The sequence below is a fragment of the Phycicoccus jejuensis genome (assembly GCF_000720925.1).
In the GTDB taxonomy this organism is placed as follows: domain Bacteria; phylum Actinomycetota; class Actinomycetes; order Actinomycetales; family Dermatophilaceae; genus Phycicoccus; species Phycicoccus jejuensis.
Map to the genome: position 1 here is coordinate 1 of NZ_JOEE01000006.1, position 54,899 is coordinate 54,899.

57 protein-coding genes and 1 pseudogene are annotated in these 54,899 nt (G+C 74.2%); 33 read left to right on the top strand and 25 right to left on the bottom strand.

The annotated features are described in order from the left end of the window. The first annotated feature begins 933 nt into the window (after positions 1–933). Together IG69_RS0112205 and IG69_RS0112210 are read left to right on the top strand one after the other, a co-directional pair. Entirely contained in the window at positions 934–1,746 is an 813-nt protein-coding gene (locus IG69_RS0112205) for a GmrSD restriction endonuclease domain-containing protein (RefSeq protein ID WP_211251001.1), read from the top strand. Positions 1,747–1,986: 240 nt separating this feature from the next. Beyond that, a complete protein-coding gene (locus tag IG69_RS0112210) occupies positions 1,987–2,322 on the top strand; it encodes a hypothetical protein (protein ID WP_030528454.1) in 336 nt (111 codons plus the stop codon). A gap of 15 nt (positions 2,323–2,337) precedes the next feature. Here IG69_RS0112210 and IG69_RS0112215 read toward each other — a convergent pair whose 3' ends face one another. From IG69_RS0112215 to IG69_RS20250, 4 genes are all read right to left on the bottom strand, one after another. After that, positions 2,338–3,093, bottom strand: coding sequence for an ABC transporter permease (locus tag IG69_RS0112215; protein ID WP_030528455.1), 756 nt, complete (start codon positions 3,091–3,093; stop codon positions 2,338–2,340). Next, complete coding sequence (locus tag IG69_RS0112220) at positions 3,090–4,157, bottom strand: ATP-binding cassette domain-containing protein (RefSeq protein WP_030528456.1); 1,068 nt, start codon at positions 4,155–4,157, stop codon at positions 3,090–3,092. The genes IG69_RS0112215 and IG69_RS0112220 overlap by 4 nt, the downstream gene beginning before the upstream one ends. A gap of 181 nt (positions 4,158–4,338) precedes the next feature. Further along, positions 4,339–4,632: a DUF4193 domain-containing protein gene (locus tag IG69_RS0112225; RefSeq protein ID WP_030528457.1), complete on the bottom strand. Its 294-nt coding sequence runs from the start codon at positions 4,630–4,632 to the stop codon at positions 4,339–4,341. 255 nt (positions 4,633–4,887) lie between these two features. Then, complete coding sequence (locus IG69_RS20250) at positions 4,888–6,036, bottom strand: serine/threonine-protein kinase (RefSeq protein WP_030528458.1); 1,149 nt, start codon at positions 6,034–6,036, stop codon at positions 4,888–4,890. 264 nt (positions 6,037–6,300) lie between these two features. Between IG69_RS20250 and IG69_RS0112235 the strand changes: the two genes are divergently transcribed. Beyond that, a complete protein-coding gene (locus IG69_RS0112235) occupies positions 6,301–7,617 on the top strand; it encodes a serine hydrolase domain-containing protein (RefSeq protein ID WP_030528459.1) in 1,317 nt (438 codons plus the stop codon). A 29-nt stretch (positions 7,618–7,646) separates the two neighbouring features. Here IG69_RS0112235 and IG69_RS0112240 read toward each other — a convergent pair whose 3' ends face one another. Beyond that, on the bottom strand, positions 7,647–8,765 hold the full coding sequence (locus tag IG69_RS0112240; protein WP_211251002.1) for a YihY/virulence factor BrkB family protein: 1,119 nt from the start codon (positions 8,763–8,765) through the stop codon (positions 7,647–7,649). A 145-nt stretch (positions 8,766–8,910) separates the two neighbouring features. On the opposite strand from IG69_RS0112240, the gene IG69_RS0112245 reads away from it, so the two are divergent. From IG69_RS0112245 to IG69_RS0112260, 4 genes are all read left to right on the top strand, one after another. Beyond that, positions 8,911–9,555: a hypothetical protein gene (locus IG69_RS0112245; protein WP_030528461.1), complete on the top strand. Its 645-nt coding sequence runs from the start codon at positions 8,911–8,913 to the stop codon at positions 9,553–9,555. 266 nt (positions 9,556–9,821) lie between these two features. Continuing rightward, entirely contained in the window at positions 9,822–10,025 is a 204-nt protein-coding gene (locus IG69_RS0112250) for a hypothetical protein (RefSeq protein WP_030528462.1), read from the top strand. Between the two features lie 67 nt (positions 10,026–10,092). Beyond that, on the top strand, positions 10,093–10,716 hold the full coding sequence (locus IG69_RS0112255; protein WP_030528463.1) for a DUF47 domain-containing protein: 624 nt from the start codon (positions 10,093–10,095) through the stop codon (positions 10,714–10,716). 6 nt (positions 10,717–10,722) lie between these two features. Next, positions 10,723–11,718, top strand: coding sequence for an inorganic phosphate transporter (locus IG69_RS0112260; RefSeq protein ID WP_030528464.1), 996 nt, complete (start codon positions 10,723–10,725; stop codon positions 11,716–11,718). Here IG69_RS0112260 and IG69_RS0112265 read toward each other — a convergent pair. The 10 genes from IG69_RS0112265 to IG69_RS22725 all read right to left on the bottom strand — a co-directional run bounded on the left by IG69_RS0112265 (position 11,691) and on the right by IG69_RS22725 (position 23,467). Then, entirely contained in the window at positions 11,691–12,800 is a 1,110-nt protein-coding gene (locus tag IG69_RS0112265; RefSeq protein WP_030528465.1) for a type IV toxin-antitoxin system AbiEi family antitoxin domain-containing protein, read from the bottom strand. The two genes, IG69_RS0112260 and IG69_RS0112265, sit on opposite strands and share 28 nt — an antisense overlap. 237 nt (positions 12,801–13,037) lie before the next feature. Then, positions 13,038–13,814 carry a phosphate ABC transporter ATP-binding protein PstB gene (gene pstB / locus IG69_RS0112270; protein ID WP_030528466.1) on the bottom strand — a complete coding sequence of 259 codons (777 nt, stop codon included), beginning with the start codon at positions 13,812–13,814 and terminating at the stop codon, positions 13,038–13,040. A gap of 46 nt (positions 13,815–13,860) precedes the next feature. Continuing rightward, positions 13,861–14,793 carry a phosphate ABC transporter permease PstA gene (gene pstA, locus IG69_RS0112275; RefSeq protein WP_030528467.1) on the bottom strand — a complete coding sequence of 311 codons (933 nt, stop codon included), beginning with the start codon at positions 14,791–14,793 and terminating at the stop codon, positions 13,861–13,863. After that, positions 14,790–15,782, bottom strand: a complete 993-nt coding sequence (pstC, locus tag IG69_RS0112280) for a phosphate ABC transporter permease subunit PstC (RefSeq protein ID WP_030528468.1) — start codon at positions 15,780–15,782, stop codon at positions 14,790–14,792. Before pstC ends, pstA begins: the two co-directional genes overlap by 4 nt. Before the next feature lie 128 nt (positions 15,783–15,910). Next, positions 15,911–17,041: a phosphate ABC transporter substrate-binding protein PstS gene (gene pstS / locus IG69_RS0112285; RefSeq protein ID WP_030528469.1), complete on the bottom strand. Its 1,131-nt coding sequence runs from the start codon at positions 17,039–17,041 to the stop codon at positions 15,911–15,913. A 277-nt stretch (positions 17,042–17,318) separates the two neighbouring features. Beyond that, positions 17,319–18,263, bottom strand: a complete 945-nt coding sequence (locus IG69_RS0112290; protein WP_030528470.1) for an NUDIX hydrolase — start codon at positions 18,261–18,263, stop codon at positions 17,319–17,321. Between the two features lie 11 nt (positions 18,264–18,274). Continuing rightward, positions 18,275–20,587 carry an RNA degradosome polyphosphate kinase gene (locus IG69_RS0112295; RefSeq protein WP_030528471.1) on the bottom strand — a complete coding sequence of 771 codons (2,313 nt, stop codon included), beginning with the start codon at positions 20,585–20,587 and terminating at the stop codon, positions 18,275–18,277. A gap of 52 nt (positions 20,588–20,639) precedes the next feature. After that, the gene (locus tag IG69_RS22715; RefSeq protein ID WP_030528472.1) at positions 20,640–21,734 is read right to left on the bottom strand and encodes a beta propeller repeat protein; all 1,095 of its coding nucleotides are present in this window, start codon (positions 21,732–21,734) and stop codon (positions 20,640–20,642) included. 142 nt (positions 21,735–21,876) lie between these two features. Then, on the bottom strand, positions 21,877–22,758 hold the full coding sequence (gene mshD, locus IG69_RS22720) for a mycothiol synthase (protein WP_051750506.1): 882 nt from the start codon (positions 22,756–22,758) through the stop codon (positions 21,877–21,879). Position 22,759: 1 nt separating this feature from the next. Beyond that, complete coding sequence (locus IG69_RS22725; RefSeq protein WP_030528474.1) at positions 22,760–23,467, bottom strand: winged helix-turn-helix transcriptional regulator; 708 nt, start codon at positions 23,465–23,467, stop codon at positions 22,760–22,762. A gap of 21 nt (positions 23,468–23,488) precedes the next feature. On the opposite strand from IG69_RS22725, the gene IG69_RS0112315 reads away from it, so the two are divergent. Beyond that, positions 23,489–23,782 (top strand): MoaD/ThiS family protein, encoded by a 294-nt coding sequence (locus IG69_RS0112315; protein WP_051750507.1) that lies wholly within the window; start codon positions 23,489–23,491, stop codon positions 23,780–23,782. Positions 23,783–23,798: 16 nt separating this feature from the next. After that, a complete protein-coding gene (locus tag IG69_RS21065; RefSeq protein ID WP_051750508.1) occupies positions 23,799–24,752 on the top strand; it encodes a hypothetical protein in 954 nt (317 codons plus the stop codon). Positions 24,753–24,863: 111 nt separating this feature from the next. On the opposite strand, the gene IG69_RS0112325 is transcribed toward IG69_RS21065, so the two are convergent. Continuing rightward, positions 24,864–25,235: a DsrE family protein gene (locus IG69_RS0112325; protein ID WP_030528477.1), complete on the bottom strand. Its 372-nt coding sequence runs from the start codon at positions 25,233–25,235 to the stop codon at positions 24,864–24,866. Between the two features lie 12 nt (positions 25,236–25,247). On the opposite strand from IG69_RS0112325, the gene IG69_RS0112330 reads away from it, so the two are divergent. Beyond that, a complete protein-coding gene (locus tag IG69_RS0112330; protein ID WP_030528478.1) occupies positions 25,248–25,757 on the top strand; it encodes a heme-binding beta-barrel domain-containing protein in 510 nt (169 codons plus the stop codon). A gap of 21 nt (positions 25,758–25,778) precedes the next feature. Here the strand turns inward: IG69_RS0112330 and IG69_RS0112335 are convergent, their stop codons facing one another. Beyond that, positions 25,779–26,846, bottom strand: a complete 1,068-nt coding sequence (locus IG69_RS0112335; protein ID WP_245616142.1) for an LCP family protein — start codon at positions 26,844–26,846, stop codon at positions 25,779–25,781. A 58-nt stretch (positions 26,847–26,904) separates the two neighbouring features. On the opposite strand from IG69_RS0112335, the gene IG69_RS0112340 reads away from it, so the two are divergent. The 9 genes and pseudogenes from IG69_RS0112340 (at position 26,905) to IG69_RS0112380 (ending at position 33,233) form a co-directional block, all read left to right on the top strand. After that, on the top strand, positions 26,905–27,324 hold the full coding sequence (locus tag IG69_RS0112340) for a Fur family transcriptional regulator (protein ID WP_030528480.1): 420 nt from the start codon (positions 26,905–26,907) through the stop codon (positions 27,322–27,324). After that, positions 27,321–28,352: a CAF17-like 4Fe-4S cluster assembly/insertion protein YgfZ gene (gene ygfZ / locus IG69_RS0112345; RefSeq protein ID WP_030528481.1), complete on the top strand. Its 1,032-nt coding sequence runs from the start codon at positions 27,321–27,323 to the stop codon at positions 28,350–28,352. The genes IG69_RS0112340 and ygfZ overlap by 4 nt, the downstream gene beginning before the upstream one ends. 75 nt (positions 28,353–28,427) lie before the next feature. After that, complete coding sequence (locus IG69_RS0112350; protein ID WP_030528482.1) at positions 28,428–29,288, top strand: beta-keto acid cleavage family enzyme; 861 nt, start codon at positions 28,428–28,430, stop codon at positions 29,286–29,288. A gap of 222 nt (positions 29,289–29,510) precedes the next feature. Further along, entirely contained in the window at positions 29,511–30,011 is a 501-nt protein-coding gene (locus tag IG69_RS0112355; protein ID WP_157577546.1) for a DUF4395 domain-containing protein, read from the top strand. Positions 30,012–30,096: 85 nt separating this feature from the next. Further along, a complete protein-coding gene (locus tag IG69_RS0112360) occupies positions 30,097–30,471 on the top strand; it encodes a helix-turn-helix domain-containing protein (RefSeq protein ID WP_030528484.1) in 375 nt (124 codons plus the stop codon). A gap of 83 nt (positions 30,472–30,554) precedes the next feature. Continuing rightward, positions 30,555–31,259, top strand: coding sequence for a hypothetical protein (locus IG69_RS0112365; protein ID WP_030528485.1), 705 nt, complete (start codon positions 30,555–30,557; stop codon positions 31,257–31,259). 207 nt (positions 31,260–31,466) lie between these two features. Beyond that, positions 31,467–32,462 (top strand): asparaginase, encoded by a 996-nt coding sequence (locus IG69_RS0112370; protein ID WP_036830047.1) that lies wholly within the window; start codon positions 31,467–31,469, stop codon positions 32,460–32,462. Beyond that, a pseudogene (gene dtd / locus IG69_RS20255) lies at positions 32,459–32,884 on the top strand (D-aminoacyl-tRNA deacylase). Before IG69_RS0112370 ends, dtd begins: the two are co-directional and overlap by 4 nt. A 16-nt stretch (positions 32,885–32,900) precedes the next feature. Further along, positions 32,901–33,233: a DUF2516 family protein gene (locus IG69_RS0112380; RefSeq protein ID WP_030528487.1), complete on the top strand. Its 333-nt coding sequence runs from the start codon at positions 32,901–32,903 to the stop codon at positions 33,231–33,233. Here IG69_RS0112380 and IG69_RS0112385 read toward each other — a convergent pair. Continuing rightward, entirely contained in the window at positions 33,218–34,021 is an 804-nt protein-coding gene (locus IG69_RS0112385; RefSeq protein ID WP_030528488.1) for a class I SAM-dependent methyltransferase, read from the bottom strand. The genes IG69_RS0112380 and IG69_RS0112385 overlap by 16 nt on opposite strands. A 96-nt stretch (positions 34,022–34,117) precedes the next feature. Between IG69_RS0112385 and IG69_RS20260 the strand changes: the two genes are divergently transcribed. The 4 genes from IG69_RS20260 (at position 34,118) to IG69_RS0112405 (ending at position 37,570) form a co-directional block, all read left to right on the top strand. After that, complete coding sequence (locus tag IG69_RS20260) at positions 34,118–34,918, top strand: hypothetical protein (RefSeq protein ID WP_036829991.1); 801 nt, start codon at positions 34,118–34,120, stop codon at positions 34,916–34,918. After that, positions 34,915–36,231, top strand: coding sequence for a D-inositol-3-phosphate glycosyltransferase (mshA, locus tag IG69_RS0112395; RefSeq protein ID WP_036829992.1), 1,317 nt, complete (start codon positions 34,915–34,917; stop codon positions 36,229–36,231). Before IG69_RS20260 ends, mshA begins: the two co-directional genes overlap by 4 nt. Further along, positions 36,228–36,749, top strand: a complete 522-nt coding sequence (locus tag IG69_RS0112400) for a type III secretion system chaperone family protein (RefSeq protein ID WP_051750509.1) — start codon at positions 36,228–36,230, stop codon at positions 36,747–36,749. Before mshA ends, IG69_RS0112400 begins: the two co-directional genes overlap by 4 nt. A gap of 83 nt (positions 36,750–36,832) precedes the next feature. Continuing rightward, positions 36,833–37,570 (top strand): phosphoglyceromutase, encoded by a 738-nt coding sequence (locus IG69_RS0112405; RefSeq protein ID WP_030528492.1) that lies wholly within the window; start codon positions 36,833–36,835, stop codon positions 37,568–37,570. 6 nt (positions 37,571–37,576) lie between these two features. Here the strand turns inward: IG69_RS0112405 and IG69_RS0112410 are convergent, their stop codons facing one another. The 4 genes from IG69_RS0112410 to phoU all read right to left on the bottom strand — a co-directional run bounded on the left by IG69_RS0112410 (position 37,577) and on the right by phoU (position 43,504). Further along, positions 37,577–39,508, bottom strand: coding sequence for a serine/threonine-protein kinase (locus IG69_RS0112410; protein WP_030528493.1), 1,932 nt, complete (start codon positions 39,506–39,508; stop codon positions 37,577–37,579). A 351-nt stretch (positions 39,509–39,859) separates the two neighbouring features. Beyond that, entirely contained in the window at positions 39,860–41,752 is a 1,893-nt protein-coding gene (locus IG69_RS0112415) for a hypothetical protein (protein WP_030528494.1), read from the bottom strand. Positions 41,753–41,839: 87 nt separating this feature from the next. Beyond that, positions 41,840–42,775 carry a polyphosphate kinase 2 gene (ppk2, locus tag IG69_RS0112420; RefSeq protein WP_030528495.1) on the bottom strand — a complete coding sequence of 312 codons (936 nt, stop codon included), beginning with the start codon at positions 42,773–42,775 and terminating at the stop codon, positions 41,840–41,842. 39 nt (positions 42,776–42,814) lie between these two features. Beyond that, positions 42,815–43,504, bottom strand: coding sequence for a phosphate signaling complex protein PhoU (phoU, locus tag IG69_RS0112425; RefSeq protein WP_030528496.1), 690 nt, complete (start codon positions 43,502–43,504; stop codon positions 42,815–42,817). Between the two features lie 190 nt (positions 43,505–43,694). Between phoU and IG69_RS0112430 the strand changes: the two genes are divergently transcribed. Next, positions 43,695–44,888 (top strand): sensor histidine kinase, encoded by a 1,194-nt coding sequence (locus IG69_RS0112430; RefSeq protein ID WP_030528497.1) that lies wholly within the window; start codon positions 43,695–43,697, stop codon positions 44,886–44,888. Then, positions 44,885–45,565, top strand: coding sequence for a response regulator transcription factor (locus IG69_RS0112435; protein WP_030528498.1), 681 nt, complete (start codon positions 44,885–44,887; stop codon positions 45,563–45,565). The genes IG69_RS0112430 and IG69_RS0112435 overlap by 4 nt, the downstream gene beginning before the upstream one ends. A 55-nt stretch (positions 45,566–45,620) precedes the next feature. Here IG69_RS0112435 and IG69_RS0112440 read toward each other — a convergent pair whose 3' ends face one another. Then, on the bottom strand, positions 45,621–46,127 hold the full coding sequence (locus IG69_RS0112440) for a hypothetical protein (RefSeq protein ID WP_030528499.1): 507 nt from the start codon (positions 46,125–46,127) through the stop codon (positions 45,621–45,623). 266 nt (positions 46,128–46,393) lie between these two features. On the opposite strand from IG69_RS0112440, the gene IG69_RS0112445 reads away from it, so the two are divergent. The 3 genes from IG69_RS0112445 to ispF are packed head-to-tail and all read left to right on the top strand — an operon-like array spanning position 46,394 to position 48,107. Then, positions 46,394–46,876 carry a CarD family transcriptional regulator gene (locus IG69_RS0112445; protein WP_030528500.1) on the top strand — a complete coding sequence of 161 codons (483 nt, stop codon included), beginning with the start codon at positions 46,394–46,396 and terminating at the stop codon, positions 46,874–46,876. Positions 46,877–46,907: 31 nt separating this feature from the next. Then, positions 46,908–47,609 (top strand): 2-C-methyl-D-erythritol 4-phosphate cytidylyltransferase, encoded by a 702-nt coding sequence (gene ispD / locus IG69_RS0112450; protein ID WP_051750510.1) that lies wholly within the window; start codon positions 46,908–46,910, stop codon positions 47,607–47,609. Positions 47,610–47,618: 9 nt separating this feature from the next. Further along, the gene (gene ispF / locus IG69_RS0112455) at positions 47,619–48,107 is read left to right on the top strand and encodes a 2-C-methyl-D-erythritol 2,4-cyclodiphosphate synthase (protein WP_030528502.1); all 489 of its coding nucleotides are present in this window, start codon (positions 47,619–47,621) and stop codon (positions 48,105–48,107) included. A 39-nt stretch (positions 48,108–48,146) separates the two neighbouring features. Here the strand turns inward: ispF and IG69_RS0112460 are convergent, their stop codons facing one another. Beyond that, positions 48,147–48,476 carry a transcriptional regulator gene (locus IG69_RS0112460; RefSeq protein ID WP_051750511.1) on the bottom strand — a complete coding sequence of 110 codons (330 nt, stop codon included), beginning with the start codon at positions 48,474–48,476 and terminating at the stop codon, positions 48,147–48,149. Between the two features lie 151 nt (positions 48,477–48,627). Here IG69_RS0112460 and IG69_RS0112465 point away from each other — a divergent pair, with 151 nt between their 5' ends. After that, positions 48,628–49,722, top strand: coding sequence for an S-(hydroxymethyl)mycothiol dehydrogenase (locus IG69_RS0112465; RefSeq protein WP_030528504.1), 1,095 nt, complete (start codon positions 48,628–48,630; stop codon positions 49,720–49,722). After that, positions 49,719–50,387 (top strand): MBL fold metallo-hydrolase, encoded by a 669-nt coding sequence (locus IG69_RS0112470; protein WP_245616143.1) that lies wholly within the window; start codon positions 49,719–49,721, stop codon positions 50,385–50,387. Before IG69_RS0112465 ends, IG69_RS0112470 begins: the two co-directional genes overlap by 4 nt. Positions 50,388–50,509: 122 nt before the next feature. On the opposite strand, the gene IG69_RS21070 is transcribed toward IG69_RS0112470, so the two are convergent. Then, on the bottom strand, positions 50,510–51,454 hold the full coding sequence (locus IG69_RS21070; protein WP_030528506.1) for a type IV toxin-antitoxin system AbiEi family antitoxin domain-containing protein: 945 nt from the start codon (positions 51,452–51,454) through the stop codon (positions 50,510–50,512). Between the two features lie 230 nt (positions 51,455–51,684). Between IG69_RS21070 and cysS the strand changes: the two genes are divergently transcribed. From cysS to IG69_RS0112490, 3 genes are all read left to right on the top strand, one after another. Further along, positions 51,685–53,118, top strand: coding sequence for a cysteine--tRNA ligase (gene cysS, locus IG69_RS0112480; RefSeq protein ID WP_030528507.1), 1,434 nt, complete (start codon positions 51,685–51,687; stop codon positions 53,116–53,118). Position 53,119: 1 nt separating this feature from the next. Then, the gene (gene rlmB / locus IG69_RS0112485; RefSeq protein ID WP_030528508.1) at positions 53,120–54,073 is read left to right on the top strand and encodes a 23S rRNA (guanosine(2251)-2'-O)-methyltransferase RlmB; all 954 of its coding nucleotides are present in this window, start codon (positions 53,120–53,122) and stop codon (positions 54,071–54,073) included. 130 nt (positions 54,074–54,203) lie between these two features. Beyond that, a complete protein-coding gene (locus IG69_RS0112490; protein ID WP_030528509.1) occupies positions 54,204–54,833 on the top strand; it encodes a hypothetical protein in 630 nt (209 codons plus the stop codon). The last annotated feature ends 66 nt before the right edge of the window (positions 54,834–54,899 follow it).

A 54,899-nucleotide genomic window follows, 5' to 3' on the forward strand; every position in this document is an offset into this window, starting at 1 on the left:
AGATGCCCAGGGCCCGCTCGTTAGCCATACGGGTGCGCAGGGTCGGCAGCGGCGCGGTGGAGGGCAGCTCGTCGAGGATGGCGTGGAAGGGCGGGCAGACCTCACCCGGAGGTTCTCCTCCTCGTCAACGCCTACGCGTCACCAACGTCCCGGCCGAGTACATCTAGAGTCGCGCCGTCACGGGGGACCGACGTGGGGCACGAGCGTGCCCGGCGTCGCGGTCCCGGGTGTCACGACACGGTCGTGCGTCCGGGGTCGACGGGGCATCGCGGACCGGGGGTCGTCGACCGTCGGGTCATGAGGGAGGAGCCGACGGCATGATCGCGTGGACGGGAGACCCGGCGGGGTCGCACGAGCCCGGGCGACGTCCTGCGGCGGGCGCATCCGCTGGCCGACGCGTCGGGCCGGGGTCGTCCGTCGCCTCCGTGCTCGCCATGCTCCTCGTCCTCGTCGCCGGTCTGGGCCTCGCGCTCACCGGGGTGGTCCACGCCGTCACGCTCGGGCCGTGGCCACTCGTCGCCGGAGTGATGATGACGTCGGCCGCGCTCGCCGGCATCGTCGCGCTCGGGCGCGGCCGGCGGGAGGCCTCCACGCACGCACCCGTCCGATCGGCGGGTCCGTCGTCCGTTCGGACCCTCCTCGGCGGGTCCCCGTGGCGGCAGGGTCGGCCCAGGGCATCCTGTCCGGGTGCGGCACACCGGGAGTCATGACCATCGACTCCCTGGGCTCGGACGGGTGGCGCACGGGTCCTCGCGCCGGCGCCGGGTGCTCGGAGCCGGGCTGCTCGTGCTCGCGCTCACCGGGTGTGCGGGGGCGTCGGCCGACACCCCCAGCGCCGCCGGGGCGCCGGGCCTCCCGGGCACGCCTCTCATCCCGCGGTCGACACCGTCGGGAACGCCCACTCGCCCGTCGTCCCCGTCCGCGACGCCCACCATGGCGCCGTCGCCCCCCGAGCTCGGCACCGCGCTGGCCACGCTCGGCTCGATCCCCGTCAAGGGTCGTGCGGCGAAGTCCGGGTACGACCGCGCCCGGTTCGGGCAGGCGTGGGCCGACGTCGACCGCAACGGGTGCGACACCCGCAACGACATCCTCCGGCGTGACCTCTCGGCAGTCACGCTGAAGCGCGGTACGCGCGGGTGCGTCGTCCTGTCGGGCACCCTGCACGACCCCTACACCGGACGCACCCTCGCCTTCGTGCGCGGCGCACGCACCTCCGGCGCGGTGCAGGTCGACCACGTGGTCGCCTTGTCCGACGCCTGGCAGAAGGGCGCTCAGCGCTGGGACGAGGCCACCCGCACGGCGTTCGCGAACGACCCCCTCAACCTGCTCGCGGTGGACGGGCCCACGAACGCGGCGAAGGGCGATGGCGACACCGCGACCTGGCTGCCGCCACGGAAGGCCGCACGCTGCGGGTACGTCGCCCGCCAGGTCGCCGTCAAGAGCCGCTACCACCTGTGGATGACCGCCGCCGAGCGGGCCGCCGCCGAGCGCGTCCTCGGCGGCTGTCCCGGGCAGGCCGTGCCCACGACGCGACCCGTCGCCCTCGGAGGCGCGCCCGAGGAGCCCGAACCGGCTCCGTCACACCGCGCGACGCCGCGACCGGTCTCCTCCGGGCGCACCCCCGACCCGCGCTTCGGCTCGTGCCGCGCAGCCCTGGCCGCGGGGTACGGCCCCTACGTCGAGGGCCGGGACGTCGAGTACGGCTGGTACCGCGACGGCGACTCCGACGGCACGGTCTGCGAGTAGCCCCGGTCGCGCGGAGCTCGTCCAGCCGATCGCGTGGGTCGAGGCCGATGTTGGACAGGAGACCGACGCGCACGCCGTGCCGGCGCAGGCCGACGAGGACGGCACGGAGCATCCCGGCATCCTGTCAGCCGACCGACGACGCGCCGCCCCGGCGGAGATCGCCTCCCTCGACCCGTGCGACGGGTCCGGCAGACTCCGAGGAGCACGGCGCTCCGGGCCGCGAGTGAGGGGAGCAGCACCATGTCCACGCACGAGACACCGCCCGTCCCGGGGTTCGAGCCGCCGCCGCGCGGCCCGTCCGGCCCTCCGCTCGTCCGGCTCCAGACCTGGGTCAACATCGTGCTGATCATCACGCTGCTCGCGTCCTGCGGCGCGGCGAGCAGGTCGGGTGAGCTCGTCTCCGGGGTCCTCGGTGGTGGGGACGCCGCGTCGAGCGCCCAGGTCGACGACATGTGCCGGCTGCTCGGGGCCGTGGCGCAGAAGCAGGGCATCGACCTCGACACCGTCCTGCCCGAGGGGTCGGGCGACCCGTCCTCGTCCTGCGGGACCCTCGCCCGGGAGCCCGGCACCCCCTGAGGCGCCGGGCCGGCGTCAGGCGTCCTCCTTCCGGAAGGTCGACGTGCCCCACCACATGGCGGCGGCGAAGAGCCCGAGCGCCCAGGCCGACCCCCAGAGCATCCGGTCGTTGCCGAACTCGCCGAGGAACGAGGTGCGGACGGCATCGGTGATCCAGCGCACCGGCATGAAGTCGCTGACGTCCTGGAGCCACTGCTTGCCGAGCGTCATCGGCAGGAGGATGCCCGAGAGCAGGAGCACCGGCATCATCACGACGTTGATGACCGGCGCCATGACGTCCTCGCTCTTCGTCGTCAGCGCGAGGGCGTTGGAGGCGGCGGCGCACGCCCCGCCCATGAGCAGGGTGAGCACGACCCCGAGCGCCGCGCCGCCGGCCGAGGCGTCCATCCCGAGCGCGTAGCCGAGCCCGATGAGCACGAGGGCCTGGACGAACAGCTGCAGCAGGTCGCGCCACAGGCGGCCCATGAGCAGCGCCGTGCGGCTCGCCGGGGTGACCCGCTCGGCCTCGACGACCCCGTCGCGCCACTCCGAGATCAGGCCGAAGCCGGCGAAGAAGGCGCCGAAGAGGCCGAGCTGGACGAGCATCCCCGGGACGAAGAAGGTCCAGCTGTTCGCATAGCCGAACTGCCGGGCGATCGGTTCCAGCAGCGGCCCGAAGAGGAACAGGTAGAGCACGGGCTGCATGAGCCCGATGAGGACCCACGCCGGGTTGCGCAGGTTCATCCGCAGCTGGCGGCGGAAGACGATGAAGGACTGGCGCAGGAAGGTCATGCCCGGACTCCTGTCGGACGGCTGGTGTCGGTGGTCGGCGAGTCGGCGCGGTCGGGGCTGTCGGGGCTGTCGGCGGAGCCGGGCGGGTCGGGGTCCTCGGAGGCGGCGCCGGAGTCGCGCAGCGAGCGGCCGGTGAGGGCGAGGAAGACGTCGTCGAGCGTCGGGCGGCGCACCTCGAACGTCGCGAGGTCGGTCCCGGCGACGGCGAGGTCGCGCAGCAGCGGGGGCACGGCCACGGCCGCGCGCGGTACCCGGCCACGGGCGTGCCGACCCTCGACCTCCACGCCCGTCGCGATGGCTCCCAGCCGTGCCGCGACGTCGGCGACACGCCCGGGGTCGACGACCTCGAGGTCGACGAGGTCGCCGGCCACCTGCGCCTTGAGGTTGTCGCTGGTGTCCGCGGCGACGATCCGGCCGTGGTCGATGACGACGATGCGGTCCGACAGCGTGTCGGCCTCGTCGAGGTAGTGGGTCGTGAGGAAGACGGTGGCCCCGCGTTCCGTGCGCAACCCGGCGATGTGCTGCCAGAGGTTCGCGCGCGCCTGCGGGTCGAGACCGGTCGTCGGCTCGTCGAGGAAGACCAGCGTCGGGTCGTGCACCAGACCCATCGCGATGTCGAGGCGCCGGCGCTGGCCGCCCGACATGGACCTCGGCTGGCGGGTCCACATCCCGGGGAGGTCGAGCTGCTCGAAGAGCTCCCGGCCGCGTCGACGGGCGTCGGCCCCGGACATCCCGTAGAGCATGCCGTGGTCGACGATCTCGTCACCGGCCCGCGCGAAGCTGCCGGTCGAGCCGCTCTGCGAGACGTAGCCGATGCGGCGCCGCACCTCGGCCGGTGCGCGCACCACGTCGAAGCCGGCGACGGTGGCGGTGCCCGCGCTCGGCCGCAGCAGCGTCGTGAGCATCCGCAGGGTCGTCGTCTTGCCGGCGCCGTTCGGTCCGAGGAAGCCGACGACCTCGCCCTCGGCGACGTCGAGGTCGACGCCGTCGACCGCTCGGACCTCCTTCTTGGCACGTCCCTCGCGGGTCGTGAAGGTCTGCACGAGGCCTCGTGCCTGGATCATGGTCCCTCCCGGGGGCCCCGTGACGGCGGGGCCGCGTCGTCGCACGGGACGACGGTCGCCGTCCCGTCAGGATGGACCGGGGCCGGCCGCCGGACTCATCGGCGCGGGGTGGGACGCGTGAAGGCCGCACTCCGGTGGAGTGCGGCCTTCGGGGGCGTGCGGTGCGGCGGGTTCCGAACGCTCAGGCGCAGTCGAGGCAGATGCTCGTGCCCGGCTTGGACTCCTGCGAGCGGTGCACGAGGAGGAAGCAGCTGATGCACGAGAACTCGTCGGCCTGGCGCGGGATGACCCGCACCTCGAGGGAGAGGTCGGACAGGTCGGCGCCGGGGAGGGTGAGGCCGTCGACGGCCTCGGTGTCCTCCTCGAGGAGGTCGACGCTGGTGCCGCGGGAGCGGGCGGCGTCGAGCTCGATGATGTTGTCGGACTTCTCCTCTTCGCCGTCACGGACCCGGGGAGCGTCGTAGTCGGTTGCCATGTCAAGCACCTCTCGGTCGGTCTGGGTCGGCTGGGGCGGTGAGGCCGGAGCCATGAGTATGTCGAGGTCAGGGACCTTTGTCAAAGCTTTGTCTGAAGTTTGACGAAGGTGCGTCTGCTCGGTGAACGGTGGGGGGCCCACCGATGTTCCCGAGGGGTCCCGCAGCCGTCGGTGCGCGACCTCCCGTGGGTGGTCGACGGGGGTCGACAGGAGGGCTGGTCGACCCCGGACGGGGCCGTCGGCCGCGGGCGTCGGTCAGTGCGTGAGGGCGAGGACGAGGCCGACGGCGAGCGTCGCCGCGAGCACGGCCGTGGCCGGCAGCCAGGCCCAGTGGACGCGCCGGACGCCGTCCTCGCCGACCGTCACCGACGGGCCGGCCGGGACGCTCCCGCGCTCGTGGTGCAGCGCGCGCCGACGTCGACGGCGGACCCGCGGAGCGGCGAGAGGGGCCACCGGGGTGGTGGGGGTCGGGGCGGGGTCGTGGTGGGCGTGCCCCGGTGCGTCCTGGGGTTCGGCCGCCACGGAACGGCGCTCGGCCGACAGGGCGCGACCCTCGACGTGGTGCGCGGCGACCTCGTCCGGCGTCCGCACCGGCGAGTCGGACAGCTGCTCCCCGAGCTCGCGCGCGCTCGCCGGGCGCTCGTCCGCCCGCTTGGCCAGGCACTGCTCGACGAGCGCGCGCAGATCGCCGGTCACGTGCTCGGGCAGCGGCGGCGGCGGGTCGTTGACCTGCGCCAGGGCGGTGGCAACGGGCGTGTTGCGGTCGAACGGCCTTCTGCCGGTGAGCATCTCGTGCGAGACGATGCCGAGGGCGTAGAGGTCGCTGGCGCCCGTGGCGGCCTCGCCCAGGGCCTGCTCGGGGGAGAGGTAGTGCGGCGTGCCGACGACCTCACCGGTCTGGGTGTGGCCGCTGCCGTCGAGCGCGCGGGCGATGCCGAAGTCCGTGAGCTTCACCGTGCCGTCGGCGGTGAGCAGGATGTTGGCCGGCTTGACGTCGCGGTGCACGACCCCGGCCTCGTGCGCGGCGCCGAGGGCGAGCGCGGCCTGGGCCATGACCGACCGCACGCGCTCCGTCGGCTGGGCTCCCTCACGGCGCACGAGGACCGAGAGCGGCTCGCCGTCGACGAGCTCCATCACGAGGTACGCGAGGTGGTCCTCCTCGCCGTAGTCGTAGACGGTCGCGATGTTCGGGTGCGCGAGTCCCGCGGTGTAGAGAGCCTCGTCACGGAAACGGCGGGCGAAGACCGGCTCGCTGTCGATGCTGGGGCGCAGCACCTTGACGGCGACCGTGCGGTCGAGGACCTCGTCGTCGGCGCGCCACACGTCGCCCATCCCGCCGGAGGCGATGCGTGAGCCCAGCAGGTATCGGCCCCCGAGGCGGTACCCCTGCTGCAGCCGGTTCACCGGTGTCGACTCGTTCGCACGGGGACGACGATACGCCCGTCGGGGCGGTCCGCTCGCCAAGGCTGACCTGCGGTGTTGAGGGTTTGTCGAGATGAGACCGAACCGAGACCCCATCCGCCCCACCGGGCACCGGCGCACCCGTCGCCTCAGGCGTGAGGGGGAGGCCGGAGCCCGCCCTGCGGGGGAGCCGCGGACCTCGGCCCACGGGTAGACCGGAGGAGGGCAGCACGCCCGCGCCACCCGACCCGACCCGAGGGGAACCCGATGACCAGCACCCGACGACTCCACCGCCTTCGCGCCGGCCTCGCCCTCGGCGCGGTCGGCGCCCTGACCGCCACCGGCGCCGCCCGGGCCGCCCCCGCCCCGGCCGCGACGGAGGCCTCGCCGGTGGCTGCGGTGAGGGACGACCGGGCCGCCGCCCGCGCGCGCCTCGACCACCGCCTCGAGGAGCTGACGGCCGCCGGGGCCGTGGGCGCCGTCGCCCACAGCCGCGGCGCCACCGGGCGCGCCTGGAACGGGGCGGCCGGCGTCCGCACCATCGACGCCGCGCGCCCGGCCCGGCCCGGCGACACCGCGCGCGTCGCGAGCGTCACCAAGGCGATGGTCGCCGTCCTCGCGCTGCAGGAGGTCGACCGCAAGCGGTGGACGCTCGAGACGACCGTCGACGACGTCTGGCCGGGGCTGCTGCCCGGCCACGGTGACGTCACCCTCGAGCAGCTGCTCTCGCACCGCAGCGGCCTGCCCGACTACCTCGTACCGCTCCTCGGCGACGCGCAGACCGGCACCGAGCTCGTCGACGTCCTCACCCGGGACCGCACCGACCGGCAGCTCGTGCGGGCCGGGCTCTCCCAGCCCTGGCTGTTCGAACCCGGCACGTCCTTCTCGTACTCCAACACCAACTACGTCGTCGTCGGGCTCATGCTGCAGCGCGCGACGCACCGCTCGGTCGCCTCGCTCCTCCAGCAGCGCGTCTTCCGCCCGGCCGGGATGCGCGACGCCCGCTTCCCGACCACCGGACGGACCTTCGCCGGGCCGGCGCACCTCGGCGACTACGCCGTGCTCGAGCGGCCCTACCTGCTCGACGGCACGAGCTCGAGCGTCTTCTCGTCGGCGGGCGCGGTCGTCGCCAGCGCCGCGGACATCGGGTCCTTCTACCGCTCCCTCATGGCGGGCCGGCTCGTCTCGAAGCGCTCGCTGGCGCAGATGCTCACCCCACGCACCACCGAGCCGCTCGCCTACGGCCTCGGCGTCTACCGCGCGACCGACCCCTGCCCGGACGCCTCCGGGCAGCCCGGCACCCTCTACGGCCACGACGGCGCCTCGTTCGGCACCATCACGCTCGTCTTCACCTCCGCCGACGGCACCCGCCAGGCGAGCGTCGCCTTCGGTGGACGGCAGTACACCGCCGACGCACCGACCCTCCCGGCGGCCAACCAGGTCCTCGTCGACGCCCTCGTCTCGACCTGCCCCCGGCCCGTGCCGCCGGCGGCGGCGCAGCGCAGCCTCGTGGAGCTCGACCGGCTCTCGGCCGGCCTCGACACCCGGGCCGAGGCCCTGCCCGAGGCGCTCACGGCTCGCTGAGGGCGGCTCCCCGCGGGGCGCCTGCCGGCTCAGGACCGGCGGGCGCCCTGCGAGGGCAGCGGCTCGAGCTCGACGCCGTCGGCGCGCTCGTCGTGCGGCCGCGGCTCCGGGATGCCCCGCCGCAGCCGGCGCCCCGCGCGGACCCGCTCATCGAGCTTCTCCTTGGCCTTCTCCGCGCCCGAGGCGTCCTTGAGCGGCAGCTGGACCGTGTGCTCCGCCTTGATGCCCGCCTCGAGCTCGCGGACCCGCTCGAGCTCGGCGTCGACCTCGGCACCGAAGAGCAGCGCGAGGTTGGTGATCCACAGCCAGAGGAGGAAGACGATGATGCCGGCGAGCGAGCCGTAGGTCTTCGCGTAGGAGCCGAACGTCGTCACGTAGAACCCGAACCCGACCGAGGCGAGGACCCAGACGCCGATGGCGACCGCGGCCCCGACGGAGACCCAGCGGAAGCGCGGCTGGCGCACGTTGGGCGTCCAGTAGTAGAGCACCGCGACCATGACGACGACGACACCGAGCATCACCGGCCACTTGGCGACGGTGAAGACGGTGACGGTGGCCGCCTGCAGCCCGATCCGGCTGCCCACGACGTCGGCCAGCGGGCCGCTGACGACGAGCCCGACGAGCACGAGGCCCGCCATCACGACGAGGCCGAGGGTGATGAGGACCTGCTGCGGCCGCAGCTTCCACACCGGACGCCCCTCGGGCACCTCGTAGACGCGGTTGAGGGCCCGGCCGAACGCGCCGACGTAGCCCGAGGCGGAGAAGAGGGCGGTGCCGATGCCGAGGACCAGCGCGAACCCGGCGCCGCTCGCGCCGATCATCGAGCGGATGGGCTCCTCGAGCTGGTCGGCCGCGTCGCCCTGACCGAGCTGACGCACGATGTCGAGCAGCTGCTCGGTCGTCGACTCACCCTGCCCGAACACGCCGAGCAGCGAGACGAGCGCGAGGATCGCGGGGAAGATCGCCAGCACCGAGTAGTACGTGAGGGCGGCGGCGAGGTCGGTGCACTGGTCGCGCTGGAACTCCGCGAACGCGTTCTTGGCGGTCCGGCGCCATCCGCGGGGGCTGACGTCGGTGGGCGAGTCCGGCGTGCGGTCGCGGCCGGCCCCGGGCTCGCGCCGCCGGTCGGCGGGTGCGTCGGTGGCCATGGTCGTCCTCTGGGGGTGCGGGGGTGCCCGGCGGGGCACGGCGGTCCCTCCCAACCTAGCCGGGGCCACCCGCATCGGCGCTGGTGAGGGCGCCTCGATGCCCCGTGCCGCCACGGGGCGGCGTGCGAGGTGCGAGACTGCCCGGATGACGAGCGACGGAGGACGACCCGTGCCGCGCCGGCCGGTGCGCTTCGGCCCGGACGCCCTCGAGGCCCACGGCGGCACCCTGCCCGGCCCCGCCGAGACCACCGAGATGGCGCACCAGACGGCCGCCATCCTCGTCGGCGCGGGACGCGCGGCCCACGACCCGCAGGTCACCTCGCGCCTCGTCTCGCTCGTCGACGACCTCGGCCTCTCGACCGTCGCGGACCTGTGGTCCTCACGGCCGGGGCGCTCGCTGCCCGGCGCGCTGTGGCGGCTCTACGCGCTGCGCGAGTGGGTGCGGCGCAGCCCGGAAGCCGCCAGCCGCGAGTACGCGGCGGGCATCCGGTTCACCGACGTCGCGCACGTCGTCGCGGGCATCGCCGAGCCGCCCGAGCCCGCCGAGCTCATGCGCGTCGCCGACCAGATCCTCGCCGGCGTCTTCGAGGGCGACCTCGCCGTGGCGCTGGAACGGGCGTCGGCGTTCTGCGCGGTCATCGCCGCCGGGCGCGCCGAGCTCGCCCACGACCACGACGTCCTCGACCCCCTCTCGGCCACCGACCTCACGCGCAGCGGCGCCGCGCTGCTCGCGACCGGTGAGGACCTGCGGGCCAGCGCGCGGCTCTGGCGCACCGGCGAGCTCGACTGAGAGCCCTCCGGCCCGTCCGGCGGTCCCGTCGACGGATCGGTCCCCGCATCGGGAACATCCCCGGCCGGGGCACGCGTTATGGTCTTCCGTGGGTGCCGGGCCGCGGCAGCCCCGGGTCCCAACATCAGCCGCTACGAGCGGCCACGCGCCGTGAGGCGCTCCCGGTCCGGCATCCACCTCATCGCCCCGCGGCCGTCTTGGACGCCGCGCCCGTTCGTCCGGTCGGCGTCCTGCCGTCATGCGGTGTTTACCCCTACGGTGACGACATGCGACCGGACGACCCGCTGACCGACGACGCGCTCCAGGAGGAGATCGAGCTCGTCGGAGCGCTCGTGCTCGAGGCCTCGGCCAGCGACGGCCCCATGGACCAGGAGCACATCGACGCCGTCCTCGGGGTCGGGGAGGGCGACGCACCGGCGGAGTCAGACGCCGACGGGGACGACGCGACCGCGGAGGATGCGGGGTCCTGACGCGGGGTGTCGTGCGGGGGCCTAGCCTGTACCCGAGCACCAGGCCGTTCCCCGGGAGACCTTCATCGTGGGCTTTCGCCGCACCCCGTCCGACCCCTCCTTCTTCGCGCTGTTCGCCGACTCGGCCCGACAGCTCGTCGAGGGCGCGGGGGCGCTGACCGCGCTCCTCGGGGCGGACGCCGACGAGCGCGAGGCCATCCTCAAGCAGATGCACGAGATCGAGGCCGCGGCCGACGACGCGACGCGCGCGATCGTCCGCAAGGTCGGCGGCTCGTTCGTCACGCCGTTCGACCGCTCCGACATCCACGCCCTCGCGGTCGCCCTCGACCAGTGCGTCGACCTCATGGAGGCCGCGGTCGACCTCATCGTCCTCTACCGCGTCGACGAGCTGATGCCGCGCGTGGCCAAGCAGGTCGAGGTGATCCAGCGGATGGCGGAGCTGACGGCCGACGCGATGCCCCGGCTGCGCTCGCTCAAGGAGATGGACGCCTACTGGGTGGAGATCAACCGGCTCGAGAACCGGGCGAACAAGCAGTACCGCCGGATGCTCGCCGACCTCTTCAACGCCAAGAAGGCCGACCCCCTGACGGTCATGAAGCACAAGGACATCATCGACGCGCTCGAGGCCACCGCGAACGGCTTCGAGCACGTGGCGATGACCGTCGAGGCGATCGCCGTCCGGGAGTCCTGACCGGTCGTGGAGTGGTGGCCCGCGGCCCTCGTCGTCGTCCTCGCGATGGGCTTCACGTACACGAACGGCTTCCACGACTCGGCGAACGCCATCGCGACCTCGGTCTCGACGCGGGCGCTCACGCCCCGCATCGCGCTCGCGCTGGCGGCCGTGATGAACCTCGCCGGCGGGTTCGTCGGCGTGCGCGTGGCCGAGACCGTCGGCGGCGACATCGTCTCGGTGCCGACCGGGCCCACGGGGATCGTCCTGTGCGTCGGCGCGCTGCTCGGGGCGACCGGCTGGAACCTGCTCACCTGGTGGCGGGGGCTGCCGTCGTCGTCGACGCACGCGCTGATCGGCGGCCTCGGCGGGGCGGCGCTCGCGGCCGGGGCGACCGTCAAGTGGGACAGCATCCTCGACAAGGTGCTCGTGCCGATGCTCGTCTCGCCGGTCGTGGGGCTGGCCGGCGGGTTCGTGCTGATGACGCTCATCCTGTGGGTCTTCCGGGGGGCGCGGCCGGGGCCGGCGGTGCGCGGCTTCCGGTACGCGCAGACGGTGTCGGCGGCGGCGATGGCGTTCGGCCACGGGATGCAGGACGCCTCGAAGACCGCCGGTGTCGTCGTGCTGGCGCTCGTGGCCGGGGGGCACCGGGGGGCCGACGACGCGTCGGTGCCGTGGTGGGTGCTCGCGCTGTCGGCGGTGGTGCTCTCGCTCGGGACGTACGCCGGTGGGTGGCGGATCATCCGCACGCTGGGGCGCGGGATCATCCACCTCGACCCGCCGCAGGGGTTCGCGGCCGAGGCGTCGGCGGCGTCCGTGCTGTGGGTCGCGACGATGACCGGGGCGCCGGTCTCGACGACGCACGCCATCACGGCGGCGATCACCGGGGCCGGGGCGACGCGCTCGGCCAAGGCGGTGCGGTGGGGCGTGGCGCGCTCCATCGTCATCGGCTGGCTGCTGACCTTCCCCGGCGCCGGCCTCGCGGCCGCCCTCGTCTACGCCGCCCTCTCCCCCCTCACCTGACCCCGCCTCTCCCGACTTCTTGCGAGTTCAGCCGCTCGACGCGCCGGTGTGAGGCCCGGAAAGCGGTCGAACTCGCAATCAGTGAGCGGGCGTCGGCAGCAGCTGCACCGCAGGACCGCCCGATGGCCTGTCGCCGCGGCGGCGGCGACCGCGCGGTGCCAGCGGGTGACCACCGCGAGAGGGGACTCGGTGCGCTCGCGGGAGGTCCAGCGGACCATCTGCAGCCCGAGCGAGCGGATCGACTCTGCCCGGTCGTGCGACCTGAGCAACCGGGCGGCGACGTCGGCCGGTGCGTCGCCCAACCCGAGCTCGGGGGCGCCGAGGAACTTGCCGCGGCCGTCGGCCTCCCCGACGACCCCCAGGGTGGGCCACGCGACGTCGACCCGTCCGAGCCACTCGCCGTCCGGGGTGAACACGTCGACCTGCGGCACGCCGAGGGGCATCCCCCAGCCGTGGAAGGTCACGGCCGAAGCGGACTCGAGCCAGCTCTCGCGCCGGGGGTCGGCGAAGGCGAACGCGGAGTCGGCGCCCGTGACCCCGGGCCAGCGGCGCTGCCCGCGTCGGACGGAGGTCAGCTCCGCCGCGCTGCACGCACCGGAACGGAGCGCGGCGTCGGCGATGGCGACCGACTCTGGCAGGTGGAGCGAGCGGCTGCAGTCGACGACGGTGCGGGCGACGCTCGTCAGGTCGACCTCGGCGAGGCTGGTGCGTTCGTCGTCGGGGAGCCCGCCGCGCCGCAGGTCGAGCCATTCGTGGTGGCTGGTCGTCGAGTCGTCGTCGACAGTGAGGACGGCCAGCGGGAGCCGGCGAGAGGGCAACGGGAGACCGTGCAGACCGGCAGCGCTGACGTGGCTCGTGACGTAGCCGGGGTGCGCCCGGTGCGCGGCGTCGGCGAGTCCGAGGTGCTGGTCCCACGATGCAGTGCCGTGCCAGGTGTCCGTCACGGCGAAGAGCCCTCGGTGCACCCGGGTCAGGACCTCGCGCTCGACGGCGCGTGCGACCTGGTGCCGCGTCACCCCGGCGTCGGCCGCGTCGTCGAGGAAGAAGGGCTGGGGGAGGGCCTGGAGGCGGGTGAGCAGCACCCGGTCGATGCTGGGACGCGACCGATGAGCGCCGCCAGTGGCCACCGCTGATCTGTGGACGACGGCCGGCGGTCCGCACCCCTGTGGACGACGCCCCCGTCACTCCCGACCCACCCGACTTATTGCGAGTTCCGCCGCTCGACACGCTGCAGGGGGGCGTGTCGAGCGGCGGAACTCGCAATAAGTCGGAAGAGAGGGTTGGAGGGGCGGGCGTGGGAGGGGGCTGGGTCTGGCGGGTCAGCCGAAGCGGCCGCTGATGTAGTCCTCGGTCGCCTTCTCGGTCGGGTTGGAGAAGATGCGCTGGGTGTCGCCGACCTCGACGAGGCGCCCGGGCTCGCCGGTGGCCTTGAGGTTGAAGAACGCCGTCTGGTCCGAGACGCGGGCCGCCTGCTGCATGTTGTGCGTGACGATGACGATCGTGTAGTCGGACTTCAGCTCGTTGATGAGGTCCTCGATGGCCAGCGTCGAGATCGGGTCGAGCGCCGAGCACGGCTCGTCCATGAGGAGCACCTGCGGGTTGACCGCGATGGCGCGCGCGATGCACAGCCGCTGCTGCTGCCCGCCCGAGAGGCCGGCGCCGGGCTTGTCGAGGCGGTCCTTGACCTCGTTCCAGAGGTTCGCGCCCTTGAGCGAGGTCTCGACGACCTCGTCGAGCTTCTTCTTGTTCTTCAGCCCGTTGAGCTTCAGCCCGGCGGCGACGTTGTCGCGGATGGACATCGTCGGGAACGGGTTCGGCCGCTGGAACACCATGCCGACCGTCCGACGCACCGCCACGGGGTCCATCGACGAGGCGTAGAGGTCCTGGTCGTCGAGCATGACCGAGCCGTCGACGCGGCCGCCGGGGATCACCTCGTGCATCCGGTTGAGGGTGCGCAGCACGGTCGACTTGCCGCAGCCGGACGGGCCGATGAAGGCGGTGACGGAGCGGGGCTCCACGGTCATCGTCACGCCCTCGACGGCCTTGAAGTCGCCGTAGTAGATGTCGAGGTCCTTGACGTCGATGCGCTTGGCCATGGGTGCGGTGTCTCTTTCCGGAGGTGGTCGTCGGGGACGTCGGGGGTCAGCTCTTGACCTTGCTGAAGCGGCCGACGAAGCGGCCCAGCAGGTTGAGCAGGAAGACGAGGAGGATGAGGGTGAGCGAGGCGCCCCAGACCCGGTCCAGGGCCGGCTGGAGGGCCTCGGTGCGGTCCTGGTTGATCATCGTCGGCAGGGTCGCCATGAGGCCGCCGAAGAGGTCGGTCGCGATGACCTTCGTGTACGGGCCGAGGATGATGAGCGGCGCCGTCTCGCCCATGACGCGGGCGAGGCCGAGCAGGATGCCGGTGACGATGCCCGAGAACGCCGTCGGGACGACGACCTTCATGATCGTCTTCCACTTCGGCACGCCGAGCGCGTACGACGCCTCGCGCAGCTCGTTGGGGACGAGCTTGAGCATCTCCTCGGTCGAGCGCACGACCGTCGGGATCATGAGCAGGGTCAGCGCGAGCGTCACCGCGAAGGCGACCCGCTGGAAGCCGAACGTCGTCACCCACAGCGCGTAGACGAACAGCGCCGCGACGATGGAGGGGATGCCGGTGAGGATGTCGACCATGAACGAGACGACCCGGGCGAGGCGCCCGCGGCCGTACTCCACGAGGTAGACGGCGGTCAGCACGCCGACGGGCACCGACATCACGGCGGTGACGACCGCCTGGATGAGCGTGCCCTGTATGGCGTGGACGGCGCCGCCGCCCTCGCGCCGCGAGGTGATGCCGGCCTGGCTGTTGGTCCACCACTGCGCCTCGAGCAGCATGTGGCCGCCCTTGACGAGCGTCGAGCCGAGGATCCAGACCAGCGGCACGACGGCGATGGCGAAGGCCAGCCACATGACGACCTTCGCGAGGAGGTCCTTCGCGGCGCGGCCGCCGGACCTCTCGCCGAGGCCGCGGGTCGGGGAGGACCCGGTGCCGGGGGGCGTCGTGGGGGTGGTGGTGTCGAGCTGGGCGGTGCTCATTCGGAGAAGGCCTTCCTGCGCTCGATGACGATGCGGGCGGCGGCGTTGACGAGGAACGTCACGACGAAGAGCACGAGGCCGGCGGCGATGTACGCACCGGTCTTCTGCGGGGTGTCGAACTCGCTCGCGCCGCCGGCGATCTTCGAGGCGAAGGTGGAGCCGCCGTTGAAGATCGAGAAGCTCCACTCCTTCGTCGGGCTGAGGGTCGACAGGAGGATGAGGACGGCGAGGGTTTCACCGAGCGCACGACCGAGGCCGAGCATCGCCGCGCTGATGATGCCGGGCTTGCCGTAGGGCAGCACCGCGACGCGGATCATCTCCCACTTCGTCGCGCCGAGGGCGAGCGCGCCCTCCTTGTGCGTCGTCGGCACCTGCGCGAAGACCTCGCGGGAGATGGCCGTGACGATCGGCAGGATCATGATCGCGAGGATGACGCCGGCGAAGGCGAGGGTGCTCTTCGCGCTGACGTTCTGGTCGGACAGGAACGGGACCCAGCCGAGCGCGCCCTGGAGGAGACCCGCGACCGGCTCGAAGTACTGGCCCGCGATGTTGAGCCCCCAGAAGCCGTAGACGATCGAGGGGACCGCGGCGAGGAGGTCGACGGTGGCCGCCGCCGGGCGGGAGAGCCAGCGCGGCGCGTACTGCGTGATGAAGAGGGCCACGGCGACGCCGAGCGGCACCGCGATGACCATCGCGATGACCGAGGTGACGAGGGTGCCCCAGGCGAGGTCGGCGATGCCGAAGCGCGGGTTCGCGCCGCTCGGGCTCCACTCGCGCGAGAGGAGGAAGTTGGCGTCGTTGTTCATGAGCGACGGCACGGCCTGCACGAGCAGGAAGACGCCGACGAGCGTCACGATCGCGACGACGAGCAGGCCCGAGCCGGTGGCGAGACCGCCGAAGATGCGGTCGCCCAGCCGGCCGGTGGAGGCGCGGTCGGCGTCGTGCGGGTCGTCGTCGATCGTCGAGCGGCCGGTGATGGAGGTCGTCACGTCGTCCTCGGTCTCGGTGGGGGTGGTGGTCGTGCCAGAGGGCGGGCCGGTGGTTCCGGCCCGCCCCCGTGGCGGGTGGTCGGGGCGGCGAGACGCTCCGACCGGATGGCGCCGCGGGCGCCGGTGGGTCAGGAGATCGCCGCGATGGCGGTCTGGACCTTCTCCTCGATGGAGGACGGGAGCGGCGCGTAGCCGATCTCCTCGAGGCCCTTCTGGACCTCCGGGTCCGCGAAGTGCGTGAGGAAGCCCTTGACCTTGGTGGCGGTCGCCGCGTCCTTGTACTTCGAGCAGACGATCTCGTAGGTGACGAGGAGGATCGGGTAGGCGCCGGCCTCCTTGGTCGCGTAGTCGAGCTTGAGGCGCAGGTCGTTGCCCTCTCCGTCGTTGGCCGCGGCCTCGAGGGCCTTGCCGACCGACTCGCCGGTCAGCTCGACGGCGCCGCCGCCGTTGTCGACCTTCGCGACACCGAGGTCGTTGTCCTTGGCGTAGCTCCACTCGACGTAGGTGATGCCGCCCTCGGTGGACTTGACGCCCTCGGCGACACCGGCGGACTTCTCCTTGCCCTCACCGGAGGCGGGCCACACCTTGGCCGGGTCGTAGCTCCACGCGTCGCCGGCCGCACCCGAGAGGTACTTCATGAAGTTCTCGGTGGTGCCCGACTCGTCCGAGCGGAAGAAGACCTTGATGTCGGTCGCGGGGAGGGTGACGCCGGAGTTGATCGCGGCGATCTTGGCGTCGTTCCACTTCGTGATCTTGCCGTCGAAGATCTGCGCGGCGACGTCCGGGGTGAGCGTCAGCGAGTCGACGCCGGGGACGTTGTACGCCAGCGCGATCGGGCCGGTCACCATCGGGATGTTCCAGGCGGGGGAGCCGCAGGTCTGGGCGGCCGCGTCCGTCTCGACGACGCCGTCCTTCTCCTCGGTCTTGAGCGCCGAGTCGGAGCCGGCGAAGTCGACCTGGCCGGCGATGAACTGCTTGATGCCCGCACCCGATCCGGTCGGGTTGTAGTTGACGGTGGCGCCGGAGCAGGCCTCCGAGTAGGACGCGGCGGCCTCCTCGAAGGCGTTCTTCTGCGCGGAGGAGCCCTCGGCGTTCAGGGTGCCGTCGAAGCAGTCGGCGGACGCGGAGGAGGCAGCGGAGCTCGAGCCGGAGCCGGCGGTCGCGCCGGTGCCCGAGTTGTTGTCCGAACCACAGCCGGCGAGAGCGATGGAACCGACCAGGGCGAGGCTCGCGAGCTGGCCGAAGCGGCGGGTCTTCACAGGTGTACCTCTCGGAGGTCAAGGGGAGTCGTGGAGCCGGACACCGATGTCCGACGCTGAGGACGGTAGGGACGCCGGGTGACGCCGTGGCCCGTCACCGGTGAACGGGGCGTGAACAGCACCCGAGCATCGGCCGACGGGACGGTCAGGTCCCGGGGACGGATGCGTGTCGCGACGGGCGCTCCCGCGTCCCGCCCTCCTGCGGACGTGTGTGGAGAACGTCGGCATGCCGACGTTCTCCACACACGTCCGGGAGGGAGCGGGTGGGGCCCCCGTGTCAGGGGAGGTGGCGCTCGACGGCGACGACGCGGGCGGCCGGGCCGGTGCCGGCGACGTGGAGGACGAGGGCCTCGCCCTTGACGAGCTTCGCGTCGGCCGCGGCCGCCAGCAGCGCCCGGTCGGCGGCGGCGGCCGAGGCCGCGAGCGGCGCCAGCACCTCGAGCAGGGCCGGGAGCACCGGGCCGTGCGAGCAGAGCACCGCCGGCCGGCCGGCCTCGAGCAGCCGCAGGACGCGGCGGGGCGCCTTCGTGGCGTCCTTCTCGAACCCCTCCTCCGACAGCCCGCCGCGGGTGCGGACGGTCAGCCCGGCGGAGTCCGCGAAAGGCGCGACGGTCGCGACGCAGCGCACCGACGGCGAGCTGACGACCCGCCGTGGGGCGTACGCCGCGAGCACGCCGACGAGCGCTGACGCGCGCGCCACCCCGGCGGCGTCGAGCGGGCGCAACGTGTCGTCGCCTCCGGACCACGCCCCGCGCGCGACGGCGTGGGCGTGCCGGACGACGACGAGCGGCCAGGTGTCGAGCGAGCCGGCCTGGTGGTGGCGGACGAGGGCGCGCAGCTGCTCGCGGTCGCGGGCGTAGTCGAGCCGGTCGTGGGCCTCGCGGGGGTCGAGCCACGCGACGTCGTCGATCTCGTTGACCAGCTCGCCGGTGCCGCCGACCACGCGCGCCGCCCAGTAGCGCACCACCTTGTCGGCGGGTCGGCCGTCCTTGTCGAGCATCGTGTAGCGGGCCTCGGGCAGCGGCACGCCGAGGCGCACCTGCAGCCCGGTCTCCTCCTCGGTCTCCCGGGCGGCGGCGGGCGCCCACTCCTCGCCCGGGTCGAGCTTGCCCTTGGCCCAGGCCCAGTCGTCGTAGCGCGGCCGGTGGACGAGGGCCACCTGGAGCGCGTGGCCGCGCACCCTCCAGGGAAGGGTGCCGGCGGCCGGGATCGTCGTCGGCACGGTCGGGCCGCTCAGCGCCGGCGGGCCTTGCGGCGCCGCTTGGCGTGCATCTCGACCAGCGCGGTCTGGAGGTCCTCCAGCGGCTGGCCCTCGTCGTCGAGGTGGCGGCGGGTCCATCGACCGTCCGGGCCGAGGGCCCAGTGCGAGTACCGCTCCGAGGCACCGCGCTCCATGAGTGAGCGCAGGTCCTGGACGTGCCGCGGGTCGGTGAGCCGCACGAGCGCCTCGACGCGGCGGTCGAGGTTGCGGTGCATCATGTCGGCGCTGCCGATGTAGACGAGCGGGTCGCCGCCGCCGCCGAAGTAGAAGATGCGCGAGTGCTCGAGGAAGCGCCCGAGCACCGAGCGCACCTCGATCGTCTCGGACAGGCCCGGTACCCCCGGCCGCAGCGCGCAGATGCCGCGGACCCACAGCTGCACCCGCACGCCGGCCTGCGAGGCGCGGTAGAGGGCGTCGATGACCTGCTCGTCGACGATGGAGTTGACCTTGAGGCCGATGTAGCCGCTGCCGGGCTCGGCGCGCTCGTGCTCGATCTCCTGGTGCACGTGCGCGACGAGGCCGGAGCGGACCGAGCGCGGCGCGACGAGGAGGCGGCGGAACTTGCTGCGCGGGGCGATGCCCGAGAGCTGGTTGAACAGGCGGCTGAGGTCCTCGCCCACCTGCTCGTCGTCGGTCAGCAGCCCGAGGTCCTCGTAGAGGCGCGCGGTCTTCGGGTTGTAGTTGCCGGTGCCGACGTGGCAGTAGCGGCGCATCCCCTCCGCCTCCTGGCGGATGACGAGGCACAGCTTGGCGTGGGTCTTGAGGCCGACGATGCCGTAGACGACGTGGACCCCGGCGTGCTCGAGCTTGCGGGCCCAGGAGATGTTGTTCTCCTCGTCGAAGCGGGCCTTGATCTCGACGACCGCGAGCACCTGCTTGCCGGCCTCGGCGGCGTCGATGAGGGCGTCGATGATCGGGGAGTCGCCGCTCGTCCGGTAGAGGGTCTGCTTGATCGCGAGGACCTTCGGGTCGGCCGCGGCCTGCTCGAGGAGCGCCTGCACCGAGGTCGAGAACGAGTCGTACGGGTGCTGGAGCAGCACGTCCTGCTTGCGGATGGACGCGAAGATGTCGCGCGCCTTGGCCGACTCGGTCGGGGCGAGGTCGGCGTTGGTGCGCGGCACGAACGGCTCGAAGTGCAGCTCGGAGCGCTCGAGGTCGGCGATGACGTTGAGCGCGCGCAGGTCGAGCGGCGCCGGCAGCCGGTAGACCTCGGCGGCGTGGACGCCGAGCTCGCGGACGATGAGGTCGAGGACGTGGTCGTCGATGTCCTCCTCGACCTCGAGGCGCACCGGCGGCCCGAAGCGGCGCCGGGTCAGCTCGCGCTCGAGGGCGGTGAGGAGGTTCTCGTTGTCGTCCTCCTCGACCTCGAGGTCCTCGTTGCGGGTGACGCGGAAGGTGAAGTGCTCGCGGATCTCCATCCCCGGGAAGAGCTGGTCGAGGTGGGCGGCGATGACGTCCTCGAGCGGCACGAACCGGGTGTCGTACATGTCGGCCAGCGGTGACTGGTCCGGCCCGGGCTCGACGCGCACGAGGCGCGGCAGCATCGGCGGCACCTTGACGCGGGCGAAGTGCTCCTTGCCGGTACGCGGGTTGACGAGGATGACCGCGAGGTTGAGCGACAGGCCCGAGATGTACGGGAACGGGTGCGCCGGGTCGACGGCCAGCGGCGTGAGGACGGGGAAGAGGCGCTGCGTGAAGACGTCACCGAGGCGCTCGCGCTCGTCGTCGGAGAGGGCGTCCCAGTGGACGATCGTCACGCCCTCGGACTCCAGCGCCGGGCGGACCTGCTCGGCGTAGACGCGGGCCTGCATCCCCATCAGCTCGTGCGCGACGAGGCTGATCTGCTCGAGCACCTCGCGCGGCTCGAGCCCGGAGGCCGACCGGACGGCGATGCCGGTGGCGATGCGCCGCTTGAGGCCGGCGACCCGGACCATGAAGAACTCGTCGAGGTTCGAGGCGAAGATCGCGAGGTAGCGGGCGCGCTCGAGCAGCGGCACGTTCTCGTCGCCGGCGAGCTGGAGGACGCGCTCGTTGAACTGAAGCCACGAGATCTCGCGGTCGAGGAAGCGGTCGGCCGGCAGGCCCTCGTCGTCGTCCGGCTCGGGGTGGTGCGCGCCGCGGACGAACCGGCCGTTGGCGCTGCGCGGCTGCTGCCGGGTCTCGGTGGCCGAGGCGCTCGCGATGGAGACCTCGCTGACGATCGCGCCCTCGGCCGACGCGTCGGCCGCGGCGTCGCGCGCCGTCCCGCCCTGCTCCTCGACGTCCACCGCCGTCTCGTCCGTCATGCGTCCATCCTGTCAGGTCCGCGCCCGGGCGGTCAGCCCGCTCGCGGCCGGTTCAGCGGATGGACACGCGCGCGACACGACCCTTGCCCCCGGCGGCCCAGCACGACCCGTCGGCGGTGCAGTCGACGGTGTGGAACCCGGTGTCGGAGAGCCGGTGCCAGGAGCGGCCCGCATCGAGGGTGACGCTGACGCCGCCGACGTCGCCGCTCTCGCCGACGGTCACCGCGCCGCGGCGCACACCGGGGAGCCAGGCGACGTCCTCGCCGAGGTGCTCGAGGTCGCCCGCCGAGGTCCAGCGCCGACCGTCGCGGCTCGTCGAGGTCGCATCGACGCCGTCGGCGGGGGCCGAGAAGTCGCCGCCGACCGCGAGACCGCCCACGCCGGGGCGCACCGCGAGGCCGAAGACCCCCGCGGCCTCACCGGCGGGGATGCGGGACTCGGTGGCCGTCCAGGTGCGACCGAGGTCACCCGAGCGGAAGACCCGTGAGCGCTCGCCGCCGCTGCCGAACCACGCCTCGTGGCCGGAGACGGTGAGGCACTCGCCGCTGGCGGAGAAGTTGGCCTCGCCGGTGCTGTCCGGCATCCCCGTGCTCGGCAGGACGTGCCACGAGCGGCCGCCGTCGGTGGTGCGCGCGATGCGGAAGCGGCCGTCCACCGGGTCGCTGACGGCGAGGCCGGTGCGCCCGCCGGGGAAGAACGCCAGGCAGTTGTAGAACGCGGCGGGCTCGGTGTTGCGGAAGGTCTCGGTCCACGTCCGGCCGTCGTCGCGGGTGCGGTAGATGCGTGAGGCCTCGCCCTCGCCGATGGCCAGCACGGTGACCGTGCCGCGGCCGGTGACCTCGACGTCGCGGAAGTTCAGGCCTTCGGTCTGAGGTGGCGACACGTCCACCCACGTCCGGCCGCCGTCGTGGGTGCGCCAGACCCCGCCCGTGTCGCCGGACACGCTGCCGCCGGCGACCCAGGCGGTCCGGCGGTCGACGGCGTCGAGGCCGCGGAAGGACTGGTCGGCGTCGACGACGCGGGTCGAGGTCGTCAGGTGCGGTGCGTGGCGTCCGTCGGCGGTGCCCGCGTGAGCCGGCGCGGCGGCGATGAGGGAGGCCGCGAGCACGGCAGCGGAGGCGAGGGCGGCGGGCAGCGTTCGGCGCATGCCGGCACTCTTCCCCCGCCGGGTGGGTCGCGCCACCCGGGCAGCCGGCCCTCTCCGCGCGAGCAGCGCGCGCTACACCGCAGTAACTGCTGCTGTGGCGACACGTACTGCGGCGTAGCCCGCGCTGGAGGGTGCGCCGGGGTCAGCGGGGGACGGTGTACTGCACGTCGACCGCGGCGTCCTCGAAGCCGAGGCGCGCGTAGGTCCGGCGCGCGGCGGTGTTGTCGCCGTCGACGTAGAGCTCGACCTCGGCGAGGCCGCGCCGGGCGAGGTGGGCCGTGCCGAGGCGGGTCAGCGGACCGCCGAGGCCGTGGCCCTGCTCGGCCGGGTCCACCCCGACGACGTAGACCTCTCCTGATGTCGAGCCGGGCTCGACCTTGGTCCAGTGGAACGCCACGACCCGCCCGTCGCGCTCGACGAGGATGAACCCCGCGGCGTCGAACCAGTCCTGCTCCATCCGCTCGTGCAGGTCGGCCACGGTGAGCCGGCCCTGCTCGGGATGGCTCGCGAACGCCGCGGCGTTGAGCGCGACCCAGGCCTCGTCGTCGCGCCCGGGCTCGAAGGCGCGAGCGGTGTACCCGTCGGGGAGCTCGGGGTCGGCGGCGTCGTCGGAGGTCAGCGGCCGCGCCATCCGGAACAGCTCGCGGGTGCGCTCCAGCCCGGCGGACGCGGCGAGCGCGCCGGCGGCCGGCAGGTCGCCGTGCGCCCAGACCGACCGGGCGCCCTCGGCGAGCGCGGCGTCGAGCAGCGCCCGGCCGTGGCCCGAGCGCCGGTGCGCCGGGTCGACGACCAGCTCGGCCACCGCGTCGTCGGTGCCGGCGGACGCGACCTGCGCGTACCCCACGACCTCGTCGCCGTCCGCGCGGACGAGGTGCACGACGCCGTCGCGCGCGGGCCCGACCGCGAGCCGGAACGCCTCCGAGACCGCGCCGACCCCGTCGGCCTCCTCGGCCCGCGCCCACAGCGCGCGCAGCCGTGCGGCGAGGTCGCCGTCGATCGCCTCCAGCCGGTCCGTCGACCCCACGTCAGCCCTCGACCTCCTCGAGCTCGTCGTCGACGGCCGCGGCCTCCGGGACGAAGCGGTAGCCCACGTTGCGTACGGTGCCGATGAGCAGCTCGTGCTCGGTGCCGAGCTTCGCGCGCAGCCGGCGGACGTGGACGTCGACGGTGCGCGTACCGCCGAAGTAGTCGTAGCCCCAGACCTCCTGGAGCAGCTGCGAGCGCGTGTAGACGCGGCCCGGGTGCTGCGCGAGGTACTTGAGGAGCTCGAACTCCTTGTACGTGAGGTCGAGCAGCCGGCCGCGCAGGCGCACGGAGTACGTGGCCTCGTCGATGACCAGCGCGCCGGCGGTGATCGGGCCCGCCTCGTCGTCGGCGGTCTCGGCGCGGCGCCCGAGGGCGAGCCGCAGCCGGGCCTCGACCTCGGCGGGGCCGGCGGTGTCGAGGAGGACGTCGTCGACGCCCCACTCGCTCGTGAGCCCGGCGAGGCCGCCCTCCGTGACGACGGCGAACAGCGGCCCGGACACGCCGGTCGTCGTGAGGACGCGGCAGAGCGAGCGGGCCATCGCGAGCTCGCGGCGGGCGTCGACGAGGACGGCGTCCGCCTCCGGGGCGTCCACCAGCGCCGACGCCTCGGCCGGGAGGATGCGAACATGGTGGCTGAGCAGCCCGAGCGCCGGGAGCACCTCGGCCGCGGGGGCCAAGGTGTTCGTCAACAGCAGCAGGTGGGCCATCGCCCCACAGGATAGGCGGTCATGGACGCACGGCACGGGGCCACGGCTCCTCTTGGGACAGGCGCCTCCTCCACGGCGGTCGTCACGGTGCGCTACTGGGCCGGGGCCCGGGCCGCCGCGGGTGTCGACGGCGAGGACGTCGCCGCGCCCGCCACGGTGGGCGAGCTGACCACGGCTCTCGGGCAGGCCCGCCCGGCGCTCGCCGCCGTGCTGCCGGTCTGCTCCGTGCTCGTCGACGGGCTCGCCGCCTCCGGCGACGACCCGTTGCCGCCCGGGGCCACGGTCGAGGTGCTCCCGCCGTTCGCCGGTGGGTGATGCGAGGATGCCGGGCGTGGACGAGCACCCGGACGGCGCAGGCGCCGAGGCATCCGACGCGCCCGTGACGGTCGACGAGGCCGTGGGGAGCGACGCGGTGCTCGAGGGCCCGGAGGCCCCGGACGGCTCGGACCCCTCCGGCGCGCCCGCCGCCGAGACGCGTGCGTCGCGCCGCGCCCGGCTCGAGGCCCTCCGCCGTCACCCGGTGCTCCCGGAGATGGCGACCGTCGTGCGCCCCGTCGTCGTGGCCGTCACCGTCGTGCTCGCCGCCCTGCTCGTCCTCGCGCTGCGCACCGACGCGGTCGTCCTCGCCGGCGGTCTCGCGTGGACCGGGCTGGTCCTCGCGTGGGGATGGCCGCGCCTGCTCGGCAGCTCCAGCCGGTTCGGCTCCTCGCTCGCCGTCGGCGTGGCGGGCGTCCTCGCGCCCGCCGCCGGGGCCGCGACCTCCGACGAGCCGTGGCTGCGCCTCGTGCCGGTCGCGCTCGCCATCGCGCTCGGCGTGATGTTCGTCCACCAGATCGTCCGCCGCGACGGCCGGCCCCGCCTCACCGAGTCGATCGGGGTCACCGCCTTCGGGCTCGGCCTGGTCGCGGTCGGCACCACGTGGCTGCCGCTGGCCCGTTCGGCGCGCGCGACCGACCTCGCCACGGTGGCCCTCGTGGGGGTGGCCGTCGGGGCGCTCGCCGACCTCGCCGCCGGGACCAAGCCGCTGCGCGGCTGGCTGCTCCCGCTCTCGATGGTGCTGGGCGGGGCGGGCGCGCTCGTCGCGGCGAGCCTCCTCGGCGGACCGAGCGCGGGCACGGCCGCGACCGTCGGTGTCCTCTGCACCGCCGTGGCCCATGCGCTGCGCCGCACCCTCGTCGTGCTCCCGCCGGTCACCGCCGTGCGCTGCCAGCTGGCGACGGGGGCCGCCTCGCTGCTCGTGCCGGGCGTCGTCGCCTACGGCCTCTCCCTCTGGCTCGTCGGCTGACCGCCGTACAAGAACTGACGAAAGCGTCACTTCCTGCACGCGGGTGGGGCCGAGGGGCGTACGGAAATCGACGAAAGCGACGAGTTCTGCAGACGCGCGGGTGGTTGTGCGTCAGTAGACGAGGGCGCGGGTCGCGGGGGCGACGACCTCCTCGACGAACGCCGCGGCGCCCCGGACCGTCGCGCCCGGCAGCAGGTCGGCCTCGGTGAGCCCGCGGCGGGCCGCGCACTGCCCGCACACCGTCATCCGGCCGCCCGCGAGCACCGCGTCGCGCAGCTCGGCGAGCGGGGCCGAGTGCGGCAGGTCGACCTCCTCGGCGCGGCCGGGCACCGCCATCCAGGCGGCGTCGCCGGTCAGCCACAGGCTCACCTCGAGCCCGGAGGCGAGGGCGGTGGCCGCGACGGTGAGCCCCTGCGCGAGCCGTTCGGGGGCCTCCGGCCCGCACGTGACCTTGACGACGAGGGTGCGCGCGGCGTCATCCATAGACTGGACCCTATGGTCTTCACGCTCGACACCTCCCTCCACGAGGATCTCGCCCCGCTCGCCTGGCTCGTCGGCACCTGGGCGGGGGCCGGCCTCGTCGGCTACCCGACGATGGAGTCGCAGCGCTTCGGGCAGGAGGTCGTCTGCAGCCACGACGGCCGCCGCTTCCTGCGGTGGGACTCGCGCACCTGGCTCCTCGACGACGACGGCAACCAGGTCCGCCCGCTCGCGACCGAGACCGGCTTCTGGCGCCCGGTCACCGGCGCCACCGACGGCACGAACGTCGAGCTGCTGCTCGCCCACCCCACCGGTTTCGTCGAGATGTACGCGGGCGTCGCCGAGCCGGCCAAGGTCGAGATCCGCACCGACGGCGTGATGCGCAGCCCCGACGCCAAGGAGTACAGCGCGGCGCACCGGCTCTACGGGTACGTCAACTCCAACCTCATGTGGGTCATGGACATGGCCGCCGTCGGGCAGCCGCTCCAGTCGCACGTCTCGGCGGAGCTCAAGCGCGTCGAGTGAGCGCCCGGCCCCGCCGGGGCGTCACGGGGTGACGAAGACGTCGAGGTAGTCGTCCATCGTGTCCTCGCGCAGCGCCTCGCCGAGCAGGGCCATCCCCTTCTCGTCGACGATGTCGATGCTGCCCGCCGTGGGGTCGGTGCCGAACCCGGTGAACGGCGCGGTCGCGAAGACGACGTCGGAGCCGCGGATGTCGCGCAGCTCGAGGGCGTAGTCCTTCATCGTCCCGACGCTCAGTCCGCGGTCGACGACGAGGTTCTTCGTCGCGGCGTCGGTGAACCGGGCGATCGCGAGCGGGTTGCGGACGGTCTCGGCGCTCGTCGCCTTGAGCAGCAGCGCCTTGACGAACGCCATCTGGCGGCGGCCGCGGGAGATGTCGCCCTCGCTCAGCTGGTAGCGCTCCCGGACGAAGGCCAGCGCCTGCTCGCCGTTCAGCTCGTTCCACCCCTTCTTGATGGCCAGGCCGCCGTTGCCGGTCGCGGAGTTGCCCTCCTCGGCGTAGACGCGCACGCCGCCGACGGCGTCCGTCATGCCCTTGAAGCCCTCGAAGTCGGTGCGGGCGACGTGGTCGATCCTGATGCCGACGAGGTCCTGGATGGTCTCGACGAGCAGCGGCTCGCCGCCGAAGGCGTACGCGGCGTTGATCTTGTTCTTGCCGTGGCCGGGGATGCTGACGAAGAGGTCGCGGGGGAAGTGGACCATCTGGATGGTCTGCGGGTCCTCGGGCACGTGGACGAGGACGATGACGTCGGCACGGCCGCGGTCGGCGCCGCGGCTGTCGGAGCCGACGAGGAGGAAGTTCGTCCCCTTGTCGGGGCCGATCGTGATGGGCGTGCCGTCGGCGGCGACGGTGGGCGGCGGCACGGTGGGCAGGAGGTCCGCCTGCGTGACGTTGTCGGAGACGCGCCAGCCGAGGTAGCCGACGAACCCGCCGACGACGAGGACGACGAGCAGCACGAGCACGCCGACGACGGTGAGGACCCGGCGCAGGCGGCGGCGGGGCGGACGGCCGGCGCCGTCCTCCCGGGTGTCGTCGGGGGTCTCGGGGCGGTCGTCACCGAACCCGAGCAGGTCGAGGTTCTGTCCGCTCACCGGGTCAGTGTAGGAAGGCCCGCTGGGTCGCGTCGGGAGGTCGGCCTACATTGGAGGGGTGAGCGACCTCGGTGAGCGCCTGCGGGCGCACGGCAAGCGTCTGACGACGCAGCGTGAGCGCGTGCTCGCGGCCGTGGGCCGGCTCGGGCACGGCACCCCCGACGAGGTGGCCGACGCGGTCGCCGCCGACGGGGGCGGCGCCGTGCCGGTCTCGACCGTCTACCGCTCCCTCGACGCGCTCCAGGAGCTCGGGCTCGTCGCCCACACGCACGTCGACCACCGCAGCCCCAGCTACCACCTGGCCGAGCACGCGACCCACCTCCACCTCGTCTGCCGCGGCTGCGGCTGGGTCGGCGAGCTGCCGCTCGACGTCGCTGACGAGCTGGTGGCCCGGGTCGACGACCGGCTCGGTTTCGCCGCCGACGTCGGCCACGCCGCCGTGCACGGGCTGTGCCGCACCTGCCGGGAGGACCCGTGACCGCATCCGTCCAGACCACCCGCTCCCCGCTGCTCGACCGCCACGGCGCGGTCGAGGGCGAGGGGCCCGACGCCGGGGTCGCCGCCCACTACGGCGACCCGATGCGCGAGCAGCGCCTCCTCACCGAGGGGCTCGCGGTCGTCGACCTGTCGCACCGCGGTGTCGTCACCGTCACCGGCTCCGACCGGCTCACGTGGCTGCACTCGATGACCACCCAGCAGCTGGCGGGGCTGCCGCCGCGCACCTCGGCCGAGTCGCTCGTCCTGTCGCCGAAGGGTCACGTCGAGCACGCGCTGCACGTCGTCGACGACGGCACGACGACGTGGCTGACGCTCGAGCCCGGCACCGCGCCGGCGCTCGTCGCGTGGCTGGAGTCGATGCGCTTCATGCTGCGGGTCGAGGTCGCCGACGTCAGTGACGCCTGGGCGGTGCTCGGCGAGCCGGTCGGCACCGAGTCGGCCGAGGGCGAGCCGCTGGCCTGGGTCGACCCCTGGCCGCGCCTCGTCGGCGACACCGTTGCGTACGGCCCGGTCGAGGGTCACGCGGGGGAGGGGCGCGCCTGGCGCGAGCTGCTCGTGCCGCGCGACGGGCTCGAGGCCGCCGTCGGCGACCGCCCGCTCGCCGGGACGTGGGCGGCCGAGGCCCTGCGCGTCGCGGCGTGGCGTCCGCGCCTCGGCCACGAGACCGACCACCGCACCATCCCGCACGAGGTCGACTGGCTGCGCACCGCCGTCCACCTGCACAAGGGCTGCTACCGCGGCCAGGAGACGATCGCCCGGGTCCACAACCTCGGGCGGCCGCCGCGTCGGCTCGTCTTCCTGCACCTCGACGGGTCCGGGCACGTGCTGCCGGCCGTCGGGTCGCCGCTGAGCCTCGACGGTCGCGAGGTCGGCCGGCTGACGAGCGTCGCGCGCCACCACGAGGACGGGCCGGTCGCGCTGGGGGTCGTCAAGCGGTCGGTCGCCGAGGACGTCGATCTTCTCGTCGACGGCATCTCGGCCGCACAGACGGTCGTCGTCCGCGGCTGATCGCCGAAGATCCTCCGGCGCACCGTGACGACGACCGGATGGCGCGCGGCGTCCCCCGCCTGACAGGATGGCGGCATGACGACGCCGTCCGCCGGGGTGACCGGCACGCTCATCACCGTCGCGCCGACCGGCGCCGAGCACGCCAAGGCCGACCTGCCGCAGCTGCCGACCACCCTCGACGAGGTCGTCGAGACGGCCCGGCGCTGCGAGGCCGCCGGCGCGTCGCTCGTCCACCTGCACATCCGCGACGCCGAGCACCGGCCGACCCTCGACGGCGGGTACCTGCGCGCGGCGGTCGAGGCGCTGCGCGAGGCCACCGACCTCGTCGTCCAGCTCTCGACCGGTGGGTCCGTGCACGACCCGCTCGAGCAGCGGCTCACCGTGCTCGACGCCGAGCCGGACTCGTGCTCGCTCACCTGCGGCACGACGAACTTCGGCGACGACGTGTTCCTCAACCCGTGGGGGTTCATGAGCGATCTCTACGTGCAGGCACAGGAGCGCGAGGTCGTCCCCGAGTTCGAGCTCTTCGACCTCGGCCACGTCCACGCGCTCGCCCGCCTGCTCGACACCCACGGCCTGCCGTACGGCGGCAAGGTGCACGTCGACTTCGTGACCGGCGTGCCCGGCGGGATGCCGGCGACGACGGCCGCGCTCATGGCCGGGGTCGCGATGCTGCCCGCCGAGGTCACGTCCTGGTCGGCCACCGGCATCGGCCGCGGCCACCTGCCGGTCATGGCCGCGGCGCTGTCGGCCGGGGGCCACCTGCGCGTCGGGATGGAGGACAACGTCGTCTACCGGCGCGGGCAGGTCGTGCAGCACAACGACGAGCTCGTCGCGCGGGCCGCGGAGCTGGCCGCGACGATGCAGCGCCCGGCGCTCTCGACGGACGAGGCCCGCACCCTGCTCGGCATCAAGGAGCGCCGCCCCGGCAGTTGACCGCGCGCGCCCCGTCCACCCGTCCCCGCCCCGCGCCTCCTCTCGCTCCCTTCCGCGAACGTGTGTGAAACCGCCGGTACCGCCCGGCGATTTCACACGCGTTCGCGGATGGTCGGGGCGAGCCGCGCGGGTCTCGGGGGTTCGGGGGTTTCGGGGTCCGAGGGATGGACCGGGATCGCCGGTCGCGGAATGCCGACCGCATAATCCGGTGTTATGGCGACCATGCGTTCACTGATCGGTTTCCCGGCGATCGTCAACGAGAAGGCCGCGCGCGCCGTCGCCGCCCAGGTCGTGCTCGTCGCCGTCGTCGCCCTGGCCACCGGGTGGCTCTGGCTGACCGCCGTCCTCGCCGTCGGGTTCGCCCTCCGGGTGGCCTTCGGGCCGCGGTTCGACCCGTTCGGCCGCCTCGCCACGCAGGTCATCGCCCCGCGCCTCGGCGAGCCCCGGATGGTCTCCGGCGCGCCGAAGCGCTTCGCGCAGGGCATCGGCCTCGCGTTCACCCTCGCCGGCACCGTGGCCCTCGCGCTCGGCGCGCCGGTCGTCACGGTCGTGCTGCTGTCGGTCCTCACGGTCTTCGCCGCGCTCGAGGCCGTCGTCGGCTTCTGCGCCGGCTGCTTCGCCTTCGCCCAGCTGATGCGCCTCGGCGTCGTCTCGGACGACACCTGCGTCGAGTGCGCGGACATCTCGCTGCGCCGCCACCGCCACGAGGCCGCCGCCGCCTGACGCTCGGGGAGATGCCGGGAGGTGTGGGGCGGCTCACGCTTGCCCGAGTTTGCATTCTGCTAACTGGAGCAAGCAGAATGGGGGCATGAGCAAGAACCCGCTGAACGACCTGGGCGAGAGTCTCGGCGAGTACCTGCGCGACCAGCGCCGGTCCGCCCGGCTCTCCCTGCGTCAGCTCAGCGAGCTCGCCGGGGTGTCCAACCCCTACCTGTCCCAGATCGAGCGCGGGCTCAAGCGCCCGAGCGCCGAGATCCTCCAGCAGCTGGCCAAGGGTCTCGAGGTCTCGGCGGAGTCGCTCTACGTGCGCGCCGGCATCCTCGACGCCGAGCACGCGCCCTCGACGGACGGCGCGCCGGACGTGCGCCGGGCCATCGCCGAGGACCCGCGCCTCACCGCGCGCCAGCGCAAGACCCTCCTCGACATCTACGAGTCCTACGTCGAGGACGACGCCCGGCCCTGAGGCCGCACCGCCCCACGGCAGCGCCGCCCGCCGGGCCACCAAGACACCGTCAGCACCGCAGTCCCACCACGAAGGAGCCCACCATGGCCGTCAAGGACGACCTCCGCAAGACCGTCGACACCACCCCCCTCTACGCCCTCGCCGGCGCCACCGACCTCGCCGTCGAGAAGGTCCGCGAGGCCCAGAAGCGCGCCGACGCGCGTCGCGCCGAGATGACCAAGCGCGCCGAGGCCGCCCGCGCCGACCTCGCGCCGGCCGCCATCCAGGCCCGCGTCACCACGGTCGCCGGCCAGGTCAAGGAGCTCCCGGCGCTCGCCGTCAACCAAGGCCTCGTCGTCGGCGGCAAGGTCTCCGAGGGCTACGACGACCTCGTGACCCGCGGCAAGGACATCGTCGCCCGCATCCGCCGCCAGCAGGCCACCCAGGACCTCGTCGCGCAGGCCGAGACCACCGTCGCCCAGGCCAAGGGCGCCGTCACGACCGCCCGCAAGGCCGTCGCCGAGGTCGAGCGCTCCGCCAAGGCCACCGTCACCGTCGGCCGCAAGGAGGCCGCCAAGGCCTCCGACGTCGTCGCCGAGACCGTCGAGCAGGACGCGAAGGTCGCCGAGACCGAGGTCAAGACCGCTGCCAAGCGCACCCGCACCGCGGCCAAGCGCACGAGCACGACGACCAAGAAGGCCGCGAAGAAGACGACCTCCTCCACCAAGGCCGCGACGACGAGCGCGCGCAAGACGGTCAAGGCCGTCGAGAAGGCCGTCGAGGCCGGTGCCGCCAAGGTCGGCGACTGACCCTCGCACCACCTCCCGGGGCCCGACCCCGTCGAGTGAACAGGACACGCCGTGTGGGCACCAGCCCGCGCGGCGTGTCCTGTTCCCTCGACGGGTGGGACGGCGGTGGGGGCGCACCCGGCGGGAGGGACCGGCGCTAGGGTCGCTGGCGTGTCCGACCCCGCCGCACCCGCCCCGCTCCCCGCCTCCTCGCTCGCGTCCTCCGCGATGCCCACGGCCCCGATGCCCACCCCGCCCGCGCTCGCGGACGCCCCCGTCCTCGCCCACGTCGTGCGCGGCGGGGTCGTTGAGTCCGCGCACCGCGCGAGCGTCGCCGTCACCGCGCCCGACGGGAGCATCGAGCACGCGTGGGGCGCCGCCGACGACCCCGTCTTCCCGCGCAGCTCGAACAAGCCGGTCCAGGCCCTCGCGATGCTCCGCGCCGGCCTGCAGCTGCCCCCGCCGCACCTCGCCCTGGCGAGCGCCAGCCACAGCGGCGAGCCGTTCCACCTCGACGGCGTCCGCGCGATGCTCGAGGCCGCCGGCTTCGCCGAGGCCGACCTCCAGAACACCCCGGACCTGCCCTACGACCCGAAGGAGCGCGACGCCTGGGTCGCCGCCGGCCGCGCCGCCTCGTCCGTCGCCCAGAACTGCTCGGGCAAGCACGCGGGGATGCTCGCCGCCTGCCGCGCCGCCGGGTGGGACCCCGCCACCTACCTCGACCCGCAGCACCCGCTCCAGCGCCTCATGGACGCCACCCTCGAGGACCTCGCCGGCGAGCCCGTCGCGGCGACGGCCGTCGACGGCTGCGGCGCCCCGGTCATGGCCGTCTCGCTCGCCGGCCTCGCGCGGGCGTTCGGGCGCATCGCCGCCGCCGACCCCGGCACCGACGAGGGCCGGGTCGCCGACGCCATCCGTTCCCACCCCGAGATGCTCGGTGGCACCCGGCGCGACGTCACCGCGCTGATCCTCGGGACCGCGGGCGTCGTCGCCAAGGACGGGGCCGAGTCGGTCTACGCCGTCGGCCTCCCCGACGGCCGGGGCGTCGCGCTCAAGGTCGCCGACGGCGGGCAGCGCGCCCGCCCGGTCATCCTCGCCGCGGTGCTGCGCCGGCTGGGCGTCGCGTCCGACGCCTACGCGCGCCTCGAGGACGCACCGGTCCTCGGGCACGGAGCCCCCGTCGGGGCGGTCGTCGCCGTCGGGCTCGACGAGGGCGCTGCGTGAGGGCGGTCCTCCAGCGGGTCTCGCGGGCGGCCGTCCGGGTCGAGGGCGAGGTCGTCGGGGCCATCGACCGGCCGGGGCTCGTCGCCCTCGTCGGCGCGACCCACGACGACGGACCCGAGCAGGTCGCGACGCTCGCCCGCAAGATCGCCGAGCTGCGCATCCTCCACGACGAGCGCTCGGTGCTCGACGAGGGCGCCCCGGTGCTCGTCGTCAGCCAGTTCACGCTCTACGCCGACATCCGCAAGGGGCGCCGGCCGTCGTGGAACGCCGCGGCGCCGGGGCCGGTCGCCGAGCCGCTCGTCTAGGCCGTCGTCGCGGCCCTGCGCGAGCGCGGGGTCGAGGTGGCGACCGGTCGCTTCGGGGCGCACATGGAGGTCGAGCTGGTCGGTGACGGCCCGGTGACCATCCTCCTCGACGTCTGACACCTAGGCTGGGGGCATGAGCTGGCTGGCCAACGCGCAGTACGCCGTCTACCTGGTGCTCTCGATCGCCGCGCTCGGCGTCGAGCTCTGGGCCCTCGTCGACTGCGTGCGCCGTCGTCCCGACGCGTTCGTGGCCGCCGGCAAGCGGACGAAGAACTTCTGGATGCTCGTGACGGGCGTCGCGGCCCTCGTCGGGTTCGCCACCGCCGCGAGCCCGGCTGCGCTGGGGCTGCTCGGCATCGCCGCCCTCATCGGCGCCGGCGTCTACCTCGCCGACGTCAAGCCCGCCCTGGACCAGGTGACGGGTCGCGGCAGCACCGGCCGGCAGGGCCCCTACGGCCCCTGGTGAGGTGCGACGGCGGACCAGGCGAGCGTCAGCTCACCGAGCCGCCAGCGTGACGGGCCGTCGACGAGCGGCCAGCCGGCCTCCCGCAGCGCCGTCGCCGTCGCGATGAAGCGCTGCCGCACCCCGTAGGACGCGAGCGGTGCCTGGCGCAGCCACGCGTCGTCGAGCGCGCCGAGCAGCGCGTGCACCGGCTCGCCGGGGACGTTGCGGTGGATGAGCGCCTTGGGCAGCCGCTCGGCGACCACCCCCGGCCGCTCGAGCCCGCGCAGCCGCCACGACAGGGTCAGCGTCTCGGGACCGTCGGCACCGACCGCCACCCACGCGGCGAGCCGGCCGAGCTCGTCGCACGTGCCGTCGACGAGCAGCCCGCCGGGTGCGAGGCGCTCGACCGTGGTCGCCCACGCCTGCTCCACCTCGTCCTCGTCGTACTGGCGCAGGACGTTAAAGGCGCGCACGAGCACCGGCCGTGCGCCGGCCGGCAGGGGCACCTCGAAGCCGCCGCGCGCGAACCGCAGCCCCGGCCGCTCGAGGGGCCGGGCGGCCGCCACGCGGGCCGGGTCGATCTCGATGCCGACGACCTCGACGTCCGGGCGGACCCGGCGCAGCCGGTCGTGCAGCTCGAGGGCCGTGACCGGCGAGGCGCCGTAGCCGAGGTCGACGACGACGGGCGCCGCCCCGGCCCGCCGCAGCCGCCACCCCTGCGGCCCGGCGAGCCAGCGGTCGCACCGCCGCAGCCGGTTGGGGTTGGTGGTCCCGCGCGTGATGACACCCACGGGTCGCTGGCCGGCCACCGGACCAGCCTAGGGCGACGGGCGCCGGCATCCGCCCGCCGTCGAGGGACGTCCACCGCGCACCGGGTCCCCGGCCGGCCGACATACCCTTGACCGGTGCTGACGTGGTGGCGCTCCGAGGGGCGGGAACAGCGGGTGAGCCTGTCGATGGTCTCGCTCGTGCTCTCGCTGACGGCCGCCCTCGTCCTCGGGCTGACCTCGTGGGTGCCGCGGGTGCTGGCCCGCGACATCGGCATCGTCGACGCCGAGCCCGGGCTGCTCCAGGTGGCCCAGGGGGCGTTCGGGGTGCAGTCGCTGGGGGCCGGCCTCACCGTCACCCTCTACGACCGCGGCTTCCGGCTCTCGCGGGGCAGCACCGTCCTCGCCGACACGGTGACCAAGGGGGCGCCGGTCGTCGCGATGACCGGCACCGTCGACGAGACCGGCGACCACCCGCGCGAGACGGTGTCGCGCGTCTACTCGGCCGTGAGCATCGACGCCGTGAGCCGCGACGACGAGACCGTCACCTACAGCGGCGTCGTCCACGACGCGACGGGCAGCCTGCCGCTGCGCATCCGGTTCGAGCCGACCGACGGGCGCATCCGGATGGACGTCGCGGTCCGCGGTGCCTCCGCGGTCGCGGTCAACCTCGACTGGCGCCCCGCGACGGTCGGCATCGCCCCGGCGCTGCCCGAGAGGAACCTGCGGGAGCGGGCGTACTGGGTCGACCCGGTCGAGACCGAACAGCCGGCCTTCACGTGGGTCCTCGGGACCGACGTCTCCATCGCGCCGGTCCAGGTCCCGCGGGCCGTCGACCTGCGCCAGGACGGCCGCATCGGGATCCACGTGTGGTCCCCTCGGGCCGTGGTGACCGTCACGGACACACCCCGGCCGAGCGTGGAAGACTCGGCCCCATGACCGACCCCACCGGTGCGTCGCGCCCGCACCGGGTCGCGATGGTCACGGTGCACACCTCCCCGCTCGCGCAGCCGGGCACCGGCGACGCCGGCGGGATGAACGTCTACGTCCTCGAGGTCGCGCGCCGGCTGGCCCGGCTCGGGACGCAGGTCGACCTCTTCACCCGGACGACGAGCGCGGCGCAGGCCGAGGTCGTCGAGGTCGAGCCCGGGGTCGTCGTCCGGCACGTCGCCGCCGGCCCGTACGAGGGGCTCTCGAAGGAGGACCTGCCGGGGCAGCTGTGCGCCTTCGCCGCCGGGATGATGCGGGTCGCGGCCCACGCGCCGCTCGGCTACTACGACCTCGTGCACTCGCACTACTGGCTCTCGGGCCAGGTCGGATGGCTCGCCGCCGACCGCTGGGGCGTGCCGCTCGTGCACACGATGCACACGATGGCCCGGGTCAAGAACCTCCACCTGGCCGACGGTGACGAGCCCGAGCCCCGCGGCCGCGAGATCGGGGAGTCGCAGGTCGTCGAGGCGGCCGACCGGCTCGTCGCGAACACCGAGCGCGAGGCGCGCGAGCTCGTCGACCTCTACGACGCCGACCCGGCGCGGGTGGCGGTCGCGGCCCCCGGGGTCGACCTCGGGACCTTCACGCCCGGCTCCCTCGCGCAGGCGCGCGCCGAGCTCGGGCTGCCCGCCGACGCGGTGCTCCTGCTCTTCGTCGGACGCGTGCAGCCGCTCAAGGCGCCGGACGTCCTCGTGCGGGCCGCGGCCGAGCTCGTGCGGCGGCACCCCGCGCTGCGCGAGCGGCTCGTCGTCGCGGTGCTCGGCGGGGCCAGCGGCGCCGGCGAGCGGACGCCGATGGGGTTGGACGCGCTGGCGACCTCGCTCGGGATCGGAGACCGGCTGCGCCTCGTCCCGCCGGTCGACCGCGCGACGCTGGCCCGCTGGTACCGCGCCGCCGACGTCGTCGCCGTGCCGTCGCACAACGAGTCGTTCGGGCTCGTCGCCGTCGAAGCGCAGGCCTGCGGCACACCGGTCGTCGCCGCGAACGTCGGCGGGCTGCCGACGGCCGTCGGGGATGGCGGGCTGCTCGTCGACGGCCACGACACCGCCGACTGGGCGACGTCCCTCGGGCGGGTCGTGCTCGAGCCCGGGCTGCGGGACGCGTTGTCGCCGAGGGCGGTCGAGCACGCGCGCGGCTTCGGGTGGGAGCGGACGGCCGAGCGCCTGCTCGAGGTCTACGGCCAGGCGCTGGCCCGGCCGAAGGACGTCTCCATCCACGGCGCGCAGCGCATCGCCGGTGTGCCGCAGGCGGTCATCCCGTGAGCACCCCCGACCTGCTCGCCACCGTGCGGGCGTTCCTCGACGAGTCCGGCCTCGAGTGGGAGGCCGGCGCTCGGGACGACGAGGTCGTCGTCGCGCTCCCCGGCGAGAAGAAGCTGAAGACCGTCGTGTCGCTCGTCTGCGGCGAGCAGGCGTTGTCGGTGTCGGCGTTCGTCATCCGCAACCCCGACGAGAACCACGGCGAGGTGTACCGCTTCCTGCTGAGTCGCAACCTGCGCCTGCCGGGGCTCGCGTACGCCGTCGACCGGTCGGGTGACGTCTTCGTGACCGGCCGCGTGCCGGCCGCGGGGGTGGACGCCGACCAGCTCGACCAGCTGCTCGGGGTCGTGCTGGCCGCGGCCGACGAGCCGTTCAACGAGCTGCTCGTCATGGGCTTCCTCTCCTCGATGCGCAAGGAGTGGGAGTGGCGCGTGTCGCGCGGCGAGAGCCTGCGCAACCTCGAGGCCTTCCGGCACATCCTCGAGCGGCCCGGCGACCCGCCGCGCGAGGGCTCCGCCTGACCCGGCCGGTGGCCTCCGTGCGGGGGCGTCCACGGGGGCGGATGGTCGGTTCGGTGGCGTCCGCGGCTCGCTAGGCTGGCGGCATGACGGAGCACACGCTGATCCTCCTGCGCCACGGCGAGTCCGACTGGAACCAGAAGAACCTGTTCACCGGATGGGTCGACGTCGACCTCACCGACAAGGGCCGCGCCGAGGCCGTGCGCGGCGGGCAGCTGATGCGCGACGCGGGCCTCCTGCCGGACGTCGTGCACACCTCGGTGCTGCGCCGCGCCATCACGACGGCCAACCTCGCGCTCGACGCGTGCGACCGCCACTGGGTGCCGGTGCACCGCAGCTGGCGCCTCAACGAGCGCCACTACGGCGCGCTCCAGGGCCTCGACAAGGCCGCGACCCGTGACAAGTACGGCGACGAGCAGTTCATGCTGTGGCGTCGCTCGTTCGACACCCCGCCGCCGCCCATCGAGATGGGCAGCGAGTTCGACCAGACCGGCGACCCGCGCTACGCCGGCGTCGACGTGCCCGCCACCGAGTGCCTGGCCGACGTCATCCCGCGGATGATGCCGTACTGGGAGAACGAGCTCCGGGCCGACCTCGGCGCCGGGCGGACCGTCCTCGTGACCGCGCACGGCAACAGCCTGCGGGCGCTCGTCAAGCACCTCGACGGCATCAGCGACGACGACATCGCCGGCCTCAACATCCCGACGGGGATGCCTCTGGTCTACCGGCTCGGCGAGGACTTCATGCCGACCGGTGCTGGCGAGTACCTCGACCCCGAGGCCGCGGCGGCCGCCGCGGCGGCGGTGGCCAACCAGGGGCGCTGAGCCCGGTCAGGCCGGGTTGGGCAGCACCGGCACCTCGACGCTGGTGCCCGTGGCCGGCAGGCCGAGCCACCCCGTGTCCTGGTCGCCGAGCAGGGCCTGCCCGACCGGGGGCACGCCCGAGTGGACCAGGCGACCCGCAGCGTCGCGCACGACGAGCCGGAACGCCGCGGCGTCGTCGGCGTTGACGACGGAGACGACCGCGGTGCGGCGCTTCATCGGCGTCACCTTCGAGACGGGGTACGCGTTCGGGCTCGTCGCGAGCAGCTGGCAGGTGGCGCCACCGTCGGGGACGACGACGAGGAAGCGGCCGGTGCCGGGTGGGTCGTCGTCGAGGCGGTAGACGGCGGGTGCGCTGGCCTGCTCGGCCGGGACCACGACGGCCGGGAGGACGAGGAACCCGCTGCGGCCGGAGCGGCCGTCGTCGCGGACGTCGAGCCGGCGGACGACCCCGCCGCCCGGGAGCCGCACGCTGCTGAGCAGGACGCGGCCGTCACCACCGGTGGGGGAGTCCGCGGACGTGTCGAGCACGCTGCCGACGACCGGTGAGTCGCAGAGGACCTCGCCGCGCAGGTCGCGGCGGGCGAGGCCGGTCGCCGAGGCGACCTGGTCGAGGAGGCCGTCGAGCGGTGCCCCGGTGGCCGATGTGAACGCGGCGGCGTTCCAGTCCTCGGGGGTGACCGGCGGGCCGTCGTAGGCCGAGACGGCCACCCGGCCGGCGATGCCCCAGGGTCTCGCGGCGAGGGTGCCGACGCCGTCGCGGAGCCGGATCGGGAGCGAGTCGCGCTCCACCGCACCGGTCCTCGACGGCAGGACGAACGGGGAGAAGCGCGCCGACGTGACGGTGGGTCGGGTGAGGACGAGGAGCGCGGCGTCCTCGGCCCGGGTGAGGCCGACGGCGACGACGTCCTCGGCGCCGAGGATGGCGTCGAACCCGAGGCGCACCGCGTCGAGGCGCTCGGCGGGCGAGCGGGCGTCGCCGGTCCACACGCGGACCGAGGTGCTGGAGGGGCGCTCGCCGAGGAGGGTCGTCGCGACGACGACCCTGGTGTCGTCGAGGTCGCCCGCCCAGAGCAGACGGGTCCCCGGGCCGGCGCGCGCGACGAGGGCGAGGATGCCGAGGTCGTCGCGCAGGGGGCCGCGAGCCGGCCACCGGGACGCAGAGGCCCAGGCCGGGTCGTCCGGGCCGGCGGTCGTCGGGGCCGGCGACGGGCGGGGTGGGGTGGCGGTGGTGCTGCTCGTCCGGCGGTCGACCACCGCCCAGGCGAGCGCTGCGGCGCCGGCCGCGGCGAGGCCGCCGAGCACCACGGTGCGGCGGGAACGTGAGCGGTGGAGGCCGGCGACGAGCTCGGCGGGGTCGGGGGGGTCGGGCTGCGAACGGGCGAGACGAAGGACGAGGCCGTCGAGGTCGGTGCGCAGCCGGGCGTCGTCGGGGGCGAGGCCGACGACGGCGCGGGCCTGCCGGTGCGCGGCGAGCATCCGGTGGTGGGTCTCCGCCGCGACGGGCGGGGCCGGGCCGAGGCCGTCGTCCCAGACGACCTCGGCGGCGAGGGCCAGGCGCTGCTCCGGCGGGGTGGCGGCGAGGGCGTCGAGGAGGGCGGCGGGCACCGGGTCGTCGGGATCGGCCACGAGGGCCGTGAGCTGTGGGAGGTGGGTGGGGGGCTCCTGCGCCTGCGCCGTTGATGCGGTGCCGGGGCGGGCCGGGGTGTGCGGGAGGCGGGTGACGAGCCCGTGGCGGGCGACGGCGGTGGGCGCGCCCTCCTCGACGGCCTCGGCCCAGCGGCGGCGTACGGCGACGAGGGCGTCGGTGGTGGTGCGGCGGGCGGCGACCGGGTCGAGCAGGGTGACGAGGGCGACGGCCTCGAGGTCGGGCCAGCGGGCGGCGACGAAGCGGTCGGCGTCGGCGGCGGTGTCCGCGTCGGCCGGGCGGCTCGTCGTCATGCGCCCATGATCACCCGACAGGAGGGCCCGTGGGGCCGACCGCGCGGTTCGGAGGACGGCGCTCGCCTTCCTGAGAGCGGCCGGGTGGGGTAGGTGCTCCCAGCCTCCATGCGCCGCGGAAGGAATCCCTTGCCGGGTGGAAGGAATCCCTTGCGAAGCGGAAGGACACGTTTCCGGGTGGAAGGACTCCCTTGCCGACTGGAAGGGAAATCTTGCGGGGCGCAAGGAATCCCTTGCGGGGTGGAAGCGAAACCTTGCCGGGTGGAAGGGAAACCTTTCGCGGCAACAGGAGGCTGGGAGAGCACCATTGCTCCCGGCTCCCCGGCTCCCCGGCTCCCGGCTCCCGGTTGGTCACCCGTAGTAGGTGCCGGAGCCGGAGCCCACGTCGTAGAGGTCGTACAGGTCGAGGACGTCGCGACCCTTGGGCGGGACGTCGTCGTAGAGGAGCCGACCACCCGCCCCCCGCGCCACGACGCGCACGTCCTCTCCGGTGAACGCGCTCGTCAGCCGGGGCAGCGCGGCGCCGCCCCGCACCGGCGTCGGACGGCACAGCGGCGCCCCGCTGAGGGTCCGCAGCTCGACCGTCGTCGACCTCGCCGGGGTGGTGACGAAGTACGTCGGCCGCTCCCCGTCCCAGATGAGCGGGGTGACGTACGGGCTGCGCACCGACGCGGCGGGGATGACGAACGGCGCGTCTCCGTACTCGGCGCTGCCGTCGGCACCTCCGCCACGGAACGAGGCGAAGCGCACGACGGCCCCCTCCCGCGTCCGGACGAGGACGACCTCCGCGGAGGCCGGCCCCCGCACCCCGAGCACGTCACGCAGGCTGTCGTCGGGGAGGACGTGCGAGGTGCGCTCGACCTCGAGCGACCGACGGGGCACCCCGAACGTGGCCGCGAGCTCGGCGACGGTGCTCTCGGTGAAACCGCCCGGGCCGACGACCCTGTCGTCGTCCGTCAGCTCGTAGGGGAGCGGGCCGTCGAAGTCGCCCAGCCGGAACCGGGCGGCCGGACCCGGGGACCCGGTGAGCACCGTCGTGGCGACCCCGTCGCGCAGCGCGAAGCGGCTCCACGAGCGGTCGACCCGACCCTCGGGGGTCGGGTGCACCACCAACGAGCACTCGCCCTCGCTCACGCCGGGCCGGGTCAGCGCGACGAGCACCGACCGCCGGCCGGAGCGGACGACCAGGCCGACGGCGTCCGTCGCGAGACCGCCCCAGCCGGAGCCGAGCTGGAGCGAGGTGAGGCGCGACGCCGCCGTCCCGGCGGGGCCGCCCCACGCGTGGATCGCGAACCCGTCGTCCGCGACGATGGCGGGGTCGGTCGACAGGACGACGCGCCGGCCCTCGACGTCCCCGGCGAAGAGGAGCCGCGACCCGGCCGCGTCCGACGCGAGCATCGCCAGGACCCCCGGGTCGCGCGCCAGCTCGCCCCGGGGCGGCCACCGGTAGACCGACCCCCACGCGGGGTCGTCCGGTCCGGCGGTCGACGGAGCCGGGCGCGGGCCGCGGGCGACCGGGGCAGGGGTCGTCGGCCGCGACGCCACCGCCCAGCCGCCCACCCCGACTCCGGCCACGGCGAGGGCGCCGACCACGACGAGCGAGCGCCGGCGCACGCCGCGCTCGCGGGCGCGCACGAGGTCGGCCGGGTCCGGGGGGTCGGGCAGCGTGGCGGCGAGCCGGTCGAGGAGGTCGGCGAGGTCGATGCCCACCCGGTGGTCCGCGGGCGCCGCCCCGGCCTCGGCGAGTGCGCCGCGGTGCGCGTCGAGCAGGCGGTCGCGGGCACCCCGCAGCGCGTCACCCTCGACCCCGCGCGGGCGACCGAGGCCCGTCCGGCCGGGCGCGAGCCGGTCCACCTCGTCGTCGCCCAGCTCCCAGAGTGGTCCGGCGGCGAGCAGCGCCCGCACCGGCGCCGGCTCGCGCGCGAGCGCCGCGAGGAGAGCCCCGGGGACGGGGTCGCCGGGCGCGGAGGGGTCGCGGGCCGCATCGCGCAACCGTTCCGGGACCGCGGCCCCACCGGCCTCGCCGAGCGCCCGCACCCGCGCGAGGAGCTCGGCGCGCGCGGCCGCGGTCGGCGCCCCGTCCTCGACGACGGCCGACCACCGCGCGTGCAGCGCCGTGACGGTGGCCGTCGTCACCGTGCGGGCGAGGCCCGGGTCGAGCGTCGCGACGAGCGCGACGGACTCGAGGGCGGGCCAGCGCGCGGCCGCGAACCCCTCGAACCCGTCCCCGTCGTCGTGCGTCACGCCGCCATGATCACCCACGAGCGCGATCGTGTGCAGCCCTTCGCGGCGAGCGGTCGGTCCGGACCCGCCGACGGGGCCCGGCCGACGTCAGAGCCGCGGGAGCACCCGCTCGGTGTGCTCACCGGGCTCGAAGATCCGCGAGGCGGGGCCGACGATGAGCGGGTCGGGGACCCCGACGAGGTCGACGTCCTTCGAGGTGTAGTCGACCCCGCTGAGCAGGACCCGCATCGCCTCGAGCCGGGCCCGCTTCTTGTCGTTGCTCTTGACGACGGTCCACGGGGCGTCACCGGTGTCGGTGGAGAAGAACATCGCCTCCTTGGCCTCGGTGTAGGCGTCCCACTTGTCGAGGCTCGCGAGGTCGGTCGGCGAGAGCTTCCACTGCCGGACCGGGTCGTTCTGGCGCGAGGCGAAGCGCGCGGCCTGCTCCTCCCGGCTGACGGAGAACCACAGCTTGACGAGGTGGATGCCCGAGTTGACGAGCATCCGCTCCAGCTCCGGTGCCTCGCGCATGAACTCGAGGTACTGGCTGGGGGAGCAGTAGCCCATGACGCGCTCGACGCCGGCCCGGTTGTACCAGGACCGGTCCATGAAGACGATCTCGCCACCGCTCGGCAGGTGCTGCACGTAGCGCTGGAAGTACCACTGCGTGGTCTCGACCTCGGTCGGCTTCTCGAGCGCCAGGACGCGCGCACCGCGCGGGTTGAGGTGCTCCATGAACCGCTTGATGGCCCCGCCCTTGCCGGCGGCGTCACGCCCCTCGCAGATGACGAGGACCTTGCTCCCGGTCTCCTTGACGTGCAGCTGCAGCTTGATGAGCTCGATCTGCAGGCGGCGCTTGGTCCGCTCGTACTCCTCGCGCGGGAGCTTCCTGTCGTAGGGGTAGCCGTGCTGCCACGCCTTGCCGGTCGTCGGCGCCGCGGCCTCGCCGGCGGCGCCCTCGACCTCCTCGACCTCCTCGAGGTCGTGCAGCTCCTCGAGCTCCTCGGCGTAGTCCTCCGTCACGGACCGGCGCTGGTCGTCCACACCTCGAGCGTAGTCGCGTCCTCGCGACCCGTCAGGGGGTCAGGCGACGGTGTGCTCGCCGACCTCGTCGTGGCCGCCGGCCGCCTCGTCGCCCCACTCGCCGGTGACGATCCAGATGACCCGCTCGGCGACCGACACGGCGTGGTCGGCGAAGCGCTCGTAGTAGCGGCCGAGGAGCACGACGTCGACGGCGGTCTCGGTGTCGTGGGCCCAGTCCCCGCCGGTCACGTGCGTGAAGAGGTCGCGGTGCAGGCGGTCCATCGCGTCGTCCTCGCGGGCGACGTCGCGGGCGGCGTCGACGTCGCGGGCCGCGATGACGGAGCCGGCCTTCTCGACGACGAGCTCGGCGACGGTGCCCATCTCGCGGAAGGTGCCGCGCAGCTCCGGCGGGACCGCGGACGCGGGGTAGCGCAGGCGGGCGACCTTGGCGACGTGGCGCGCGAGGTCGCCCATCCGCTCGATGTCGCTGCTCATCCGCATGCTCGTGACGACGACCCGCAGGTCCGTCGCCACCGGCTGCTGGAGGGCGATGAGGTCGAACGAGAGGAGGTCGACCTGCTCGCGCATCCGGTCGATCTCGGCGTCGGCGGCGATGACGGAGTCGGCGAGGCTGACGTCGGCGTCGAGGAGGGCGGTCGTCGCGCGGCTCATCGCGGACGCCGCGAGGTGGGTCATCTCGACGAGGCTCTCGGCGATCCGGTCGAGCTCCTCGTGGTAGGCCTTGCGCATCACGGCTGGGGTCCTTCGTGGCTGGGGGTGCGTCGGCGCGCGACGGCAGCGGTCGGTCGCGCCGTCGCCCGGGAACCATCCCACCCGGGGATGAACCGCAGACGTGGCCGAGGTGAACTTCGGGCGTCCGGAGACGCGGCAGCGCCCCGGATGGCGGGGAGCGGTCGGTGGACCCCCGTACCCTGACGTCGTGGATGCGACCATCGCGGCGAGCCTCGGCGGGGCGGCCGGCCTCGTCGTCGGCGCCGTCGCCGTGCTCGCGGCCCGGTGGTCCGAGCGCAGCCTCGACGACGCACCCGTCGTCGAGGAGCCGCCGCTGGCCCGCGGCGTCGGGGACGTGCTCTCGGTGCTGCGCTCCATCGCCGTCGTCGTCGACGCGTCCGACGCGGTGGTCAAGGCGTCGGCCCCGGCCGTCACCTACGGCCTCGTGCGCCACCAGGAGCTGGTGCACCACGAGCTGCGCCACCTCGCGCGCCAGGTGCGCCGCGACGGCGTCATCCGTGAGGCCGAGCTCGACCTCGCACGCGGGCCGAACCCCGACGGGAGCGTCGTCATGCGGGTGCGCGTCGCCCCGCTCGGCGTCGCCCACGTGCTGCTGCTCGCCGAGGACCACACCCACGCGCGCCGCGTCGAGGAGGTCCGCCGCGACTTCGTCGCCAACGTCAGCCACGAGCTGAAGACCCCCGTCGGCGGCATCTCGCTGCTCGCCGAGGCCGTCCTCGACGCCAAGGACGACCCCGTGGCGGTGACGCGCTTCGCGCAGCGCATCCGCGTCGAGGCGACCCGGCTCGGGCGGCTCGTCCAGGAGATCGTCGACCTCTCGCGCCTCCAGGTCGCCGACACCCTCCACGAGCCCGAGCTCGTCGACCTCGGCACGGTCGTCGTCGAGGCCGTCGACCGCGTCAAGGTCGCCGCCGAGGCCAAGGAGATCGAGCTCGGCCTCGCGACCGAGCGCGGACTGCGCGTCTTCGGCGACCGCGAGCTGCTCGTCACCGCCGTGACCAACCTGCTGACCAACGCGGTCAACTACAGCGACCCCGGGACGAAGGTCGGGCTGGGGGCCCGTCGCGTCGACGAGACCGTCGAGGTCGCCGTCACCGACCAGGGGCAGGGCATCCCCGCCGCCGAGCTGGAGCGCATCTTCGAGCGCTTCTACCGCGTCGACGCCGCGCGCTCGCGGGCCACCGGCGGCACCGGCCTGGGCCTGGCCATCGTCAAGCACGTCTGCGCCAACCACGGCGGCGAGGTCACCGTGTGGAGCCAGGAGGGGCGCGGCTCGACGTTCACCATGAGACTCCCCGTCGCGGCCACCCCGGTCGACGACGACGACGCGACCGCGCCGGACCCCAGCGCCGGGGTCGCCCGAGAAGAGAGCACCGCATGACGCGCATCCTGATCGTCGAGGACGAGGAGTCGTTCTCGGACCCGCTGAGCTACCTCCTGAGCAAGGAGGGCTACGAGGTCTCGGTCGCCGACAACGGGCACGACGCCCTGAGCGAGTTCGACACCGGGGGCGCCGACCTCGTGCTGCTCGACCTCATGCTGCCCGGCCTGTCCGGCGTCGACGTCTGCCGCGCGCTGCGCCAGCGCTCGAACGTGCCGGTCATCATGCTCACCGCGAAGGACAGCGAGATCGACAAGGTCGTCGGTCTCGAGCTCGGCGCCGACGACTACGTGACCAAGCCGTACTCCTCGCGCGAGCTGCTGGCGCGCATCAAGGCCGTCCTGCGCCGCGGGGCCGAGCCCGAGGAGCTCCTGCCGACGACCCTCGAGGCCGGGCCGGTGCGGATGGACGTCGAGCGCCACGTCGTCACCGTCCGCGGCGAGCAGCGCTCGATGCCGCTCAAGGAGTTCGAGCTCCTCGAGATGCTGCTGCGCAACACCGGGCGGGTGCTGACCCGCGGGCAGCTCATCGACCGGGTGTGGGGCAGCGACTACGTCGGCGACACCAAGACGCTCGACGTCCACGTCAAGCGCCTGCGCGCCAAGATCGAGACCGATCCCGGGGCGCCGCAGCACATCGTCACCGTGCGCGGGCTCGGCTACAAGTTCGAGGCCTGAGGGCGGCCGGCGCCCGGCGCGGCACCCGGCGGGCGATGCCGGCCGGAGCCCGCCGTCAGCTGGCGCTGGGCGACGGGGTGGCGCTCGGCGTCGCCGACGGGCTCGGCGCGAGGCCCTCGTAGTAGCGCTCGGAGGGCAGCACCGGCACCTGGACGACGTTCTGCCCGGCCTGCTGGGTCGTGACGACGAGCTGGACCATCGAGCCCGGGCGCTGAGGCACGGTCTCGAGGGTGACCGCCTTTCCGTCGGCGGAGATCGCGTCGTCGGAGTAGGGCGCCACCGTCGTGGTCGTCGGGGACGAGCCCTCGAGCGAGAAGGACACCTCGACGGGATCGCGCCCCTCGTTGACCGCCTGCCCGACGATCGTGCCGGGACCGCCCTCCTCGTCCGAGACGATGACCAGGTTGCGCAGGTCGAGACCCGGGATGGTGAGCGGGACGCCGTCCGCCGGGATGTACGGGTAGTCCGTCTGGACCGGCGAGAAGACGCCGCAGGCGGAGACCGTGAGGGTGGCGGCGGCGAGTCCGGCGAGCCGGAGGGCGGAGGCGGCGCGGGTCGTCACGCGCCCAAGGATAGCGGGGGGTCGGGTGCCGCCTCGCCCGGTGTCCCGGCCCGCGTCGTCGGACGCGCTCGCGTGGCGCGACGAGGCTGTCTGGGCGGCGCGCCCGCGTCGCGCGCGAAGCACGCCACCGGCCCGTCTGTCAACCCCCGATTTTCTCCCGTGGATGCTCGTTTCAGGCCCCTGACCTGCGGAAACGTCCCGCGTTCCCGTTGGGCCGGATCGGCGTGTCGTGGTATTCTTGGGGCCTCGAAAGGGGACAACACCACATGGTTTTCAAGGTCGGCGAGACGGTCGTGTACCCGCACCACGGGGCCGCGCGCATCGAAGAGATCAAGACCCGCACGATCCGCGGAGAGGAGAAGCTCTACCTCAAGCTGAAGGTCGCGCAGGGCGACCTCGTCATCGAGGTACCCGCCGAGAACTGCGACCTCGTCGGCGTCCGGGACGTCGTCGACAAGGCCGGCCTCGACAAGGTCTTCGAGGTCCTCCGCACTCCGTACGCCGAGGAGCCGACCAACTGGTCGCGCCGCTTCAAGGCCAACCTCGAGAAGCTCGCCTCCGGCGACGTCATCAAGGTCGCCGAGGTCGTCCGCGACCTGTGGCGTCGCGACAAGGACCGCGGCCTGTCCGCCGGTGAGAAGCGGATGCTGGCCAAGGCGCGCCAGATCCTCGTCTCCGAGCTCGCGCTCGCCGAGAAGACCGACGAGGACAAGGCCGAGTCCATCCTCGACGAGGTCCTCGCGTCCTGACGCACCCGGTCGCCCCGGCGACCGCTCCGACGTGACCGACGACGCCCGCACCGCCCCGCGCGGTGTGGGTGTCGTCGTCGTCGCGGCCGGGTCCGGGACGCGCCTGGGTGCCGGGATGCCCAAGGCCTTCGTGCCGCTGGCGGGGCGCCCCCTGCTCGGCTGGGCGCTCGACACCGTGGCCCGGGTGCCCGGTCTGCGCTCGGTCGTCGTCGTCGCCCCGTCCGGGCTCGCCGACACCGGCGCGCCGGCCTGGGCCGGTGTCACCCTCCCCGACGGCGCCGTCGTCGTGCCCGGAGGGGCGGAGCGCACCGACTCCGTCGCGGCCGGGCTCGCCGCGCTCGACCCCGCCTGCGACGTCGTCCTCGTCCACGACGCCGCCCGCTGCCTGGCCCCGGTGGCCGTCTTCGTCCGCGTCGTCGACGCCGTGCGCGCCGGCGCCGCCGGGGTCGTGCCGGGTGTCGCGGTCGTCGACACCGTGAAGACCGTCGATGCGCGCGGGGTCGTCACCGGCACCCCGGACCGCGCGACGCTGCGGGCGGTCCAGACCCCCCAGGGCTTTCGCCGCGAGGTGCTCGAGGCCGCCCACGCCGGAGGCGCCGGGGCCACCGACGACGCCGCCCTCGTGGAGCAGCTCGGCCACGACGTGCTCGTCGTCGACGGCGACCCCCGCTCCTTCAAGGTGACGACGGTCGACGACCTCGCCCACGCCGAGCGCCTACTCGCCGGCGCCTAGCATCGGGGCATGAGCGTGCTGCCCCGGGTCGGTGTCGGAGTCGACGTCCACGCCCTCGCGCCGGAGGGGTCCGCCCGCGAGCTGTGGGTCGCCGGCCTGCACTGGCCGGGCGAGCGGGGACTCGACGGCCACTCGGACGCCGATGTCGCGGCCCACGCCGCCTGCGACGCCCTCTTCTCCGCCGCGGGCATCGGGGACCTCGGGGCGCACTTCGGCACCGCCCGGCCGGAGCTGGCCGGGGCGTCGGGGGTCACGCTGCTCGCCGAGGCGGCCCGGCTGGTCCGGTCGGCCGGCTTCGAGGTCGGCAATGTCGCCGTGCAGGTCGTCGGCAACCGGCCCAAGGTCGGCACCCGCCGGGCCGAGGCGGAGGCCGCCCTCTCGGCGGCGGCCGGGGCCCCAGTGTCGGTGAGCGGCACGACGACCGACGGCCTCGGGCTGACCGGCCGCGGCGAGGGCGTCGCCGCCATCGCGACCGCGCTCGTCGTCGCCCGCGACTGAGGGCACGTCCCGCGAGGGGCTGCGCGACCGCTGTGCGGGTCAGCGGGAGCGGGGGCCGCCCTGCACGCGCCGGTCGGCGCCGACGATGCGGGCCATCCGCTGCAGCTCCGCGACGTGCCCGCAGAGGGCCTCCCGGCCGGCGCCGGTGAGCACCACGGTCGTCACCTGGCGTCCCTCGCGGGACCCGCGCTCGAGCCGGGTGTAGCCCTTGCCCGACAGGACCTTGAGGTGCTTGGACAGGGCGGAGTCCGACAGGCCGATCTCGTCACGGACCTCGCCGAACTCGCGTCCCGCGCTGGGCACGAGGAAGGCGCAGATCCGCAGGCGGTGCGGCTCGTGGATGACGTCGTCGAACACCGGGTACGGCATGTCCGCAGGATACGTCGGCTTGCCCGTCGGGAAAGGCGCTTCGGTCGCCCGCGGGCGGCCCGTGCCCGTGGCCCGACCCACCGGGCACTGCCGTCGGCGCCCCGCCTTCGCTAGCGTGGCGAGACCCAGCACCGCCCACCCAGGAGGAACCGTGCCGCAGACCGTCAAGGGCGTCGTCGCCCGCGCCAAGGGCGCCCCCGTCGAGCTCGTCGACGTCGTCGTCCCCGACCCCGGTCCGGGGGAGGCCGTCGTCGTCGTCGAGGCCTGCGGGGTCTGCCACACCGACCTGCACTACCGCGAAGGCGGCATCAACGACGAGTTCCCCTTCCTCCTCGGCCATGAGGCCGCAGGCCGGGTCGAGGCGGTCGGCGAGGGCGTGACCGAGGTGGCCCCCGGTGACTTCGTCATCCTCAACTGGCGGGCCGTGTGCGGGCAGTGCCGCGCCTGCCGCAAGGGCAAGCCGTGGTACTGCTTCGCGACGCACAACGCGACGCAGAAGATGACGCTCACCGACGGCACCGAGCTCTCGCCGGCGCTCGGTATCGGGGCGTTCATCGAGAAGACGCTCGTCGCCGCCGGCCAGTGCACGAAGGTCGACGAGGCGGACGCGGCCGCGGTCGGCCTGCTCGGCTGCGGGGTGATGGCCGGCTTCGGCGCGGCGGTCAACACCGGCGGGGTGGGTCGCGGCGACTCGATCGCGGTCATCGGCTGCGGCGGCGTCGGTGACGCGGCCATCGCCGGCGCGAAGGTCGCCGGCGCGACGACCGTCATCGCGGTCGACGTGGACGCGAAGAAGCTCGCCTGGGCGAAGGACCTCGGCGCGACGCACACCGTCGACGCCTCGACCGAGGACGCCGTCGAGGCCGTCCGGGCGCTGACCGGCGGTCACGGCGCGGATGTCGTCGTCGAGGCGGTCGGGCGGCCCGAGACCTACGAGCAGGCGTTCTACATGCGCGACCTCGCCGGCACGGTCGTGCTCGTCGGGGTGCCGACGCCGGAGCAGCAGGTGACGCTGCCGATGATCGAGATCTTCGGGCGCGGCGGGGCGCTGAAGTCCAGCTGGTACGGCGACTGCCTGCCCTCGCGGGACTTCCCGATGCTCGTCGAGCTCTTCCGTCAGGGCCGCTTCCCGCTCGACGCGTTCGTGTCGGAGCGGATCGGCATCGAGGGGGTCGAGGAGGCCTTCACGAAGATGCACGACGGCGACGTGCTGCGCTCGGTCGTCGTCATGGGCGGGTCGGCGTGAGCGGGGCCACGACCATCGACGGCGTCCCCACCTCGCCGGGCGGCGTGCGGGTCGAGCGGCTCGTGACGTCGGGCGTCTTCGAGCTGGACGGCGGCTCGTGGGACGTCGACAACAACGTCTGGCTGCTCGGCGACGACGACGAGGTGCTCGTCGTCGACGCCGCGCACGACGCGCGCGCCATCCTCGAGGCGGTCGGTGGCCGGCGGGTCGTCGGCATCGTCTGCACGCACGGCCACAACGACCACGTCAACGCGGTGCCCGACCTCGTCGCCGAGACGGGGGCGAGCGTCTGGCTGCACCCGGACGACCGCGTGCTGTGGGACATGAGCCAGGACGAGGCGCCGGACGAGGACCTCGCCGACGGCACGACCTTCACCGTCGGTGACGTCGGGGTGGTCACGCTCCACACGCCGGGCCACGCGCCGGGGGCCTGCTGCCTCCACGCGCCGTCGCTCGGGGTGCTGTTCAGCGGGGACACCCTGTTCCAGGGCGGGCCGGGGGCGACGGGTCGCTCGCACAGCGACTTCCCGACCATCGTCGAGTCGATCAGCACCCGGCTGCTCTCCCTGCCGCCCGAGACCGTCGTCCTCACCGGCCACGGCGACGCGACGACCGTCGGGGACGAGGCACCGCACCTCCAGGAGTGGCTCGACCGCGGCCACTGACCCGGCCCGCCCACCCTCGAGGTTCCGCGTCGTCACCGTGACGGCGCGGAACCTCGGCCCTGACGGGGATGCATCCGCGTCCGGATGGAGCAACCGCGTCGTCACCGTGATGACGCGGATGCTCACGGCCTGGGCAGCAGCCCACGAGCCGCCGCGCGGGAGAGCGCGGCCCGGACGAGGGCCGCCACCCGCTGCGGGCTCGCGAGGTCGGCCCAGGTGAGACGCACGATCTCGTAGCCGAGGGCCCGCAGTCGGTCCTCGCGCACCTTCTCGGCGGCGAGCGCTGCTCGCCCGTCGGCCCCCTCGTACTTGACCAGTCCGTCGAACTCGACGACGACGCACCCCTCGACCAGCAGGTCGACACGGGCGAGGACGATGCCGTGCCCGTCGGCGATGCGGACCTGCGACCGCACGCCGTGGCCGAGGTCGACGAGCATCAAGCGGGTCCGGGTCTCGCCCACGGACTCGCTGAGCGGGTCGGCGAGGTGGAGCCACCGGAGTGCGCGGGTGGCCCGGCGAGGGGACTCGGCCAGCTGCTCGACGAGGTTCGCCACCCGCGTCAGCTCGGTAAAGCCGTCGCGCAGCGCTCGGTCGGTGGCGACCACCACCGCGTCGCGTCCCGCGCGCAGCGCGACCTGGGCCAGGGCGGCCTCCAGCGGGATCGTCGGGCAGCCGTCGACCGTCTGCACCGGCAAACCGGCCGGCGGGTGGATGCGCAGGCCGCTCGCCCGGCGGACCCGTGTGACGCTGCCGCTCACGTCGACCACGTCGAGGGCCACGTCGTGCAGGGGCAGCCCGTGGACGGCGAGGGCGCTCTGGTGGGTCGCGGCCTCGTGCGGCCGGCCCCGTGCGTGGAGCACGGCTCGGGCGCGCAGGTCGAGACGTCGCTCCGGCGTGGCCGGTGCCCAGATAGTGCCGAGGACGTAGGCGCCGCGCCGGACCCGGACGAGCGTCCCGGCGTCGACGAGCGCCATGAGGGCGTTGGGGTCGACGTCGAGGCGGGTGGCATCCGGGCTGGAGACGACGCCGTGCTGCGCGGCGGCGAGGGCCAGGAGTCGGTCGGACATCGACCGATCGTGCCCGGTTCGTCGACGACGCCCGGCGCGTCATCCACAGGCCCCGACCGTCGAGGCCGCCGAGGATCCGCGTCATCACGGTGACGGCGCGAAACCTCCACCCGGACGGGGATGCATCCGCGTCCCGGCTGAAGAACCGCGTCGTCACGGTGACGTCGCGGAAGTTCCGGGCGGTTGCTGCGATGCGGGGTGCTCGCGGCCCGGCCGGTAGCCTGTCGCGGGTGACCCTCAGGCTGTTCGACTCCCTCACGCGCGAGCTGCGTGACTTCGTCCCCGTCGTGCCCGGCAAGGCGGGGATCTACATCTGTGGGCTCACGACGCAGGCGCCGCCGCACATCGGGCACGTCCGCTTCGCCGTCGCGTTCGACGTCCTGCGCCGCTGGCTGGCGGTCGGGCACGGCTACGACGTCACGCTCATCCGCAACGTCACCGACATCGACGACAAGATCCTCGCGAAGTCGGCCGAGGCCGGCGAGCCGTGGTTCGCCCTCAGCTACCGCAACGAGATGGAGACCGCCGACGCGCTCGCCGCGCTCGGGGTGCTCCCACCAACCTACGAGCCCCGCGCGACGGGCCACGTGCCCGAGATGGTCGAGCTGATGGAGACCCTCGTCGGCTCCGGACACGCCTACGCCGCCGCGGACGACTCCGGCGACGTCTACTTCGACGTGCGCAGCTGGCCGAGCTACGGCGAGCTGACCCGCCAGAGCGTCGAGGACATGTCCGACGCCGAGGACGCCGACCCGCGCGGCAAGCGCGACCCGCGCGACTTCGCCCTCTGGAAGGGCCGCAAGGCCGACGAGCCCGCGACGGCGTCGTGGCCGACCCCCTACGGCGCCGGCCGCCCGGGCTGGCACCTCGAGTGCTCCGCGATGGCCCGCAAGTACCTCGGCGACACCTTCGACATTCACGGCGGCGGCGTCGACCTGCGCTTCCCGCACCACGAGAACGAGGTCGCCCAGTCGCGCGCCGCGGGGCTCGGGTTCGCCAACTACTGGCTGCACAACGCGTGGGTGACCATGGGCGGCGAGAAGATGAGCAAGTCGCTCGGCAACTCGCTGCGCGTCTCGGAGGTCGTCCGCGAGCACCGGCCGCTCGCCGTCCGCTACTACCTGACGGCGGCGCACTACCGCTCGACGATCGAGTACCACGAGGGCTCCATCGAGGAGGCCACCGCCACCGTCGAGCGCATCGAAGGCTTCCTGCGCCGCGCGCTGCCGGGCGTCGACACCCTCGTCCCCGACGGCTCGGCCGAGCTGCCCGCCGACTTCCGCGAGGCGATGGACGACGACCTCGGGGTCTCGGACGCGCTCGCGGCGCTGCACCAGGCCGTCCGCGCCGGCAACACCGCCCTCGACGACGGCGACCACGACGACGCCGCGACCATCGCGCGCCAGGTCGTCGCGATGGCCGACGTCCTGGGCGTCAACCCCCTCGACCCGCACTGGGCCGCCGGTGGGTCGGAGTCCGACGAGATGACGGCGGCGCTCGACGCGCTCGTCGCCGACCGCGTCGCCGCCCGGGCCCAGGCCCGCGCCGCCCGCGACTACGAGACCGCCGACGCCATCCGCGACGCGCTCGCCGCGGCGGGGATCGCCGTCGAGGACACCGCCGCCGGAGCGCGGTGGACCATCATCCGAGGAAAGGGCGACTGACGTGGCCGGCAACTCCCAGCGCCGCGGCGCCGTGCGCAAGAGCAACAAGAAGGGCTCCACCGTCGGCTCCGGTGGTCAGCGCCGCCGCGGCCTCGAGGGCAAGGGCCCGACCCCGAAGGCCGGCGACCGACCGAACCACAAGGCCCACAAGATGGCCAAGGCCGCCGAGAAGCGGGGCGGCGGACGCCCGACGCAGCGCTCGCCGAAGAAGTCGGCCGCCTCGAGCGAGGTCGTCGCCGGGCGCAACTCCGTCGTCGAGGCGCTGCGCGCGCACGTGCCGGTGACGACGATGTACGTGGCCGGCCGCATCGACTCAGACGACCGCGTCCGCGAGGCGATCAAGACCGCGACCGAGCGCTCCATCCCCATCCTCGAGACGCCGCGCGGTGAGCTCGACCGGCTGACCGACGGCGCGGTCCACCAGGGCCTCGCGCTCCAGGTGCCGCCGTACGCGTACGCCGACCCGCGCGACCTCGTCGACCCCGAGCAGCCGGGCATCCCGCTCGTGGTCGCCCTCGACGGCATCACCGACCCGCGCAACCTCGGCGCCATCGTCCGCTCGGTCGCCGCGTTCGGCGGCCACGGGGTCGTCGTCCCGAGCCGTCGTTCGGCGGGGATGACCGCCAGCGCGTGGAAGACCTCCGCCGGCGCGGCGGCCCGCATCCCGGTCGCGCAGGCCACCAACCTCACGCGGGCGCTCGAGGACTTCCGCAAGGCCGGCTTCTTCGTCATCGGCCTCGACATGGACGGCGACGTCGAGCTGCCCGACCTCGAGCTGGCGTCCGAGCCGCTCGTCGTCGTCGTCGGCTCCGAGGGCAAGGGCCTGTCGCGGCTCGTGCGCGAGACCTGCGACCAGATCGTGTCGGTGCCGATGAGCTCGGCGGTCGAGTCGCTCAACGCCGGCATCGCCACGGGCGTCACCCTCTACGAGGTCGCGCGCCGCCGTCGCCGCTGACGCCGGGGACTGCGGGACAGGCCGGTCCGGCCCGTCGCGCCACGGAAGCCCGCCGTCGGTGTGCCACGATCGAGGGGCGAGCGGTCCACCGACGACCGCCGTCGCCGCTCGCGAGGAGGGATGACCGACGATGTCCGACCAGTACCCGCCGCCCCCGCCCCCCGGTGAGCCCACCGGCCCGGGGACGCCCCCGCCGCCCGGAGGCAGCGCCCCGCAGTACGGCACCCCGCCGGCCGAGAACCCCTACGGCGCACCGCCGCCCGCGCCGGCGTACGGCTACGCCCCGCAGGCCGGTCCGGTCACGCGCCCGAAGTCGATGGACACCGCCGTCATGCTCATGCGTGTGGGTGCGGTGCTCTCCCTCGTCTCGCTCGTGCTCAGCTTCGTCTTCGCCGGCGACATCCGGGAGCAGGCCACCCAGGCGCTGCAGGACTCCGGCCAGACCGTCGACCAGACGCTCGTCGACAGCGCGGTGACCATCGGCATCGCCGTCGCGGTCGTCTTCGGCCTCCTCGGCGCCGGCCTCTGGCTCCTCATGGCCTGGGCCAACGGCAAGGGCAAGTCCTGGGCGCGCATCACGGCCTCGATCCTCTTCGCGCTCTCGTTCGTCACGTTCCTCATCGGGCTGGCGCAGCCGACCCCGCTCCTCTCGCGGGTGCTGAGCATCGTGAGCATCGCCCTCGGCGGGTACATCGTGTACCTGCTCTGGCGCAAGGAGTCCTCGGAGTTCTACGCCGCGAGCAACGCCCCGCGCTACTGACCCCGCACGACCCAGAGGATGCCCCGCACCGGCCACCGGTGCGGGGCACCTTCGTCCACGGACGTC

Coding starts and splice junctions, on each gene's coding strand:
- IG69_RS0112365 (WP_030528485.1), top strand. CDS start 30,555: ATGGCCGTCAAGGACGACCTCCGCAAGACCGTCGACACCACCCCCCTC.
- IG69_RS0112490 (WP_030528509.1), top strand. CDS start 54,204: ATGTCCGACCAGTACCCGCCGCCCCCGCCCCCCGGTGAGCCCACCGGC.
- IG69_RS22725 (WP_030528474.1), bottom strand. CDS start 23,467: ATGGCCCACCTGCTGCTGTTGACGAACACCTTGGCCCCCGCGGCCGAG.
- IG69_RS22715 (WP_030528472.1), bottom strand. CDS start 21,734: ATGCGCCGAACGCTGCCCGCCGCCCTCGCCTCCGCTGCCGTGCTCGCG.
- IG69_RS0112325 (WP_030528477.1), bottom strand. CDS start 25,235: ATGGATGACGCCGCGCGCACCCTCGTCGTCAAGGTCACGTGCGGGCCG.
- IG69_RS0112215 (WP_030528455.1), bottom strand. CDS start 3,093: ATGACCTTCCTGCGCCAGTCCTTCATCGTCTTCCGCCGCCAGCTGCGG.
- IG69_RS0112370 (WP_036830047.1), top strand. CDS start 31,467: ATGCCCACGGCCCCGATGCCCACCCCGCCCGCGCTCGCGGACGCCCCC.
- IG69_RS0112295 (WP_030528471.1), bottom strand. CDS start 20,587: ATGACGGACGAGACGGCGGTGGACGTCGAGGAGCAGGGCGGGACGGCG.
- IG69_RS0112435 (WP_030528498.1), top strand. CDS start 44,885: ATGACGCGCATCCTGATCGTCGAGGACGAGGAGTCGTTCTCGGACCCG.
- IG69_RS0112445 (WP_030528500.1), top strand. CDS start 46,394: ATGGTTTTCAAGGTCGGCGAGACGGTCGTGTACCCGCACCACGGGGCC.
- IG69_RS0112360 (WP_030528484.1), top strand. CDS start 30,097: ATGAGCAAGAACCCGCTGAACGACCTGGGCGAGAGTCTCGGCGAGTAC.
- mshA (WP_036829992.1), top strand. CDS start 34,915: ATGACCGACCCCACCGGTGCGTCGCGCCCGCACCGGGTCGCGATGGTC.
- IG69_RS0112210 (WP_030528454.1), top strand. CDS start 1,987: ATGTCCACGCACGAGACACCGCCCGTCCCGGGGTTCGAGCCGCCGCCG.
- IG69_RS0112205 (WP_211251001.1), top strand. CDS start 934: ATGGCGCCGTCGCCCCCCGAGCTCGGCACCGCGCTGGCCACGCTCGGC.
- IG69_RS0112380 (WP_030528487.1), top strand. CDS start 32,901: ATGAGCTGGCTGGCCAACGCGCAGTACGCCGTCTACCTGGTGCTCTCG.
- phoU (WP_030528496.1), bottom strand. CDS start 43,504: ATGCGCAAGGCCTACCACGAGGAGCTCGACCGGATCGCCGAGAGCCTC.
- IG69_RS0112410 (WP_030528493.1), bottom strand. CDS start 39,508: ATGACGACGAGCCGCCCGGCCGACGCGGACACCGCCGCCGACGCCGAC.
- ispF (WP_030528502.1), top strand. CDS start 47,619: ATGAGCGTGCTGCCCCGGGTCGGTGTCGGAGTCGACGTCCACGCCCTC.
- IG69_RS0112245 (WP_030528461.1), top strand. CDS start 8,911: ATGACGAGCGACGGAGGACGACCCGTGCCGCGCCGGCCGGTGCGCTTC.
- IG69_RS0112220 (WP_030528456.1), bottom strand. CDS start 4,157: ATGATCCAGGCACGAGGCCTCGTGCAGACCTTCACGACCCGCGAGGGA.
- IG69_RS0112315 (WP_051750507.1), top strand. CDS start 23,489: ATGGACGCACGGCACGGGGCCACGGCTCCTCTTGGGACAGGCGCCTCC.
- IG69_RS0112405 (WP_030528492.1), top strand. CDS start 36,833: ATGACGGAGCACACGCTGATCCTCCTGCGCCACGGCGAGTCCGACTGG.
- pstA (WP_030528467.1), bottom strand. CDS start 14,793: ATGAGCACCGCCCAGCTCGACACCACCACCCCCACGACGCCCCCCGGC.
- IG69_RS0112355 (WP_157577546.1), top strand. CDS start 29,511: ATGCGTTCACTGATCGGTTTCCCGGCGATCGTCAACGAGAAGGCCGCG.
- IG69_RS0112460 (WP_051750511.1), bottom strand. CDS start 48,476: ATGCCGTACCCGGTGTTCGACGACGTCATCCACGAGCCGCACCGCCTG.
- IG69_RS21070 (WP_030528506.1), bottom strand. CDS start 51,454: ATGTCCGACCGACTCCTGGCCCTCGCCGCCGCGCAGCACGGCGTCGTC.
- IG69_RS0112250 (WP_030528462.1), top strand. CDS start 9,822: ATGCGACCGGACGACCCGCTGACCGACGACGCGCTCCAGGAGGAGATC.
- IG69_RS0112240 (WP_211251002.1), bottom strand. CDS start 8,765: ATGGCCACCGACGCACCCGCCGACCGGCGGCGCGAGCCCGGGGCCGGC.
- pstB (WP_030528466.1), bottom strand. CDS start 13,814: ATGGCCAAGCGCATCGACGTCAAGGACCTCGACATCTACTACGGCGAC.
- IG69_RS0112350 (WP_030528482.1), top strand. CDS start 28,428: ATGACGACGCCGTCCGCCGGGGTGACCGGCACGCTCATCACCGTCGCG.
- IG69_RS0112330 (WP_030528478.1), top strand. CDS start 25,248: ATGGTCTTCACGCTCGACACCTCCCTCCACGAGGATCTCGCCCCGCTC.
- IG69_RS0112235 (WP_030528459.1), top strand. CDS start 6,301: ATGACCAGCACCCGACGACTCCACCGCCTTCGCGCCGGCCTCGCCCTC.
- IG69_RS0112225 (WP_030528457.1), bottom strand. CDS start 4,632: ATGGCAACCGACTACGACGCTCCCCGGGTCCGTGACGGCGAAGAGGAG.